Origin of the sequence: Rothia sp. CCM 9417, assembly GCF_048513575.1 — a bacterium.
In the GTDB taxonomy this organism is placed as follows: domain Bacteria; phylum Actinomycetota; class Actinomycetes; order Actinomycetales; family Micrococcaceae; genus Rothia.
Genome location: NZ_JBLXXT010000012.1, coordinates 1 through 45,209, shown reverse-complemented (window position 1 = coordinate 45,209; position 45,209 = coordinate 1). Strand labels below are relative to the sequence as shown.

Below are 45,209 nucleotides of genomic sequence, written 5' to 3'. Positions count from 1 at the left end.
ATCGAAAAAGAGGAGAGGACGGGCTCAAAGGGGCCAAAAAGGGGCTTTTCCCCACCCCCAGCCTCTCTCTGCAATGATGTTTCACCTAGTCAAAAGCTATCTGTGAGGCAGGTCTATGGTATATATCTATGACCTAGTCCACCAAAATTTCCTACCGCTCTCCCCGTTTTGCCCCCCAACGGCCCTCAGCTTTACTCATTACCTGGATATTCAACTCCCACTATCGGCACGGTAGGGAATACAAGCAAACCTCCGCACGTTGTAGGACCTAGACAAGAGCATCACCCTGAGCAAGGAAAACCAATGCCAGCACTCTCATTACTTGACTTCGCGCTCATCTTCCCTGGGGAAGGCCCCTCAAATAGCTTCAAAAGGTCTGTGGCCCTAGCCCAGCAGGCAGAAAAACTAGGCTACGACCGCATCTGGTACGCAGAACACCACAATATGAAGCGCATCGCTTCATCTGCTCCCGCAGTTCTTATTGCCCATGTTGGCGCCCACACCCAGAAAATTAGGCTGGGCGCGGGCGGGGTAATGCTCCCCAACCACTCCCCGCTCACCGTTGCCGAACAGTTCGGCACGCTGGCAGAAATGTACCCCGACCGCATAGACCTGGGTCTGGGACGCGCACCCGGAACCGATATGCGCACCCTCCGTGCGCTAGGCCGCGACCCACGAGATGCCGAACGGTTCCCCCAGGATGTCCAAGAACTCCAGGGCTACCTCACCGGTAAGACACTGGTCCCAGAAGTACATGCAACCCCTGGCGCAGGTACCAATGTTCCCCTCTACATCCTGGGGTCCTCACTCTTCGGTGCCTCTCTAGCGGGCTCTTTAGGTCTGCCCTACGCCTTTGCCTCACACTTTGCACCCACCCAGCTTGAACAGGCCATCAAGGTCTACCGCGATCGCTTCGCTCCCTCAGAGCAGCTCCAGGAGCCCTACGTTATTGCCGCAGCTAACGTCATTGCAGCGGACAGTATGCAAGAAGCCAAAGCCCAGCAGGTTATCGCCCACCGCCAGCGCGTCAAATCAATGATGCGCCTCGATGACCGCGATATGACCGATGAAGAACTCGACCTGCTCGTAGAATCAAGCCAGGGCCAGCAGATTCTGGATATGCTCCGCTACACCGCACTTGGCACAGCACCCGACATCAAGGACTACCTCACCCGCTTTGCCAATATGGTCCAGGCCGATGAAATTATGATCTCTAACCTCTCCCCCAGCACCGAGCAAGCCCACCGGGGCCTAGAGATACTGGCAGAAGCGATGATTAAGGCCTAAATGTCTAAGAAAGCGAGGACGGCCCGGACCCGCCGATTACCGGTATCAGCGGGAAGGTCAAGCTTGTCAAAAATGTTACCCACATGCTTAGCAACGGTAGCTGCCGAAATATAAAGGTCCTGCTCAATCTCTGCGTTGGAGTAACCCCGAGCCATGAGCCTCAGAATCTCTAACTCCCTGGGGGACAGGCGAGCCAGCTTCCCATCAGTCCTGGCAGGCACAGATGCAGAAGCTGCCAGCACCCCGCCGCTTTCTGGTGATACCGGTGGAGTTCCCGCACCCAAAAGGTGTTGCACCACATCGGGATCAATGACGGTGCCCCCGTTGGTCACGGTGGTGAGCGTCTGAGCGAACTCCTCAATATCACCCACCCGATCTTTGAGAACATAACCAAGCCCAGCCGCCGAACGCGCAAAAAGTTCCCGCGCATAGGCTGTCGTGATGTACTGCGATAACACCACAATTGGCAAACCAGGGTAAGCCTCACGAAGTTCTAAGGCAGCTTTCAACCCATCGGACGTGTGGGTAGGGGGCATACGCACGTCGGTAATCACGATATCGACCCCCTCCTCACCGGTCTGTGCCGCATGGACGGCGGCCAGCAAAGACGGAGCGTCCTCAACCTCTGCAATAACGGTATGACCCATAGCGCCCAGAACCATCGCCAGCCCCTGACGGAGCAGAGCAGAATCTTCGGCAAGGATAATACGCATGAGCGGCCTTTCAACGGTGTCTCATTCCCAGGGTACAGACCCCGGCTACTTTCTACTGCCCAAGAACCGGCAGGTAAATAATCTACCCACCGGTTCTTTGCTCAATCAGGACCCTAGGCCAGCGGCAAACTGACCGTCAGCCGGGTAGGCCCACCCTGCGGCGAATCAAGCTGAGCATGTCCGCCCAGAGCCGCTGCCCGTTCTACCAGACCAGCCAGGCCGGTGCCACCATCCAGGTTAGCTCCTCCTATGCCGTCATCTTCTAGACTGAGCACAAGCAGGTTCTCAACCACCGCAACCGTTATCGAGATACGCTGTGCCTGTGCGTACTTGAGAGTGTTCGTGACAGCCTCGGTCACCGTGTAGTAGGCGGCCCGCTCAATCTGCTGGGGTAGACGCTCCGGAGCGTCGTAGGTCAGGTGAACCGGAATGAGGGTGTGGTGGGCCAGCTCTTCCAGGGCCGCTTTCAACCCGTAGTCCTCAAGCACCGGTGGGTAGATTCCCCGCACCGTATCGCGCAAGGTGTTCTGAGCGTGGGCAAGCTGAGCTCGGGCTTCGATGACGTGCTCAAACAGCCTGCTAGCCCGCTCGTCCTGGATGCTATCGGCAAGGCCCTTAGCCTCCATCTCCGCCAGACCCAGACGCAGGTTAAGATTCACCAGCTCCTGCTGAACACCATCGTGTAGGTTCCGTTCAATCCGGCGGCGCTCACTTTCAAAAGCGTCAACGATCTTGGTGCGGGAAGCTGCAAGCTGGGCAAGCTGTTTTTGTTGCTCCTCGGGGCGAGGGGAAAGAATCAGTTTGGAGAGGCTGGCACCGGCCGCCGCTAAAAGACCGTTCAGGTAAGCAAAAATGACAAGACCGATAACCATAGCAATGGGGAAAACCCACCATAGCTCAGGAGCTATCTCAGTAAATGGCCCACTCAGTTGTTCTCCTCCGTTAGTTGCCTGTAAACGCTGGAAATCCTGTTCAGAGTACAGACCAAAAATCTGGCCCCAGTCAATATACAAACGGTTGCCGATACCTGTGTAGTAGGTCAGGCTAACGCACACTGCAAGGAAACCAAGCTCTACAAAGAGGAAGAACCACCCAGCAATGAGGCCCCACACAGTGGTCAGGGCAAGCGAGCCAACCTCACGCCAGGTCGCTACCTCTTTTAGGCGGAAAAGTAAACCGTCAAAGAAGTTCTCACCGGGATAGCTCACATGGCCGTCTCGAATCTGGCCGTATCCGCTGACCTTCAAACGCCACCGCTCATAGAGACCAAACCCAATAGCTGCAAAAGGTAGAAGCACAATCCCAATCAGGGAAGCAGTGAGAGTAAAGACCACACCAGAGATAACGCTCTGAGCCAGCAGAGTAGCCAAAGCAAGCCAAGGGCCTGCGGAAAACACGTAAAAAGGGCTAGCCATACGCCGCCACAGGCTCCTGACGGATGGTTCCTTGCGCTGAGTATGAGAAATGTTTGTCATACTTCTATTCTTGATGAACAGACAGCACTAAACAGTGGAGCAGACTCTACTCTTGATTCCAGCCCACTCACTCTGTGGTAGAGCCAGCTCTACCGGTGAGAACCTTTTCAGCGCCGATAACACCGCGTAGCAGCTTAGGGTCAATATCCTCACCTTCACGTACGATACTGAGGTGACCGGTCACCTCTAAAATGACGCACTGAACCTGATCAAACTGAGAAATACCAGCTTTACGCAGGGCTGCATAAATCTCTGCCGGCGCCAAATGCGAGCGCTTGAGGTTGCGCACCACAAACTTACCGTGGGCCATGATGACGCGTGGCTTATGGTTGAGGTGGCGGATACCGGTCACCGACTGCACTGCCCCAAAGATAATCTCTAAGAGCATGAGCGTTCCAAGGCCCACCATGCCCGAAGCAAGAGTGGGAGGGTGACCAATGATGACACGACCAGCAACAGCACCAAACATAATGATGATGACCGCATCAAAGCCGTTCCAACCATTAAGAACCCGCACCCCAAAGATGCGGACAAGCACCAAAAAGGTTAAGTAGATACCCACTGCGGATAACATCACGATAGGAATACGCCAAAGCTCAATCCCCAGATACTCATGTAAGGCGGGACCCCAGCCCTGCGGTGGTTCCAACAAGAGAGGACTCCTCCTTTTCGTCTAGCTGGCCTAACGGTAAGTGAGATGGTTATGTCTTTATGCAATAGATCCAGGCACAACAATCACCACTGCCCAAGACTCTTATGCCCTACTCAACGAAAGCTTCAGCCTAGGCAGCCCGCCACAAGAATAAGAGTATTGGTTCCGAAGTAAGTCACATACATTCTCTAACATCTTCTCAGTTTTGGAGTGAACTCGCACCAAGCACAACTGGCCGGTGACCCAGAGCTAAAGATGCCCCTTGCGAATCTTCTGGTGCTACCGTACAGCTGGCTTTCGCTCAAAAGACCGGTCGCCCCAAAACCTACACCCACTTTCCTATAACTACCTGAGGTCAACAGTCCTTCTAAGCGGAACCAGTAGTAGGGGGGCAACTGCGCCTAAGGCAATAAACAACCAACCTATTTCAGCCTCAGCCCCGGATATAACAAGCTTTGACACTACAGATGCCAGCACAGCAGCGCAGACAGTCGATGCAATTGACTCACTCAGTACAGAGGCAGTGGCAAGCTCAGCGTCCTTAAGACCATCAGCACGGGGAGGCTTCTCAAATAAAGCATTCATGACATCCAGATAGATAAGCCCTATGCCTAGGCCTGTCATACCAGAACAGCAGGTCAGCATGAGAGCCGCTCCGGTTGGGAGAACCACTAAAAGGTAGCCAATACCAATCAAGCCGGCTGAAAGACAGGCAATACCGAGACTCCCCCGCCAGATAAAATACCTACCAGTTGCAGGTTTAGCGCCGGTGAACATGCCTACAACAGCCCATGCCAGCCCTGAGGACATCAAAGTAGCAGAGATCAGAGAAACCGAATCATCAAACCGCTCCGATATGGCCACAGCAATAATGGAATCTGCACCCAAGTAGATACCTGTCAGCAAGAACTTGAGGAGAACAGCGGAAGGACGGCCCCTTCTGGCAGAAAAAACACCCGCTGGTAGCAAGAGACGTGCAAAAAATAAGGCACCAGCAACACCGCAGGGAAGAGCCAACCAGATACTGTGCTGGGATCCATTAGAGAGCGAAATAGTAAGGACAGAGGTAAAGAGGGCAAGGGAAAGAAGGAGCGTTCTCCCCGCAGACTCGCCCCTGTGCTCCACAACTTGAGAATGTTCACGGAGGCTCACAGCAACCAGCGTTCGCGCCAGCAGAAGCAGCGGCAGGTAAAGAACAAGGGCCCAACGCCAACTGAGAAGCTCGGATATCAAGGCAGCATACAGGGGGCCAACAAGAGAAGAAATTACCCACATGGCAGAGTAACCAGCCAGCACCATCTGGCGCCACCGCGCTTCAAGATGCCTTACGATAGCGGCCAGCGACACTGCCCCTAACAAGCCAGCAGCTAGACCTGAAAAGATACGCCCAGTAGCAAAAACCCAGATATTGGGGGCAAGGGCGCTAGTAACCCCACCAATTACGGTAACCCAGGTGCCGGCAAGAAGTAAGGATGACGCCTTCCAGCGCCCAAGCGCCAGCGGTGCAAGTGGAATAGTCACAAATGAGGCAGCCAATGATGTGGTCGTAATCAGGCCAAAATATTGTTGAGCTTTAAGCTCTGCACCAATTTCGGGAGTCACAAGCGAGAGAACATAAATCTGAATCCCAGCGATCAGCTCAATCAGTAGTAAAGAAACCGATAAGAGCACCGTTCTAGACCGATGCATTGCTTCCCCTCCCTGATTTTGCCCCATGATCGCCTCACCCAATACCGGATCGGTCAAGCCGTCTGGAGACTGAAGTTGACCAGGGATTCTATCTCTAGCCACCAGCCGCCGGCTACCTTATGTATGGGATGCAGTTAGTCTAGCCCCTAAAAGGTTTCAGTACCGGTGTAGGAATCGTGCACCATGTTGGCAAAGCGCGAATAGTGGCCCTGGAAGGCAACCGCAATGGTCTTAGTGGGGCCGTTACGGTGCTTAGCCACAATGACGTCGGCTTCGCCAGCACGAGTGGACTCCTTATCGTAGTAGTCCTCACGGTGAAGCAGAATGACCATATCCGCGTCCTGCTCAATCGAGTTGTGAACGGTAATGCCGTTAGCAACAAAGTTGTGATTCCCCAGGACAGTAGCGTCAAAGACCTCTTCTTCGCCGTCGTATTCAATCCCGGTCACGGTATCCCAGAACAGGTCATTAACCGCCAGCATCTCTAAATCTGCGGCATCAAGGACCGTAGCAACCTTCTCCAGGCGCGAGACAGACGGCGCACTCTTGTCATAGGAGGAGCCGCAGTACTGTGAGCCCATAGCGGCCTGGAACTCACGGTGGCTCATGCCTTCCTCCGACAGAATCTTTCTCACATCATCCCAAACCTGGACGGGTGCTGTATCACCATTCGTATTGGAAGAGGATCCCCCATCGGTCAGAGCAGCAAGCAGCAAGGCACAGTTCTTAGCCCGCTCCCCGTAGGAAGAGATTTCACGTAAAAACCTCAGCTGTTCATCACGCCCAGAAATGTCCAGGCTGTACCCCTGGCGATATTCGCCCTTGATAGTGCTAGCGCGAACCCGCGAGCTAATGCCAAACCGCAGAAGAAGAAGCGATAGCTGATCCACAAGAGCACGAGAGGTCGAACCGTAGTAGATACGGCCCGCCCGGCCATTCTTATTGAGAGTTACCGAGCCATCAGTAGCCCAAAGATGCTTGATAAACAGAGCAATCTGACGTTTGGGCAGAGCAAAGACCTGCTCCGGGATAAATTTCTCCCAAGAACGCTTATCAAAGAGCCCCAGTTCATCGAGCCACGCAGCCAAGGGATTGCCTTTACCGTGGGTCAGTTTCTCCGGTGACGGTAGACGCAAAGAAGTACAGCGAGCCGCCGGGTGAGTATCACGAACACCGGTAATTCCGAACTGCTTACGGGCTGACTCAGCCACCGCATCAAGGTTTTCCGGATCGATAGAGGCGTAGCGGATAGGCTGGTGGGCAAGCGCTGAACCATCACCAATCATGTGAGCTAGCAGAATAACCTGCTCATCGGTCCACCGGGTACGAACAGACGGGCCGTTAACGTGCCGGGGTACGCCGAGCCGGTCACCTACGGATAGTTCTCCCAGCCCCTTCCAGCCGGTGTAGGTGAAGAAGGGGTGGTTGGCAGTAGCGCGGAGAGTCTTACCGGATGCAAGAGTTAGACGGTATACAGGCTTCACCCCGGTTGAGAAAACGTGGGTGAGGTGACGCTCCACAAAGCGCATATCGTCACCCAAAGACCAGACAGGGATATCCCGAGCTCCCTGCGCGAAAAGCTCAGCCATGGTTACCTCGGCACCTGTATCTGACCGTAGGATGCGAGTATCTGCCGTCAAACAACCCGACTCACGAAGGTCAGAGACCTGGGGCTTCTTGTCGGGGCGCTGCTCAGAACCACGGTTAAGCTGCGATAGGGCAATCAGGGGAACTTCAAGCTCCTTAGCCATCAGCTTGAGGGCACGCGAGAACTCTGAAACCTCTTGCTGGCGAGATTCCACTTTCTTACCGGAACTCATGAGCTGGAGGTAGTCCAGAACAATCAGTTTGAGGTCGTTCTTCTGCTTGAGACGGCGGGCCTTAGCGCGGATCTCCATAAGGGTCATGTTCGGTGAATCATCAATGAAGAGCGGCGCGGAGTCCATCTTGCCCATAGCCGTTGCAATCTTGGCCCACTGGTCATCGTCCAGTCGGCCCTTACGCAGGTCTGACAGGTTGATACCGGCCTCAGCCGACAGGATCTTCATGGCAATTTCGTTACGCCCCATTTCTAGGGAGAAGAAAACCGTGGTCATCTTGTGCTTAATAGCCGCCGAACGAGCTATATCCAAAGCGAACGTAGAGTTATGTGTCGGCACAAAAGCAGATGATGCCAGGAAAAGGTGGTCGCTGTTATCAACCTCAATGCAACGCACCGGAACAGATTCAACAGGCTCAACAGACACAATGTAACGCGAAGTACGCTTAGCCGTAGGACGGGCATCCCGTTCGCGGTGCATCTGGTTCTTGCGGGACAAGCCAAAAACGGTATCTGAGGTAGAGAAGGTCAGCTTGTACGCGGTTGAACTTTCTGGGGTACGAGCAGCCACTTTCTTGGTCCGCAGGCCGGTGCGGTAGCCCAAAGAATGGACGAGTTCCTGCACATCAAGAGCAAGCTGTCTGTTGGTGACAACAAACTGAACACATCCCGCGTTGGTCACTGTCCCATCGCTGTCCAAAAGGCCCGCCAGGAGAGCCCTGCGCTGCAACTCCGATGCGCGAAGGTACGACATAGGAATGTGCTTATTATTCAAAACACCCAGAGTACGCAAACGCCCCTGCACACTCGCCCGAGAACGGTGGCAGCTCAAGCATCGCAAACCGGCAGTACACGGCCTCCCACAGTCAATGCAGGTCGCACGAGACTGTGGAGTAGCAATGAGATTTTTACGCTTACCCCCGCAGGTACGGGAGCATGTGGTGACGTTTCGGTCAGTGTGGGTGAATTCCTTCCCACAGACCTGGCAGTGTTTCGTAAACTCCCGGTTTTCTTGTGGGAGATGAACTGAATAGGTAAGGCCCTGAACCTGGCGGATGTCGTACCCATCAGCTTCAATTCCCTGGAGAACCTCATCATCTGCTGTGGTGATGCGAGCAGAAGCGGCGGCGCCGTCACCCAGCCATACCCCAAGAGTGTATGGGGCAATAGGAAGATCAGCGTCGGGCAGCTGAAGTGCACTGGCATTGGAAATGCAATGGTTAGCGCGGTTATCAGCGGTAGCGCAGCGCACCGTCTCATGAATCTCAGCGGTAGTGCGTACCTTAGCACCTGCCAGCTGCGGCTCATCTACCGCAGGTCCCCCTGCCCCTACCTTGATGCGAGCGCGACGAGAAGCCCGTGTGTGGGTAAGCCACTGGTGCTCAGCATCGGCAATAATGCGGGTTCCGTCGTCAAAGGTCACGGTATAGCAGGGACGGCCGGTCATAACTTCGGTTGCATTGATGACCTTGGTGGGGCGGCCGTCTGCACCGAGAACAAGATCACCGACCCGAATATCACCCATGGTAGTCCAACCTTCCGGGGTGGGAATCGGGGTGTCAAGCGCGAGAGCTTTACCCATAGCAGGGCGGGCCGCCACCACAACCATTTGACCAGGTTGCAAACCAGCAGTAAGTTCATCAAACTCGATGAAGCCGGTGGGAACACCGTGGATACCGCCAGCACGTGAACCGTTAGCTTCGATTTCTTCAACGGTGCTGTTCATGGCTTCGGACAGCGGGACGTAGTCTTCCCTGGTGTTATTAGCCGATACACCATAGATTTCGGCCTGGGCAGCGTTCACCAGGTCTTCCGCTTCACCATCGCCGGAGTAGCCCAGTTGAACAATCTTTGTCCCCGCCTCGACCAGGCGGCGGAGCATAGCCCGTTCTGCCACAATTTCGGCGTAGAAACCGGCGTTAGCCGCTGTGGGCACACTGGCAATAAGGCTGTGCAGGTAGGCTGCCCCACCTACCCTGTTGAGTTCGCCGCGCTTGGTGAGCTCATCGGCTACGGTAATCGCGTCTGCCGGTTCGCCGTGCCCGTAAAGGTTGATAATCGCTTCGTAAATCATCTCGTGGGCAGGCTTGTAGAAGTCTGCGCCGCCACCGATGACCTCAACAACGTCGGCAATAGCGTCCTTGGACAGCATCATGCCTCCCAGAACTGACTGTTCTGCGGTGTCGTCGTGCGGCGGTGTGCGAACAAATTCAGACTGACTCTCAGACAAAGTTGCCCCTTCGGATCAAAAGATGGTGAGCTTCTATCATCTCACTTTAGGGTAGGTGTGTCCTACCCTCTTCGCTCTGAGGCTAGAGTGGCGAGGGCGGTATGTGGAAACATAGTTCACCCCGTGTGATGCAGACAACCGTACAGGAGTAGCATGGTACATGGGACCAGACAGGTCTGAGAGGCCGCTGTATCGCGCACCTGAAAGGACTACACGTGGGCAAGAAGAACAAAGGCAAAGAGAATGATGCCAAAGACCTCATCAAGGAACTTAGGCACCTTAGAAAGAGCCACAAGAAACTTCTCAAACGGGTGCAAAAGCTAGAAGAGTCCTTGGCCGCTTACATAGCTTCAGCCGCCCCCACTCCAGAGGTGCCGACTGAGGCAGAATCAACCGACTCGCAAAATACGAGTAAGCCAGCACAGAGCGCCTACCCTGCACCCATGAAGTCCGGCAAGTACAAGAACGGCTACGCCCCTTACAAGGTCACTGAGGTAGGCAAACTCACCCCCACCGTTATGCGCCTAGTAGCTGAACCTGCCGGTCAAGCCCGCGCTGAGTCACAGGGCCTGGTGGGTGAGTATATTCGACTTGTGACCGGTAAACAGGGTGAAGCGCTCCCCGAACCTGATCAGGCCAAAAACAAGGTGCGGTGGAACCAGCCCACCAAGAGCACTAAGTACACGGTTCGCTCCTATAAGGAAGAAACCGGGGCGCTTGAAATCAATATCGTTCTCCATGAATCAGGAGCAGGCACTACCTGGGCGCAGGAGGCAGCGGTGGGGGACCTCATCCACCTTCTGGGCCCAAAGTCCGGCTACGAGATTAGTGACGACTACGATTTCTACCTGCTTGCAGGGGACGAAACCGGACTACCCGGCATGGCTCGGTGGATCGAGTCCATGCCCTACGATGCCCGGGGTGTAGCTTTTATCCAGGTAGCAGGCCCGGATTCACACCAGCAGATTGATGCACCCGAAAACTTTGAGCTGGTTTGGGTCGACTCCACCCTGCCCGGGGCGCTAGCTGATGCCGTTCAGTCTTACCCCCTGCCCCAGGGCGCTATCTTTACCTGGCTTGCAGGAGAGTCGGGTTCTATCCAGCCACTCAGAGCATGGGTACGGCGGGAGCTAGGGGTTCCCAAGGGCCACGGGTATTCAAAAGGCTACTGGAAAAAGAAGTAAAACAACCCAGTAAAATCGTTTATTGACCGGCTTTGATTTCCTCTGGGGGTTCAAGGTAATTACGCGCTATCAGCGCACCTAGCTCCTGCACATAGGGAGCCGGGTCAGCTAGCGACTCTGCCAGCCTTGCCTGGGTATCGGCTGTTACCGAGTAAACAGCGGTGAAACCTGCCCCCTGATATTGTTCTTGACGCAGTTCATTGATACCGCACACCGCAATGGCAGGGATACCCTTTTGGTGCGCCGCGTCAGCAACGCCAGCAGGCCCTTTCCCCTGGAGGGTCTGCTCATCAAATTTGCCTTCCCCGGTGACAACAAGATCTGCGCAAGCAAGCGCATCGTAGAAGCCCGTGAACTCACAGCAGATATCCACGCCGGGGCTCACACTTGCACCAAGAACAGACATGCAGGCAAAGCCCAACCCACCAGCCGCCCCGGCCCCGGGTGCGTGCGCGAATGTTCCACGTGAAACATTAAGTGATTCTTCAACGAGGACAGCTAGCTTTTCAAGGTTTTGGTCCAGTAAGGGGACTTGCTCCGGGGTGGCTCCCTTCTGTGGCCCATAGACTGCCGCCGCACCATGAGGGCCAACAAGGGGATTGGTAACGTCACTGGCAACAATGATGTTGAGGTCCTGCAAGCGGGCATCTAGCCCGGAGATATCCACGCCTGCTAGTTCCGCTAAGGCACCGCCGCCGGGAGCAAGTTCCCTACCTAGCCGGTCGCAGAAACTTACACCGAGCGCCTGAAGCATACCCGCTCCCCCATCAGTAGTAGCAGAGCCACCCAGGCCAACAATAGCTACCTGTGCCCCGTTCTCTACCGCATGTAGCAGCAGCTCTCCCACGCCGTAGGAGGTAGCATGCCAGGTATCAAGCTGTTCAGAAGTCAATGAAGCCATACCGCAAGCCTGAGCGACCTCAAGGACGGCGGTATATTCAGCTTCAGAGTAGGCGTAGCGGGCAGTAACTTTCTGACCAGAGAAGGGGCCGGTCACTTGGCACTGCACTTCGGTGTAACCTGCGGCCAGAGCGGCATCGACAGTGCCATCACCACCATCAGCAATAGGGCAATGCACCACGGAATAGTGAGGTGCTACACTCTGTATCCCCGCAGCCAGCGCTTCGCAGAGCCGCGAACCGCTCAGGGTTCCTTTGAATTTATCAACCGCCAGTAAAACTTTCATGGGTCTATTATGTGCAGATTAAGACGCATTCGATAAGCCACAGAACTCTACACGCCCTTGAGGTACACGGCCTATTATATTTTGCATAATGTTAAGCTATTAAAGCTGTGGTGCGGGTTCCTGCGACCCGGCACCACCATTACACACATTTACACATCGATCAAAGACCCATGCAAAATACACACTTTCTTTCTTGAGGTCCAGAAGAACCGGCCACCTTGCGGCTGTTCTTCCCTTGAACCTGTACTACCAGTATGCTCCAGCGGCCTGAGCGCGATATAGATTGTTTCTGTGGGCGGACTGAGAATATCTGTTCCTCTCTTGCCTCCAGAGCACCGTCGGGTGCAGGGAAGACCGCAGATAGGCACAAAAAGTGGCGAGGCCCCCATACTGGTCTCGCCACTCTCCGATGAAAGACAGGTTCAGCATTACCTGACTTTGAAGCACACACACATTCGCTTCTTATAGCCTTTCAAGCTAATACCTCTATATAACCTCACTAGGCTTATGGTGGGTTTTAAGTTACCTGGGAACAAGCTGGGTATTTATGTTTTTTACTGCAAAACTTCTTCTTAGGCAAAAGAACCAATAATAAAGAACCACAGAACAGGGTTAGCAAGGACCGAAACCACCATCACTGCGATAAAGCCACCGGTGTGCCGCGAAAAGCGGATCAGTCCCACCAGGGCAAGGATAAAAGCTAGGGCTGCAGCTAGAACAGAAAGAACCATAAAACCTAGCAGGGTAGCTAAAACCGTTGAGGGGGGTCCAATGTTGACCGCAAACGCCAACACAAGGGATATCAGTGAAATTACCTCAGTTACGACAGCGGCAATAAAGGTCTGGGTACTCTGAGGGCGCGGGGTAGGTTTAGCCATACCCTCTAGCATGCCAAACCAACCTGGAAAACCCGAATACTACGGACCCACTACACACGCCAGTTTCACCACATTAGCCACAGCTACCCCACAGTGCGCCACAGTCTCAGACCATGCGAAAGCCCCGTTCTCTCCTGACGGGAGAAAACGGGGCTTTTAGGTTGGCCGTAACGGGTAATAAACGAGTTTATTACTCGGCTACAACATCCAGCTCAACGTTGGCTACAACGTCTTCGTGCAGACGCACGGAAACAGTGTAAACGCCGGTGCGCTTGATAGCGGAACCGAGGTTAATAGCGCGCTTGTCGATTGAACCTGCACCGGCAGCTTCAATAGCTTCAGCTACGTGCTCAGCCTTGACGGTGCCGAAGAGACGGCCGTCAGCGCCAGCCTTGTGAGCGACAACAACGGGCTTTGCCGACAGAGCAGCCGCAGTTGCCTTAGCTTCTTCGAGGTTAGCCTTGGCGCGAGCTACACGAGCTGCACGGATTGACTCAACCTGCTTTTCGCCGCCTACAGTCCAGGTGACTGCAAAGCCACGGGGAAGCAGGTAGTTACGAGCGTAGCCGTCCTTAACGGTAACGACGTCGCCAGCAGCACCGAGACCGGTGACTTCCTGAGTAAGAATGATCTTAGCCATGTTCTTCTACTCTCCTATCGATTTAGCGGCCAGCGCCTGAGTAGGGCAGCAGTGCAACTTCGCGGGCGTTCTTGATTGCCTGAGCAATCTTGCGCTGTTCCTGAACGGTTACGCCAGTAACGCGACGGGCACGAATCTTGCCGCGATCGGAGATGAACTTACGCAGAAGTGCAACGTCCTTGTAGTCGATTACGGTAACGTCTGCAGCCTTCAACGGGTTCTGCTTGGGTTTGGGCTTACGGATTTCAGCCTTAGCCATCGTGGTGCTCCTTTTTCTCTTGGGAGCCCGCGGCTCTCACCGCGGGATGGATGAATATTTGGTCTTGTTCACAGAAGGACACTTGGTGTGCACCCTCCTCTGCATATGGCAGGTAAGTGCCTGCCAGCACCTTAGAAGGGAGGCTCGTCGTCGGCTCCACTACCCCAGTCATAGTTACCGCCGGACTGCTGGCCCCAAGGGTCAGCGGCTGGAGCCGGTGCCTGCTGGGGAGCTGCCTGAGGAGGAACTGCGGGGCTTGCCTGCGGGGCAGGGGTGCCGTAGCCGCCCTGGTTGGCATTGTTGTAGCCGCCACCAAAGCCCTGGTCGCCACCAAAGTTGCCACCTGAGCGCTGGTTACGGGATACGTTAGCGGATGCAAAACGGAGTGAGGGACCGATTTCTTCGATCTCTAGCTCCATTGAAGTGCGACGCTCGCCTTCTTTGGTTTCATACGAGCGGGACTTTAGACGGCCCTGCGCAATAACGCGCATACCCTTTTTGAGGGTTTCAGCGACGTTCTCCGCAGCTTCACGCCATACGCTGGCACGCAGGAAGAGGGTCTCGCCTTCTTTCCACTCGCCTGATGCGCGGTCAAAGTTGCGGGGGGTTGACGCGATCGTGAAGTTAGCTACCGCTGCCCCGTTGGGGGTGAAGCGAAGCTCAGGATCGCCTGTCAGGTTACCGATTACGGTAATGACGGTGTCGCCAGCCATGTGATGCCTCCGGTCGTAGTTATAAGAGTAAGTATTTGAAGTTTTGCACGGGGGTCTGACATTTTAGAAGCCCCTCGCGGGAGGTTAACCTAGTTTTCCTCGCCCCGTTTCAAACATTTACTTGGAGGAGATCTGCTGATCTTCCGGGCGGATGATCTTGGTGCGCATGACGGACTCGTTCAGGTTCAGAACGCGGTCCAGTTCAGCAGCAGTCTCGGGGGTTGAGGTGAAGTTAACAACGGCGTAGATGCCTTCGCTCTTCTTCTGGATTTCGTAAGCGAGCTTACGTCGGCCCCAGATGTCCATCTTCTCGATGGTGCCGTTGTCCTTGGTGACAACTTCGAGGAACTTGGTGAGGGTGGGCTCTACAGCCTTGTCCTCGACCTCGGGGTTGAGGATAACCATCAGTTCGTATGCACGCATGATTAAACCCCTCCTTTGGGCTAAGCGGCTATGGGATTTCCATAGCAGGAGATTACGTACTGTCTGCCCGGGCTCAGGTGTTGGCTGGCACCAGCACAGACTCCACCCACTTTACAGGAGTAGGGAGGGTTTAGGCAGGGTTTTGAGGTTTTAAAGAGTGTTGCCCGCAGCACTGTAGGTGAGCTGTTTCTCAGGGCACCTAAGCTCCCACTCCCAGTGGCTTAGCTCCTGTAGGTGGCCCGGCTCTTCATCAGGGCATTGAGGTAGCCTACGCGCACAGGTATGGTGAAGAGATCCCACAGCATGACAATGGCCAAGGGGGCATAAGATATCCAGCCAACAAAAGGAATACCTGCTGTCAGGGCCGCCGCAATGGCATTCCCTACAAGGTAGAAAATCCCCATAAAGGGCTGGCGGAGGTAAAACTTATGGGCACCTAGCCACCACAGGAAGATAAAGAGCAGGTAGGCCACGAGAGTCGATTTGGCCTGGACAATATAAACAGGCTGGCCCTGGGCGTATGAATAGGGGTGCCCAGGGTTATTGATGTAGGTGGGGCTGTAATGCTGAGGTTGTTCAGACATGCTTTCCTGCTTCGAGTCCGCCTAAGAAGTAGCGGCAAATTGTTGGAGAGTCGGTTGGGAGAGAACGTCATCAGAAACAGATTCTTGTAGCTCTTCCCTACTTGTTTTTTTATCTCCCAGACCGACGCTAATATCGGCGTGGTTTCCATCTGAGACTACCTCAGCGTCAATAGTGAATGTGATGATTTCTCGCTGGGCTTTACCGTCTGCTAGGTAGGTCAAATCCATGACAGCCTGTTCATGCTCAGAGGCATGCCACAGGCTAGGTTTGGCGGTATCTTGAACCAGGTAAAACGCAGGTCGAGAGACGAGCTTCCACTGCACATCACTGATAGTTACAGTTGAGTCATTCCCATAGATAGCGGAGGTGGGACACCCCACGACATCGAGCCTTCGTGAACTCTCACAGCGACTCAGCCAGGAATCAATGAGTTCATCTGTCTCTCTCCACATGCGGGGGGACGGGCGGACCTCCAAGTTTAGGGGGGATATTTCGTTACTCCCGTCGGGCAGGGGGCTAGTCACAGTGCGCTCTACCGGGGAAAGTACATAATAGGACGTTGAAGGTAACGAGACGGTGTACGCACCGGGCAAGAGAGGAACCAGCCAAGAATAGCCCCCGTCAACCCTAAGACGGCGTGTCTTAGGCAGGCTCAGAGAGTGGCCGTTGACTGTAATTTCTGAAAGATCCACAGGGGTGGTTAACTGCAGATAATTCTGTGCTGAGGTCGCTAGTTTCCAGGTGTCATTGAAGGGGCCGCTTCTGGGCTCCAGTACAAATGGCAGTACAAAATCGTGTTCTTGCCCGTTGGCAAGGGCCCGCACAGTGACTTCAGCATGGTCATCCGGCTCAGGGGCGGAACTCAAAATGGTATAGCTTTCCACCCGTCCTTGAGCGGAGCTGTAGATAGTGTTGGTGAGATAGGTGTATGTGAAGCTTCTGTAGGCTTCCTCGTCCAGACCGTCGATATAATCGCCACGCTGAAGCGCCTGTATATACTGTTCAGCGGCTTCTTCTGGACTATGCGGCAGGGAATAGTAGTTACCCACCGACGCAATTACCAGGGCAAGCACCGACACGAACAGGGCTGTTAGGGTCAAACGAATCTTGATGCTACGGGCATCTCTGCGGGTCAGAATACCCGCTGCCCGTTCAGAGAACTCACCTACCTGGCCAGAGAACCGACCCACTTTTTGCACCGAAGCGGAAAAATTTTCACGAAGCTGCTCCCCGTGAGCGTGCAAGACAGAGCGAGCACTTCTCTGCTCTTCATTTTTGTCACGCTCAACCATGCCACCATTGTATGCCGGAGCGCTGGTGTATCTTTGCCTCCGCGATCAATCATTTCAAGATAGAAGAAACATATTTATTCAAGCCACAGGAGTAAGTCGCAAACTAATGGGCGCTGGAGCTCTGCTTATCAGAACTCCACCGCCCACCGGTATGTGTAAGCTACACCTTCCAGGGATAAAAATTATCCACGGGTATCCGAAAAACGGAACCGAAGGTAGCCGAGCAAGGCCGGGATAAAGGCCCAGAGCGCAAACCAGGAGCCAGCCTCCAGGTAGCCCATATCCGCATCAGCTCGCAGATCATAGGTCAAAATTACTCGCCCCAGAGAAGAGGGCAGGTAATTCATCGCATCAGCTACCCATTCCACTTGACCCGAAAAAATGGCCGCAATGATGGGAAGGATGAAGAAAACCACAACGACCATGACAATGCCCGCAGCATTGTTCCGGAAGAGGGTGCCAAAGCCGTACCCCATCCAGGCCATCAACATGAAGTAGATACCGGCAGCTACCCAGTTAAGCATCAGCCCGTTGTTGAACTCTAGGGTATCTTTCACAGAGCTATCAAGAACTGCGTAGCCAACCCAGTAGCCGATGCCCGTAACGACTACACCGAGTACGAAGGAGTAGACAGACAGGACGATAAGTTTTGCCAGGTAGTAACCTGTTCTCCGGGGCACAGCGGTCAAGGCCGCCTGAATTGACCGAGTGGAATATTCAGAACCGATAAAGACTGCCGCAAGAGAAGCAACCAGCATATTGGCAAGGTCAATACCGGAAGAACCCATCGCATATGCCAAATTAGTAATACTTTCGATCCCGGCGTTGGTCTGTTCCATTTGTTCAGACATCTTTGCCAGACTCTCAGCGTCTCGAGCCATTGAGTTAAGGATCGTGGCGTATAGCGGTGCCATTCCAATCATGACCAGAGCGGTCACTAGCGTTATCACCCAGTTGGTAACTAAAGACCGGAACTTGAGCGATTCCGAGCGAATCACGCCCCAAAAGGTGAGTTTTTTACCGGCGAATTGAGAAGGGCTCACCGGAGCCGCAAGAGATGTGTTCGCCATGATTATTTCTTCTCCCCTGTCTCGTTGCTGCTAGTTCCCCAAGGCGTATCCGGAATGTTCTCTGCTTGCACCTGGGCCAATTCAAAGGTGCTTGAGTTGTATTCCACATCATCACGGGTCATATTCATGTAGACCTGCTCCAGCGTGGCAACCTGTGGGGTGAGCTCATGCAGTAACACACCACGGTCACGCGCAAGCTCAGCAAGGTGACGAGAAGCTACCTGCTCCACCATCAGACCGTCCGTGTCAATAGCACTAAAAGCATAGCCAGCTTCTTGGAGGGCACCGGCAAAAGCCTCTCTGCTATCGGTGCGAACCAGCACTTTATTCTGATCACCAATGGTGAGGAACTCTTCCATCGAGCAGTTAGCCAGCATGCGGCCACGCCCAATCACAATAAGGTCATCGGCCGTTTGAGACATCTCACTCATGAGATGGGAAGAAATCAGGACAGCTCGCCCTTCACTGGCTAGGTGCCGGGCCAGGTTACGCACCCAGATGACGCCTTCCGGGTCAAGACCATTGACGGGCTCATCCAGGATGATATTTTCAGGGTCGCCCAGCAGAGCGGCGGCAATACCCATGCGTTGGCCCATACCCAGAGAGAAGCCCTTAACCTTCTTCTTGGCTACGGCACTCAGGCCAGTCATTTCGATGACCTCATCAACACGAGTCTTGGGAATACCGTGGGTCAGAGCCAGCGAGCGCAGATGGGCCAGCCCACTTCGACCGGGGTGCATGGCTTTGGCATCGAGTAGGGCACCAAGGCTAGAGAGCGGGCTAGGTAGGGAACGGTAGGGTGAGCCATCTACTAGAGCTTTCCCTTGGGTGGGCTTTTCGAGGCCGACCAGCATGCGCATGGTGGTTGATTTGCCGGCACCGTTGGGGCCCAAAAAGCCGGTAACTTTGCCGTTGGGGACGGTGAAACTTAGGTCATTGACGGCTGTCTTAGAGCCGTAGCGTTTGGTGAGGTTTTTGACCTCTAGCATGGGTGTCCTCTGCAATAGGGGGATTCTTCTTCTCTGAACCTTACAGGGTTTTGGACATACTGATATCCATCCAAAGGATGAATCCTGGAGAATATTTTGGTGGTGGAAGGTGAGAAACGGACAGAGACACCGACAGTGAACAAATTATCCACCAGCTACCTGAACAGGCGCTGTGGGAAGATTCTTGGGAAGGGCCGCTTTGGGATCAAGACGCGAGCACAAGCCGTATTCAGATGCTCCCCTCACAAGAGTTTGAAGATGCCCTGTGCCTTGCTCATGCAGTCAGCAGCCTGCTAGCTCATCCACCTCACCCTAACCAGCTTCTACCCCAGCAACTAGTTGGTGTAGATAGCCAGATAGCACCAAGCTGGCATTATCTTCAAGCCAATCAGCACATCACGATTTTCCTGCCCCTTGTGGCCCAGCCACCCCAGCAGACCTATCTGTCAGTATGGTTGCCCGGTGCCATGGTGGAAAGCTTTGCCCTCTACCGAAACGAGGAGGGAAAATTCTTCATTGTTGCCCACGAGAAGCTCACTCCAGAGAGCACTTTTATTTCTCTTCAGGAGCTCAGCAAACGCCAAACTATCGCTGATATTTTTGGTCACCCCTTGGATCTATCTTTGCTCTGTCAAAACCTGCCCACCATTTTTGCAGATATAGGGCAGGGTTCTACAGGTCGATGATCTCCTAGCTACTATCTATTCAATAGTTCCAAGGCTCAAGCCAATATTTCCAAGGCACAAACTCTAGGGAAAATCGATTAACCCTATCTTTCGGGCTCTAACTTACTTGCCCTATCCCCTGTTCAGCTGCCCATGCCCGCAGACGCCAAGTAGCTTCTTCTTCACCCAAGGCACCTTCATCCAAGCGCATATTCAGCAAGAACTTATAGGCCTGCCCCACCAGCGGGCCGGGCTTAATGCCTAAAATTGCCATGATCTGCTCGCCGTCCAGGTCCGGGCGCAGAGAGTTCAGCTCTTCCTGCTCGGCAAGTTCAGTGATGCGGCGTTCTAGGTCATCATAGGCCGAGGAGATGCGGTGAGCCTTGCGCCTGTTGCGGGTAGTGACATCGGCACGAGTCAAGCGGTGCAGACGTTCCAGCAGTTCTCCCGCATCGCGCACGTAGCGCCGCACAGCAGAGTCTGACCAACCAGCATCGCCGTATCCGTAGAAACGCATATGAAGCTCTACCAGCCGAGCAACAGCCTTGATAGTGTCGTTATCAAACCGCAGTTCCCGCATCCGCTTCTTAGTCAGCTTGGCACCCACTACATCGTGGTGCAAAAAGCTCACAGAGCCGTTCTCTTCAAACTTACGGGTAGCGGGCTTACCGATATCGTGCATGAGAGCAGCAAAACGCAGAATAAAGTCAGGGCCGGGTACCGCACCATCATTATCCGTTTCCTGTGAAGCGGCCTGTTCCATAACGGTTAAGGAATGTTGGTAGACATCCTTATGCCGGTGGTGCTCATCAACTTCTAGCTTAAGGGCCGGGATCTCTGGTAAGACATAGGAAGCCAGGCCTGATTCCACCAGCAAGTCAACACCGCGGCGGGGCGCTGTCCCGCAAATAAGCTTGACCAGTTCATCACGTACGCGCTCAGCGGAGATAATAGTGATTCGCTCGGACATATCGGTCATGGCTTCAAAAACCTCAGGAGCAAGGTCAATATCCAGCCGGGAAGCAAACCGGGCGGCACGCATCATACGGAGCGGGTCATCGGAGAAAGAATCCTGAGGGGTGCCAGGTGTTCGAATGATCCCAGCTTCTAAGTCTCGCTGACCGCCAAAAGGATCAACAAGCTCCAAAGACGGCAGGCGCAGGGCCATTGAGTTAATCGTGAAGTCACGCCGGAGGAGGTCATCTACAAGGTCAGTTCCGAAAGCCACGACCGGTTTACGGGAATCAGAATCGTATTTCTCAGCGCGGTAGGTGGTGATTTCGACCATCTCATTGCCCTTACGGATTCCGATGGTCCCGTATTCCTTGCCGATTTCCCAGGTGGCGTCTGCCCACCCTTTGACTACTTCTAAGGTCTGGTCCGGAGTGGCGTTGGTGGTGAAGTCCAGGTCTACCGATGTTTCCCCTAGAAAAAGGTCACGAACGGGCCCTCCCACCAGGGAGAGCTCAAATCCTGCGCGGTTAAACAGCTCGCCCGCCTCAAGGGCCACAGGGTGAATCAAAGAGGTATCAAATACATGCGCCATAACCCTTCAATCGTGCCAGCAAAATGCACAAGTTACCACTCACACCTACCTTTTTAAAACATCGTCCCCGCATATCGGTTAAGGTAGAGACATGACTTTTCCTATTCCACGGGCACCCAAGAGGCGGACTTTTACGCCCCTCGTTGCCATGCCCACGGTCGAGGAGGTCTCCGCAGGCGGTGTGATTGTCGACTTTAACGACCGAAATCTGCCTGTAGCCATCATCGCCCGAGTCAATCGCGGTGGCCGTCTCGAATGGTGCCTACCCAAGGGTCACCCCGAAGGTGATGAATCTAAGGTTCGCGCTGCTGCCCGTGAGATTGAGGAAGAAACTGGCATCTGTGGGGAAGTCATTACTTCTTTGGGTAGCATCGATTACTGGTTCAACGTCTCGGGGAATCGAGTCCATAAGACCGTCCACCACTTTCTGTTCTCCGCAACCGGGGGTGAATTGACTACTGAGAATGATCCCGATCATGAGGCGGTAGATGTCGCCTGGGTAAATATTGATGATTTGGGGCGCAAGCTCTCTTTCCCCAACGAGCGGCGTATCGCTGAAATCGCTCGCGAATACATCATTCACCAGCTTTCCTAGCTCCTGATTAGATAAGGATTCCCGTGGCACGTTCCGGTGCTCTTTCCAGCGCGATTATGGCTGCTGGAACCCTGGTTTCTAGGATTCTAGGGTTTGCCAAAACTTTTCTGATTACCGTTGCCCTTGGTTCTACAACCACTGTGGGCGATATTTTTGAAACCGCTAACACCCTACCAAACCTGATTTATGTTCTGGTGGCCGGCGGTATTTTCAACGCTGTGCTGGTGCCGCAGATTATCAAGGCAGCCAAGCATGATGATGGCGGTTCTGACTATGTTTCCCGCCTGGTAACACTTGCGGTTAGCGGTATAGCAGCTATTACTGCCCTTGTCCTGCTGTGTTCCTGGCCTATTATCCAGGTCATGGGTAGCAGGTGGAGCCCCGAGCAGCAGCACTTCGGTCTTATTTTCGCCTTCTGGTGTCTACCCCAGATTTTCTTCTATGGCCTCTACACAGTTCTAGGCCAGGTCCTGAACGCTCGCGGGGCTTTTGGCTGGTATATGTGGGCACCTGTGCTCAACAATGTGGTTGCTATTGCGGCGCTCATCGTCTTCATCTTCCTTTTTGGGCCCCAGGACGTCACCACTAACCCGCCCTACCATAATCTAGACAGTTGGACCTCAGCTCAGACTCTAGTTCTGGCAGGATCTGCCACCCTAGGTGTGGCTTTACAGTCACTGATTCTTTTTATTCCGCTCCGAAGAATCGGGCTACGGTTACGACCTAAGTTTGGCTGGCGCGGTATTGGACTGGGCACTGCCGCCCACCTGGCAGGTTGGACCCTGGCAACCGGCGTGATTTCTAACCTGGCTTTTATGTATCTGACCAAGGTGGCTGCTGGCGTGGTGGGTTCTCGCGAAGAGTTATTGGCCGCCGGTATCCAGATTCCGGGTGTTCAGGCCCTGAATTATTCGTCCATGCTCTATTCTCTGCCCCACGGTGTCATTGGCCTGTCGATTGCCACGGTGCTCTTCAATCGTATGTCTGCCGCCTCCCAGGAGGATGATCGCAGTACTGTTGCCTCCGCACTCTCTTCGGGTCTTAGGACCGCTTCGATTGCAACTATCTTCTGTGCTGTAGTTCTTGTGGTCTTTGCTGGGCCTGTAGGGATGATTTTCGGTGGCGGCTCCCAACAGTCCGGTGCAGTCATTGGCCAAACCATAGCGATAATCGCCCTTGGTGGGCCTTTCCTCACCATTGCTTTCATGATGGGCCGTGTCTTCTATTCCCAGGAGGATGCAAAGACCCCCTTCTACGTCCAACTTTTCTCTGCTTTCGTTATTATTGCCCTTGGTTTTACAGCATCGCGACTATCCCCCCAGCACGTTATCTACGGCCTTGCACTAACGTATGCCCTCCAGAATGTTCTGGCGGTCTATCTGAGCCACCGGGTCCTGGTACGCCGTCTAGGTGACTACGATGTGAGAGGTATCGTCCTGACTCACGCTAAAGTTGCGTTTGCATCTCTGGGAGCAGGGGTCTTCGGCGTTGTTGCTCTCTATCTTCTGGGTGGCTATAGCTTTGATGGGTTCGCCTGGGAGTCAAGACTCAGTGCTTTCTTCACGGTGCTGCTGGGGGGCATCGTCATGGCAGTTGCCTACTATGCATTCCTCTTAATTTTCCGAGTCAAAGAATTAGATACCCTAATCAACCCGATTATGAATAAAGTCGGTGTGCTTACTCGCCGTGTCCGTGCTAGCAGGTAGTATCAGATACCAAAGAACCATTCAAACGGGAGGCCCCTTTTGACACCGCAGATTCCTCTTAACACCCTGTTGGGAGATCGCTACAAAGTCACCGCGCATGTTTTGGAAACCGCGGGCGGCGATGCAGTGCTCGATGGCCTAGACCAGGTATTGGGTCGCAAGGTTTCTATAGTTGTTGCCGCGCCCGAACACAATCGTCTCTTGGTTACAAATGCACGCAAATCAACGACTCTGACTCGTTCAGCAGTCCAGGTTCTTGACCTGGGCAACAAAGATGACAGCACCTACCTCATTACCTCCCATTCTCGCCCTGACACTCTCCTCGATGTTCTGCTGACTGAAGGTGAGAGCGGAAATACCGAAGAATTTGGGGAGGAAATTTTCGGTGATACGGGGTCTATGGCGGCCCCCAACACCTATGTGGTTGCTAAAGAAGCCAGCACAATCGGTGGCGGGGCGATCTCTGCTATCAGGTCTGTGGATGAGGTGGCCGATGAGCCAGCAGAAGAATTTGAAGAGTACGATGCCGAAGAAGATGGCTACTACGAAGCGGACGAACCAACTGACCGTAATGGCGGTGTCTGGATTGTGGGCATCGCAGCTGCCCTCCTGCTTGTGATTGGCGCTGGAGCTGTCTTTGTGACCCTGGGTGGGCTTTCAAAGTCCGGTGAGTCTTCAGAGACTTCGGGCGAAACAATCGTTAGCGCCTCTGCTTCAGAAGGAGCAGCATCAGATGGTAAGGCTTCTGCAGCTGGGGAGCCCTCTGCTCCGGCAGAGAAATCTGCTGCCCCAAAGATTGACGGGACTTTTACTCGCTTAGTTCCTTCATCACCAACGCTGATGGCCGAAAGTGATTCTATGCTGGCTCATCTGACCGATAAGAATGAAGCGACGACCTGGACATCCTTGGCTTTTGGTTCGCCCAATTTTGGGGGCCTGGCAGATTCTGTCTACCTCTTGGCTAAGTTAGATGAGGCAACAACAGTTAAGAGCATTACTATCAACCAGGTTTCAGGTACCGGCGGCCAATTCACCATCTATGCCTCTGAAACTGCTTCTGCAGATGGCGGCAAGGAAATTGGATCTGGCAGTTTTGCAGCGAGCGGGGAAACCACTGTACAGCTCAATAAGGACGCCCAGAAGGGCAAAACCAAGTACATCATCATTAAGTTCACTGCGGCGCCTCAGCTGAGCCAGCCCATTGTTGCTGGTTACCCTTACGGTCTTCGTATCGCTGAAATCAGTATCAACTAAACCTTTGCAGCTGCCGGCGGGTGGGTTGGGAATATTACCCACCCACCCGCCGTTATATTGCACAAGCCCTGCAACACATAGATTCTCAAGGAGAAACATGACAGATAACGCTCTTGGCGGCCTTTTCAATGGCTCTGCCGGCCTCAAGGTGAAGGCTCCTGCACAAGCCTCTGAGACCGCGGCAGAGAAGCCCCGAGAAGCCGAGCAGCCCGTTCACAAGGTGATTATTGTGGGTTCTGGCCCCGCAGGTTACACTGCGGCTATTTACACCGCACGAGCTAATCTTCAGCCTCTTCTCTTTGCATCATCGGTATCCCCCGGCGGCGATCTGATGACTACCACTGAGGTCGAGAACTTCCCCGGTTTCATTGAGGGAATCCAGGGCCCTGAGTTGATGACCAATATCGGCGCTCAGGCAGAGCGTTTTGGCGCTGATATCCGCTACGAAGATGTGGCCGAAGTGGAGCTTGAAGGCGATATTAAGAAAGTCATTTTGGCTGACGGTTCTGTTCACCTAGCCAAGGCCCTTATTTTCTCTACCGGGTCGGAATACCGCAAGCTGGGCGTTGAGGGTGAAGCACGCCTTTCAGGGCACGGTGTCTCTTGGTGTGCAACCTGTGACGGTTTCTTCTTCAAAGAGAAGGCTCTGGCTGTTATCGGTGGCGGCGATTCCGCTTTGGAAGAGGCTCTCTTCCTGACCAGCTTTGCATCTAAGGTCTATTTGGTCCACCGCCGCGATTCCTTCCGCGCCTCAGAGATTATGACCCAGCGTGCCCTGTCCAACGACAAGATCGAAGTGATCTGGGATTCCGTTGTGAAGTCCATTGACGGCGAAGATAAGGTCTCTGGCCTGACCTTGACCAATATTAAGACCGGCCAGGACAGCGCCCTTGATGTTGAAGGTGTTTTTGTTGCCATTGGCTCAGACCCCCGAACTTCGCTAGTACAGGGCAAACTGGAGCTCACCTCCGAAGGCACCATTGCCGTAGATGGTCGTTCTTCCCGCACGTCTATCCCCGGTGTTTTTGCTGCGGGTGACGTTATTGACCCCACCTACCGCCAGGCTATTACAGCCGCAGGATCAGGCTGTGTAGCCGCTATTGATGCACAGCACTACCTGGAATCTCTTTAATTTCCCCCTCAAGATACGCCAACGAAAGGTTATTTCCTATGACTACTCAGGTTACTGATGCAACTTTTGCCGATGAAGTCCTCCGCTCCGATAAGCCCGTTATTGTTGATTTCTGGGCCGAATGGTGTGGCCCCTGCCGTATGGTTGGCCCCGTTATCGACCAAATTGGCGAGGAATATGGAGACAAGGTCAAGGTACTTAAGCTCGATGTCGAGAACAACCCTGCTACCGCCATGAAGTACGGCATTACCTCTATTCCCGCAATTTATGTATTCAAGGACGGCGAGGTCGCCAAGCAGACCGTAGGCGCTAAGCCTAAGGCTGCCCTGGAGCAGGAATTCGCAGAGTTTCTCAAGTAAGGCCTCGATGATGCAGGACCGGTTCTGCATCATCAGTACATGCGGGTCGGTGTTTCACGTGAAACACCGACCCGCATGTGTTTATACAGAGTCACAGTAAAGTCATAAAGCATGCCTTGATTTATCAGTAGATATGGGAAAGCTAAAAAGACACTAGATAGATTCCCCGTCGAGACCCATAGGGGAATCTATTTTAAGATAATTACAGTCAAAACTAGGGTGGGCTAACAGATCTGCGTGAAGCTATAAATTTTCCCAAACATAAACTTTTAATATATTTACACCCCAGTACATCTATATCCAAAAGATAAATATTCAAAATGAGGTGAGGGTAAAAAATATTTTCTATTTTCCAGCAGATGACTCAAGTAGCATACACCTGCAGAAACTCTATTCCCCAGAATAGGCAACCCTGATACACCGAATTCAGTCCAAAAAGTTTGATAAACAACCTATATTGGTATACTTATATTTGTTTCATGTGAAACAACCCGTAGGAAATATTCGGTATCTACCTAAAACAAAACCTATTTAACCCCTACTTTCCATTTAGTGAATCAAGGGGTTTTTCAAGATTAAAGAGGAGAGAATTAGACCCGATATCACCAGATAATTTTTCCACTCCAGGTAAAAACTCCGGTGCTACCACCGAACCGTAATTATCCATAGGTTGCGTCAGAATATCCCTAAAAAACTTTATTTATTAATTTTATTTCTTATTTCACCGCACCGAACTTTATCGATTCCCCATCGCCCAACAACATATTCACCACCAGCGGTTAAAGCTAAAAATAAAGTTCCCATGATGAATTCTGGAATGCTCTCCAGCTCGATCCCCTTTTAAATATCCTCTATGACAGTAAAATATTCTAGATGAGGGATAAATATAGAGAAGTCTGATTTTCGGACCATTTTGCGATACCCTAGAGCCCTAAGCAGATCGGTATTGAGTTACCACTGCGCTAGTGCAGTTAATGCAGTCAAATACACATTACCCCGATTCTGCTTCAAAGGGGCATACCTAGAGGCACCCCATCTCTTTGCCAAAGAACTATCCCTATAGTTCCGGGGTAAGCTGCTCTCAAGATTTGATTCCCTAGCCTGACGGCTCGCGGTAGAACAGTTTTTTAGGTGACCTCAAGAAAAAATACAGCCTCCAGATTCGCCCCTAAGGCCCTAAAGCCACCTAGAGTAGATAAATACCTATCTGGCATAAAAATAGCCCCTTAGACGGCCACTGAGGGGTTTTAGCCTCCTCTGGATCCCTTAAAAACATCGAAAGAGGCCCTATCCAGCTCAAAAAGGGTAAGACAGAGCATTCTTCGACCCCTTACCATTTTCCTTGCGCAACTGCCTACTGAAGCGCAAATATTTATAAATGGACGAGCTGTTTCACGTGAAACAGCTCGTCCATTTATGGCTAAGTTAGCACCGCCTAGATCCTTAGCAAACACAGGGCCGGCAAGGAATGCCCACACCAGAACAAACCTACTTTTTGTTTATCTTGGGGTCGATGAGATCAAGGATACGGTTTAGATCATCAACTGAGGCAAATTCAATCGTCATCTTCCCTTTGCGCGCGCCTAGGGAAATTTTGACGTTAGTATCAAGCTTGTCACCAAGGGCATCCGCAAGGTAGTCAAGGCGCTGGGAGTGGTCCTGGACCTTAGTGGTCTTGGGTTCTTGCGGCTTCTTACCCTCAGTACCAGCTGATACAAACTCTTCAACTGCACGAACAGATAGGCCCTCATTCACAATTTTCTGAGCGAGTGTTTCTATCTCGGAGGCTTTTTTTAGCCCTAGAAGAGCCCTAGCATGCCCGGCTGAAATAGTCCCAGCAGCTACCCGCCTCTGGACCAGAGCAGGCAATTTGAGCAGTCGGATGGTATTAGAAATCTGAGGGCGGGAACGTCCGATACGCTGGGCCAACTGCTCTTGGGTAGTCCCAAACTCTTCAAGAAGCTGCTGGTAAGCAGCCGCTTCTTCAATAGGGTTGAGCTGGGACCTATGCAGGTTTTCCAGCAGAGCATCACGGAGGAGATCTTCATCTTGAGTCTCACGGATAATGGCAGGAATGGTATCGAGACCGGCACGCTGGGTTGCACGCCAACGGCGCTCACCCATAATAAGCTCGTACTTTTCAAGGCCATTTTCGCGGCTGGGACGCACCACGATGGGCTGCAAAACACCGATTTCTTTGATGGAGTGCACGAGCTCTTGCATATCGTGCTCATCAAAATCAGTTCGGGGTTGCTTACGGTTGGGGTGAATATCAGTAACATTGAGGGTCGCAAAGTTTGCACCTGGAACGGGTACTAGGATCTCCGATGCGGCTGCTTCTTTTGCGCTGTCCTCCCCGAAGAAGAAATCTACTGGGCGACGTGACCCTGTAGTGCTCCGCAAGGCAGCTCCCATATCGGCGCGTTTCTCTGGACGTTTTTTCTTGGGTGTTTCACGTGAAACAGACTTAGGCTTCTCGGTATTTTTCTCCGACTTAGTTGCAGCGGCTTTCGAGGTAGAGCTGCGAGTAGACCTAGCAGGCGCCTTATTATCGGGCGTATCTTGGGTAGCTTGTGACTTAGTACCCTCGGGAATAAGAGCACCTAGCCCCCTACCTAACCCACGCTTCTTTTCTGCCATACGGACCTCCATGCCACTTAGGTTTTGTTTCTTGTCCAAGTCTAATGGAGTAAAAGCTCATAGAAAGACACTGGTCTTGCTAGACAGCGAGATTCCAGTGTCTTCTTTTAGCTTTAGAAAAAATATTTATCAGATAAAGATTCTTTACAAGGCGCTAGTCACCCTGGTGGGCAATTTCAACGGCGGCCTTAAGGTAAGCAATTGCACCCGATGACTGCGGATCGTAGCTGATGACGGTCTGCTGGTAGCTTGGTGCCTCAGAGATACGCACCGACCGAGGAATAGCAGCATCGAGAACCTGTTCAGGGAAATGTTCACGCACCTCTTCTGCTACCTGAGCAGAAAGATTGGTTCGACCGTCATACATGGTGAGAAGGATGGTACTAATATGCAGATTTGCATTGAGGTGCTTCTGAATCATAGTGATATTTTTTAGGAGCTGACTCAGCCCTTCCAGCGCATAGTATTCGCACTGAATAGGGATGAGGACTTCACGAGCGGCAACAAAGGCATTAATGGTGAGCAGCCCCAGGCTGGGAGGGCAGTCAATGAAGACATAGTCCAGCCGAGGCTCCCCCGCCATTTCCCGAGCCGCCATATAATCTGAAAGTGCATTCTTGAGCCTGGTTTCACGGGCAACCATAGAAACCAGCTCAATCTCAGCACCTGCAAGATCAATGTTAGAAGGTGCACACCACAGGTTTTCAAGGTCGGGGCACGGCTGGACGATATCCGCCAGTGGTTTATCATCGACCAGTACGTCGTAAATCGATGGAACGTCAATACCGTGATCGATACCCAGTGCTGTCGAGGCATTCCCCTGCGGGTCATTATCAATGACCAAGACATTCATTCCCTTACTTGCAAAGGCGGCAGCAAGATTGACGGCAGTAGATGTCTTGCCAACTCCACCTTTTTGGTTAGAGATGGTAAAGATTCGGGCTTCAGCGGGCCTTCCCAGCTGCTCACCATCAAGTTGCTGCAGTTGTTGCTTAGCGCTGTATGCCTGCTGTGCAATGGGGTTTTGGGTAATGGCTACACTGTCGGTGCGTTCGAGTTTTTCACGTGTTTCACGTGAAACATGGGAACCGCGATCGGGCTTAGCGGTCGCATCTTGAGGTTCTGGGGGTAAGCCAAAATCAGGAATGTTTGAGATAGTGGGCACCGGGTTCTCCCCTGGGTAGGTCTATGTTCTCGTCTGTATAAGACTACCCGCTTCCTGAGGAAACTCTAAAGCTCTACACATAGAGCGCTTTATATAGGTTGTTTTATAAAATTTTATTTTATGTTTCACATGAAACACTCCTTAAAATCTCAATGCCGACACCCCGGTTTTACCATGCACTAGGCAACAAAAAGGTCCGGCAGTTCGCTCAGGACTGCCGGACCTTAGGGAAGAGTGCCAGTTCTAGTGGGTTTTACAAACTAACCCGAACCACTGTGGTGGGTTCTTCTAGCAGGTCTTGACCTGCAATAAGAATCTCAGTTTCCCTCGCTCCATATCGGGTAAGTTTTTTGGATGCTTTAGTAATCTCATCTGCCGCACTCTTCCCTTTGAGAGCAAGAAGCTGGCCGGTACCGCGCAGAATCGGCAGAGTGATATCCAGAAGCCCTACCAGGGCAGATACGGCACGAGCAGTCACATAGTCTGCTTCCACCTGCCCTACGGCCTGTTCAGCCCGCGAGCGCAGGATGCCTACGTTGTCTAATCCCAGGTCCTCAACTACCTCTGTCAGCCAAATAACTCGGCGCTCCAGAGGCTCAATCAGAGTTATCTGGAGGTCTGGGCGGGCAATAGCCAGACAGAGCCCTGGAAGCCCCGCTCCGGAGCCTACATCCACCACTTTGGCATCCTTCTCAATAAGCTCCTCGATAACTGCGCAGTTGAGCACGTGGCGCTCCCAGAGACGAGGAACCTCACGCGGACCAATCAGACCACGCTCAATACCGCTAGTTGCCAAATGCTCAACGTAGCGTTCGGCAAGGGGGAGGCGGTCACCAAAGATTTGGTCAGCAGCCACCAGGGAGGGGCCGACCAGTTCAGGTAGCTGGGTATTTTCTTCACTCACGTTTTAGTCCTCTACCGGTGCAATGACGATGTGGCGGCCGGGCCCGGAGCCCTCAGACTCAGAGTAGAGACCGTGGGTTGCCACGATGTCGTGAATCAGTTTGCGCTCGTAGGAGCCCAGGGGCTCCAGGTGGACTTCCTGCCCTGTTTCTTTGACCTGAGCGATAGCTGTTTCGGCTATGGTGAGCAGCGCCTGCTGGCGGCCAGCCCGGAACTCTGCAATATCCAAAATCAGGCGGGTGCGCTGGCCGGTAGTGGCCAGCACAGAGAGGCGCACTAGCTCTTGAAGAGCGTCGAGCACTTCGCCGTTCTTACCCACGAGGGCTTGAAGGTCCTCATTGTTACCGTCTTCAGTGACTACGGAAAGATAGGTGCGGCCGTTACGTACCTCGATGTCAATGTCTCCATCGATATCGGCGATATCGAGGAGCTCTTCAAGGTAGTCAGCGGCAATGTCACCTTCGTCTTCAAAGTTGTCTTCTAGCGCGGCATCCGGTGTTTCGGGGGCTTCAGTCATGATGTTTTCTCCTGTAGCTACCGCTAATTTTTCTTTTTATTCTGTTGCTTCTGGCGCTTCTTACTGACAGGCTGCTGGCGCTGCCCGCGGGCTGCGCGTTCACGCTGTTCAGCAAGTTCCTGCTCGTGCTGTTCCTTGGTCTTGCCAACGGGCGGAAGGCCCTTAGCGGCACGGCGTTCGTTGAGTTCGCGTTCAGCCTGAGAACCGGGGGTGGGGTTGTTCTTGATAACCCAGTACTGCTGGCCCAGGGTCCAGAAGTTAGAAACGGTCCAGTAGATCAGCACACCTAGGGGGAAGTTGATACCGGAGATTGCGAAGATTAGAGGCAAAATATAGAGCATAATCTGCTGCTGGCGGTACATGGGGGATTCCTTAGCGGCATCCGACATGTTCTTAGCTGAGAGTTGCTTGGTGATGTAGAACTGGGTTGCACTCATCAGCACTACCATGATTGCGGCCAGGGCAATAGTTGCGGTGTGGTTGCCGTTGCCGGGGTGCGTCATGGTGGAGAAGAGGGGGGCACCAAAGATATAGGCGTCGTTGAATTCTTCGACCTTAACATTGTCAAGGATCAGGATGCCCTGGCCATTAGCTGCCGCCTTAGGGATACCGTTGAGCACCTGAAAAAGGCCGAGGAAGATGGGCATCTGCACGATAATAGGCAGGCAGGATGCTAGCGGGTTAGAGCCCTTTTCCTTGTAAAGCGCCATCTGTTCCTGAGCCCGCGCTTGGCGGGAAAGTTGATCGGTTTTCCCTTTGTATTTGGCCTGGAGCTTAGCAAGCTCAGGTTGCAGTTCCTGCATGCCACGCATGGCCTTGATTTGCTTCATAAAAAGCGGGATCGTCAGGGTTCGCATGACAAGGGTGAGGCCGATGATGGCCAATACCCAGGTGACGCCCGATCCGGGGTCCATGCCGATAGCGGTGAAAAGTTCATGAAATGCCCAAAGGACTGCAGAAACAATCCATTTGAAGGGCCAGAGAATGATGTCGAACATGTATCTCTCCCTGGCTCAGCGAGATGTGAGCCGGTTGTGGTGGACAAGCACTAGCACCGAGAAGTTACTGGTGGTGATGGTGCCGGTGTGGATGGTTTAGAAGAATTATCTTAGGTTCCTGGCCGGGCGCAAAAGTGCGTTTGCCGGCCGGAACAGGGTCAAGACCGCCCGTAGCCCAGGGATGGCACCGCAGAATACGGCGAACGGTAAGAGAGAGGCCGCGGATGGCACCGTGGCTTGTAACTGCTTCTAGCCCGTAGGCGGAGCATGTTGGGTAGTACCGGCATACGTTGCCGTAGAGGGGCGAAACGATAGCTCGGTAAATCTTGATAAAAGCGATTAGAAGGTTCTGAGGTAGGACCAGCACCGCTTGGGTCAGAGAGGTCGGAACCACAAACTCGTGGGGAGCTTTTTCTAGCAGGATGTCCTTGTCGCTAGGGGTGGGTTCCTGGGGGGCGGTGTATCGGGAGGCACTCATGTGTTTTAGAGTTCCTCTCCATGAGGGGCGACGGGGGTAGCGGCAAGGCCATGATTATTGGGATTGCCCCCGAGTTTTTTGAGGTTGGATAGAAGAGCGCTTTCGAGGTCGGAGGCAAGCTCAGCATAGCTAGCTGAGGCCGCGGCCGGTAGGGCTCTGAGCACAATGGAATAGCCCTCGGGATGCTCTGTCAGAAAGTGGGCACTTAGTTCTCGAAGGCGGCGTTTGGTTTTGTTGCGGGTAACGGCGTTACCCACGGCTTTAGAAACGATGAAACCGATAAGGGTTGGTTCCTCGTTTAATTTGGCTGTATATAGAACTAAGTTCCGGCGTCCTGATCGGACGCCGGAACGTGTAGTCTGTGAGAATTGAGCCGAAGCTCTCATCCGGTGCTGCTGTGCCAGCACGTGCTCTCCCCTTTCGGTTCGGTCTGTCTCGGCGGGCTGCGTTAGTACGCTGGCCTGCATGGAGTGAAGGCCGATTGGTTAGGAGATAGTAAAGCCTTATGCTGAGAGGCTTGCGCGGCCCTTTGAACGACGGTTCGCGAGGATAGCGCGGCCTGCGCGGGTGCGCATACGAAGACGGAAACCGTGCTTCTTGGCGCGGCGGCGATTATTCGGCTGGAAAGTCCGCTTGCTCATCTGGTTACTCCAAAAGTGGTTGGTACGGGGGCCAACCTTTCAACAGTTCTTCGAACAGGTTGACGCTTCTTGCTGATGTGTAGGCCGCCGTTGAGGGCGGGGCATACCTAGTATGGGCATACTCCTAGCACACTTTGACTAATCAACTCTAGAAGACGGGGCTATACAAGGTCAAGCCTAAGGGGCGTAGGTCTTTAATCACAGGCAGTGGAGAGAGGTTAGGCACATCTGTGGATAGCTTGTCGATAAGAATCTCTTAGCGCAGGTTATCCACAGGTCTTCGCAAAAAGTTGTAAGTTGTATTTTTCACGACTTTAAGCTGGCAAACCGCACTTTAATCACATACTGTGGACAGGTACCCCACCAGCAATTCACATCTTATCCACCCTGTGGATAACATGGTGATATTCTCAGGGTATCTATGGGTAAGCTGTGGGTAAGTTTTCTAGTTGCGCGTCTTGTAAGGAGAGCCTGTGGGCGATTATATGGATCCTGAGCTTCAAAAGAAGTGGATGCACTTGGTGACCCTGCTGCGTGCCGATACATCGGTAGCGCAACGCCACCGCGCACATATTGGGCTGGCTCAGCCTCATGCTTTCATGGGCAATGTTCTGCTGATTGCGGTCCCCAGCGAATTTACCCGTGATATTTTCCAGCATGAGCTCAAAGGCTCCCTGCAAGAAGCAATTAGGGCTACTTTTGGGCCCGGTGTGACTGAGGCTTTCATCATTGATACCAGCCTTGAGAAGAAGCCAGAAGTTGCTGCTGAGCCTTCGTCATCGGTAGCGCAGCAACAGGCGACGGCAGTAGTAGATCACTCCCCCACCAGTTTTATTGAACCGGCACAGGCAGAAGCTACCAGCGGGTTTATTGACCGCGGCTCTGAACAGCAAGGAGTAGCCGATGCGCCTTCAGACATCTCTGATGTTCCGGCGGTTGCCGATACAGACAACTACTCTGGGCAGAGTATCTCCCACGATGTTGAGCCTCGTCAGGAAAGCCCCAGAGAATCTAGTACGTGGGACTCAACAGCCCGGCTGAACCCTAAATACACTTTTGATAGCTTTGTGATTGGCCAGTCCAATCGCTTTGCCCATGCGGCCGCCTTCGCTGTCTCGGAGACCCCTGCCTCTGCCTATAACCCACTCTTTATTTACGGTGGTTCGGGGCTGGGTAAGACCCATCTGCTTCACGCCATCGGTCACTATGCCAAGAGTCTCTACCCAGGGCTTCGAGTACGCTACGTGAATTCAGAAGAGTTCACCAACGATTTCATTAACTCGATTCGAGACAAGAACGATACGTCGTTCAAGCAGATTTATCGTAACGTCGATATGCTCCTGATTGACGATATTCAGTTTCTGGCAGGTAAAGATAGCACCCAGGAAGAGTTCTTCCATACTTTCAATGCCCTGCATAACCATCAGAAGCAGGTCGTGATTACATCGGACTTACCGCCCAAGCAGCTCACAGGTTTTGCAGAGCGTATGAGGTCGCGTTTTGAGTGGGGTTTGATTACCGATGTTCAGCCGCCTGAGCTAGAAACGCGTATCGCCATTTTGAGCAAGAAAGCCCAGAATGAGGGGCTCAATGTTCCCGATGATGTCATGGAGTATATTGCCTCGCATATCTCAACCAATATCCGTGAGCTTGAAGGTGCGCTGATTCGTGTGACCGCTTTTGCGTCCTTGCAGCAGCAGGCCGTTGATATGCAACTGGCTGAACAGGTACTCAAGGACCTTTTGCTCGATGATGGTGCCCCCGAGATTACTGCTTCGCAGATTCTTTCTGCTACTGCGGAATACTTTGATGTCACTCTTGAGGATTTACGCTCCAAGTCACGGAGCAGGACTCTGGTCAATGCCCGTCAGATTGCAATGTACCTGTTGAGAGAGCTCACGGACATGTCCCTGCCCCGTATTGGTCAGGAGCTGGGCGACCGTGACCACACCACTGTTATGTACGCCGATCGGAAGATTCGCAATCTGATGGCCGAACGTAGGCCTATTTTCAACCAGGTAACTGAGTTGACGAACCGCATCAAACAGGGTTCCAGGGACGCATCACGCTAGAAATGGGCTTTCAACACCCCTGTGGATAACTTACTATTGGCGGGGTTTTAATGTGGAGGTTAAGTGCATAGATATTCAAAAGGTGTGCAGTTCATTTTTTGCATAAATATTCATACACTATTCATTCACAGATTGGGCCTTACTTCTACACAATAGCCCCACAGGGAAATCCTTGATTTGCTGGGTTCAAATTGAGTTTTCCACAGTTTTCACAAGGGTTATTAACACTACGACCTTTAAAGAAGAAAAGGCAAATAACAAAAAAATGTCCCGATCCTGTTTCCCCTGGCGAGAGTTCTTGTAATTACATGGCCCTAGCGGGTTGCTCACCCCCTTGTAAGAACTCTCTGTAATTACAGAAATTCGCACTCTTTTGGGAACGCTCTTCTGTAGTTTTCGGATCTCTGCCCAAAGCCAAGGCTCAGATAGGGCTAGGGTCATAGGTTCAAGAGGGGATGAGTCCGGTAGACTGAGAGTCTGAATATGCCCGTTATCGCGGGCTTCTACTGTTTTGAGATTTGGAAGGTGCTCCAGTGAAATTTACTGTTGAACGCGACACCCTGGCAGAGGCGGTTAGCTGGACCGCTCGTTCCCTCTCCCCTCGCCCTCCGGTGCCTGTCCTTTCAGGTCTGCTCATCAAGGCAGTTTCAGGTGAAGTATCCATCGCAAGTTTTGACTACGAAACCTCAGCAAAGCTAAATATCGCAGCTGATGTTGCCCAAGAAGGCCAAGCTCTCGTATCAGGCCGCCTGCTTGCTGAGATTTGCCGTTCTCTACCTAAGGCAGACGTTCTCTTTGAACTGCACGAAGGTAAAGTCCATCTCTCATGCGGTTCCTCAAACTTCAACCTCTCATCAATGCCTGTGAACGACTACCCGGAACTCCCAGCGCTACCGGCAATCTCAGGCACCGTGGAAGGTACCGAATTCGCTAAAGCAGTGAGCCAGGTATCGGTAGCAGCTTCCAAAGACGACACCCTGCCAATTCTGACCGGTGTTCGTATGGAAATTGAAGGTGATCAGATCACCCTGCTGGCTACCGACCGTTACCGTCTAGCCATGCGTGAACTGACCTGGAACCCCACAGACCCTTCCATCTCAACAGCAACCCTCATCAAAGCTAAAACACTGTCGGAGGTCGCCAAGACACTCGGTGGTGCCGGTGATCTTTCTATTGCTCTCTCTAACAGCCACGAACTTGTAGGCTTTGAATCTGACTCCCGCCGGACGACAAGCCTGCTCGTAGACGGCGAATACCCCAAGATTCGTTCGCTCTTTCCCGAAGTCACCCCGGTACACGCAATTATCCGTACCTCAGATTTGATGGAGGCTGTTCGCCGCGTATCACTGGTAGCCGAACGAAACACCCCTGTTCGTCTTGCTTTCAGCCAGGGCCAGGTAACCCTCGACGCCGGCACAGGCGAAGACGCTCAGGCATCCGAAACCCTGCAGGCACATCTTCACGGTGAAGATATTACGGTTGCCTTCAACCCCAGCTACCTGTCCGAAGGCCTCCATACCTTTGCTTCCAACAAATTTGTGAGGTTCTCTTTCACCGACCCTCGCAAGCCCGTTGTACTCTCTGAACAGGAAGACTGGCAGGCTGAGGACGAGAAAAACTACCGTTACCTGCTAATGCCTATCCGCCTGCAGAACCAGTAAAGGTTCTTTCTCAGCCCCCTCTCATAACGTCAAGGAGTACGCGCTGTACATCGACCACCTATCCTTGATGGACTACCGCACCTATCGACTACTGAACCTGCCGCTGACCCCCGGCGTCACCGTTTTTCTTGGCCCTAACGGGGTGGGTAAAACCAACATCATCGAGGCAGTTGACTACACCGCGCAACTTGCCTCTCACCGGGTCAGCCAGGATTCACCGCTCGTACGTGTGGGGGCCCAACGCGCTTACATTCGTACCCGCACCGTTCGGGGCAACCAACAAACGGTCCTCGAATTTGAGATAGCTCCTGGGAAAAGTAATCGGGTGCGTATCAATAGGGCAGCTCCCGTCCGGGCAAGAGAAGCTCTTGGCGTCACAAGAACCGTCCTGTTTTCTCCCGAAGACCTGCAACTTGTCAAAGGTGAGCCAGTCGGACGAAGACGCTTTATCGATGACCTAGCAGTTTCTTTGCGCCCAGCTGTGGCCGCATATCGTTCTGAGTACGAGAAAATCTTGCGTCAGCGAAACTCCCTGCTGAAATCTATGCGGGGCCGCCGTGTATCTGTGCAAGAAGATGCGTTCACTCTAGAGGTCTGGAATCAGCAACTAGCTACTAGCGGGGCTTACCTCTTGCAGGCTCGGCTGCGGACTCTTTCGCTGGTGCTTCCCCAGCTTCAGCGTGCCTATGGGCAATTAACTGATGGCTCAAAAAGCGTCAGCATCAACTACGAATCTACTGTCTTCCCTACGATCTCGGGTCAAACTCTCCCCCAGGCAGCTCTCATGGGTGTAGAGGATATAAAACAGGCACTTATCCGTGCCCTGGAACAAAAACGGTCTGAAGAGGTGGAACGAGGAATAACCCTGGTAGGGCCCCATCGTGATGACCTGGCCCTAGAACTCGGCGGGATCCCTGTGAAAGGTTTTGCTTCCCACGGTGAAAGCTGGTCTTATGCTCTAGCCCTTAAACTTGCTGCCTGGTATGTTCACCTTGCAGATAATGATTCGACAGGGGCATCCCCAATTTTGATTCTTGACGATGTTTTTGCTGAGTTAGATACTGCTCGCCGTCACCGTCTGGGCGCGATTGTGGCAGGTGCTGAACAGGTTCTTGTAACCTGTGCTGTAGTGAGCGATATACCCCAGGAGCTAGGACAGATTGTGCTGGTTCGTGTTGACCAGGGCAAAGCAGATGTTGATGAAAGCTTCAACCATCGTATGGACAGTGCGGAATAGTCACCATGAGCAAAGATATTCCTTATACAGAATATAATGCGGATGGTCTAGATGCCCCCGCCGCTCTCTTGAGTCGTATCCGAGCGGCTAAAGAAGCTCGCGGTGAACTGCGGGTTCAGGGCCTAGCCGGCCGAAAAATCATTAAAGATTTCGGTCGGGTGATGAACGCTGAACCCGGTGCAAAAGTCAAACGGTACAACTCCCTATCGACTGCCGGCCAGCTCGGGGGGTACTCCGGGCCTGGGCCCAGTGTCAGGGATCCCCAAAGCCTGGCTGGCCTCTTGGATCGCGTCATGATGGAGCGGGGCTGGAGTACCCCTTTGGCAGTTTCATCGGTCATGGCTCGCTGGGACAAACTGGTGGGACCGCAACTGGCAAGCAAAACTACCCCGGACAGCTTTGATGATGGGGTTATCACCGTCCGTTGCGAATCAACAGCTTGGGCTGTGCAGGTGCGGCACATGAAATACGACATCATTCGCCGCTTTAACAGCGAGCTAGGTGATGAGGTGGTGCGTGATGTCAAAGCCTTCGGCCCCAACGCCCCCTCCTGGAAAAAGGGGCTGCGGGTGGCCCCCGGTGGTCGCGGGCCACGAGATACTTACGGGTAAATTACTGGAAAAATCGCCTCTGGACGGTTTGACCCCTCAAGCTGTGAGAGCCTACAGGCTGAGGGGGTAAAGCACTGGGAAGGCCAAATAAGCGCCTTCTGCGAGCAGATAGCCCTCTAAAACCTTGTAAAGCGGGGAGAAAAAGCCCCGGTGCGGTAGAATTGGCAGAGAATACGCGCGCCCAGAATAAGCGGGCCTTGATGATCTGTCTGCCTATACTGCCAGCATCTTGTGCCTGACCATTGGGCGCGATACCGACCATGCAAGGAGCCTAATCACCCGTGGCAACTGAAGAAACTTCCCACGAATACGGCGCCGCCGACATCACGGTCCTCGAAGGCCTTGAAGCTGTGCGAAAGCGCCCCGGTATGTACATCGGCTCAACCGGGGAACGCGGCCTGCACCACCTGGTCTATGAAGTCGTCGATAACTCTGTCGACGAAGCTCTGGCCGGATACGCGGACCTCATCGAGGTCGTCATTCAAAAAGACGGCGCAGTTCGAGTCTCCGATAACGGGCGAGGCATTCCCGTAGATGAACATCCCACCGAGAAAAAGCCCACCGTTGAAGTTGTTATGACCATTCTGCACGCGGGCGGTAAGTTTGGTGGCGGCGGCTATGCGGTATCGGGTGGTCTACACGGCGTGGGTATCTCGGTCGTTAACGCTCTCTCAACACGCGTTGAAACCGAAGTGCGCCGCCAGGGCTACAGCTGGCACATCAGCTACGCTAACGGCGGTAAAACCGCTAAGCCCCTGACTCGCGGTGAAGCCACCGACGCTACCGGCACCACGCAGACCTTCTACCCCGACCCCGAAATCTTTGAAACCGTCGATTTTGATTTCGAGACCCTCCGTGCTCGCTTCCAGCAGATGGCCTTCCTCAACAAGGGTCTGACTATCCGTCTGACCGATGAGCGAGAGCTGCACGAAGGTGATGAGGTTGCCGGTGAGGACAAACCCGCTACCCTACCACTCAACCAGGTCGGCCCCAGCGCTGAGGGTTACAAGAGCGTCACCTACATGTACGAGAACGGCCTCTACGACTACGTCAACTTCTTGAACACTTCAAAGAAGCTTGCGACCGTGCACGATGATGTCATCGCCTTTGAAACCGAAGACACCGACCGCATGATGAGCCTGGAAGTTGCTATGCAGTGGACTGCTGCCTACAAGGAGTCGGTCCACACCTATGCCAACACCATCAACACCCACGAGGGCGGTACCCACGAAGAGGGCTTCCGTGCTGCACTGACCACCCTGATTAACCGTTTTGCTCGTGAGAACAAGCTCCTGCGTGAAAAGGACGACAATCTGACCGGTGAGGATGTCCGTGAAGGTCTTACCGCCGTGGTCTCAGTCAAGATTTCTGAACCCCAGTTTGAGGGCCAGACAAAGACTAAGCTGGGTAACTCCGAGGTTAAAGCCTTTGTTCAGCGCGTCATTATGGACCAACTGGGCGACTGGCTGGAACGTAACCCCTCAACCGGTAAAGAGATTGTCCGCAGGGCTATCACCTCTGCCCAGGCGCGTCTGGCGGCCCGTAAGGCGCGTGAAACCACCCGCCGTAAAGGCCTGCTGGAGAGCGGTTCTATGCCGGGTAAGCTCAAGGATTGCTCGTCAAAGGACCCCTCGGTATCCGAGATTTATCTGGTGGAAGGTGACTCCGCGGGTGGTTCTGCTGTACGCGGCCGTAACCCCGAGACCCAGGCTATCTTGCCCCTGCGCGGCAAGGTTCTTAACGTTGAGCGCGCTCGCCTTGACCGCGCCCTATCAAACGCTGAGATCCAGTCACTGATTACCGCTTTTGGAACCGGCATCGGTGAGGACTTCAACATTGAGAAGGCTCGCTACCACAAGGTTGTGCTGATGGCCGATGCGGACGTCGATGGCCAGCACATCACTACCCTGCTACTGACCCTGCTCTTCCGCTACATGCGTCCCTTGATTGAGGCAGGCTACGTCTATCTGGCTCAGCCTCCGCTGTACCGGATCAAATGGTCTAATGCTCCGCACGACTACGTCTTCTCGGATGCTGAGCGCGATGTTGCCTTAGAGCGTGGTTATGCCAAGAGCCAGCGCCTGCCCAAGGATAATGGCATTCAGCGTTACAAGGGTCTGGGTGAGATGGACTACACCGAGCTCTGGGATACCACCATGGATCCTGCTCGCCGCACCCTGCTGCAGGTTCGCATGGAAGATGCTGCTGCCGCTGATCAGATTTTCTCCATCTTGATGGGTGAGGACGTCGAAGCCCGTCGAGAGTTTATTCAGCAGAACGCAAAAGACATTCGTTTCCTTGATATCTAAGGCATTTATTCCACAAAGGGAATATATGCAAAATCTGGAATATATAGGTCAAGGACAAAGAAGAGGAACTTATGAGCGACGATAACACCAAGGGCTCAGAACAGCCCCTAGAGGGCCAGCTGCTTGATACCCCAGAGGGGCCCGGCGATAAGGTCGAGGTAGTTGACCTACGCTCCGAAATGGAACGCTCCTACCTGGACTACGCTATGGCGGTCATTATTGGCCGTGCGCTTCCCGATGTGCGCGATGGCCTCAAGCCTGTGCACCGTCGCGTCATTTACGCGATGTATGACGGTGGCTACCGCCCCGAACGCTCCTTCAACAAGTGTGCCCGCGTTGTGGGCGAAGTGATGGGGCAGTACCACCCCCACGGTGACTCCGCTATTTATGACACCCTGGTTCGTCTGATTCAGGACTGGGTCATGCGCTACCCCCTGGCCCTGGGGCAGGGTAACTTTGGTTCACCAGGTAACGACGGTGCGGCAGCTCCCCGTTACACCGAAACCAAGATGGCCCCCATGGCGCTTGAGATGGTACGGGATATCAACGAGGACTCCGTAGATTTCCAGCCCAACTACGACGGTAAGAATCAGGAACCTGTTGTCCTACCCTCCCGCTTTCCCAACCTGCTGGTTAACGGCTCATCGGGTATCGCCGTGGGCATGGCCACCAATATTCCGCCGCATAACCTGCGTGAAGTAGCCGAGGGTGTGCAGTGGTTCTTGCAGAACCCGCAGGCCTCGAACGAAGAGCTTCTTGAGGCGCTGATTGCCCGTATTAAGGGTCCTGACTTCCCCACCGGCGCCACTATCTTGGGTCATAAGGGCATTGAAAATGCCTACCGGACCGGGCGTGGTTCTATCACCATGCGTGCCGTGGTGAACGTCGAAGAAATCCATGGCCGCACCTGCCTCGTCGTCACTGAATTGCCCTACCAGGCCAACCCAGATAACCTGGCTGTCAAAATTGCTGAACTGGTCAAGGATGGCAAAATTACCGGCATCGCTGATCTACGCGATGAAACATCTGGCCGTACCGGTCAGCGACTGGTCATCGTGCTCAAGCGTGATGCGGTGCCCAAGGTTGTGCTGAATAACCTCTATAAGCACACCCAGCTGCAGGAAAACTTCTCGGCTAACATGCTGGCTATCGTGGATGGTGTGCCCCGCACGCTTTCACTCGATGCCTTCATCCGCCACTGGGTTAACCACCAGATGGAAGTTATCGTTCGCCGTACTCGGTACCGTCTACGCCAGGCTGAGGAAGAAGCGCATATTCTGCGCGGCCTGCTGAAGGCTCTGGATGCCCTGGATGAGGTTATTGCCCTCATTCGTCGTTCACCCACCGCCGATGAAGCACGTACCGGGCTGATGGAATTTCTGGATATTGATGAGGCTCAGGCTCAGGCTATCCTCAACATGCAGCTGCGTCGCCTGGCTGCTCTGGAGCGTCAGAAGATCCAGGATCGTCACGATGAGCTCATGCGCATGATTGACGAGTACAACTCCATCATCGCTTCTGAGGACCGCCAGCGCACTATTATCTCCGAGGAGCTCTCAGAGATTGTTGGCCGTTACGGTGATGAGCGCCGGACCAAGATTCTGATGGGCTACGACGGTGATATGTCGATGGAAGACCTGATCCCCGAAGAGGAAATGGTCGTTACCATTACCCGTGGTGGCTACGTCAAGCGTACCCGGAGCGACCAATACCGGTCCCAGCATCGTGGTGGCAAGGGAATCAAGGGTGCTGCTCTGCGTGGCGACGATGTGGTGGAACACTTCTTTGTGACTTCCACTCACAGCTGGATTCTCTTCTTCACTAACCTGGGGCGTGTGTACCGTACCAAGGCTTACGAGCTGATGGAAGCAGGGCGTGACGCCAAGGGCCAGCATGTTGCTAATCTGTTAGCTTTCCAGCCCGAAGAAACCATAGCAAAGGTCATGGAGCTGAAGTCCTATGAGGATGCTCCGTACCTGGTGCTTGCCACTAAGCGGGGCCTGGTCAAGAAGACCGCGCTGTCTGACTATGACACCAACCGTGCCGCAGGTGTGATTGCGATTAATCTGCGCGAGGGTGATGAGCTGGTCTCTGCCCAGCTGGCAAGCGCTGAGGACGACCTGCTCCTGATCTCTAGGCATGGGCAGTCGCTACGCTTTACTGCCAGCGACGAAGCCTTGCGCCCCATGGGTCGTGCGACATCCGGTGTAACCGGCATGAAGTTCCGTCAAGGCGATGAGCTTTTGTCAGCCAACGTCGTCACCGATGACTCCTTTGTTTTCGTTGTCACCGCTGGTGGTTATGCTAAGCGCACCCAGGTTGATCAGTACCGCGTTCAGGGGCGTGGTGGCTTAGGTATCAAGGTCGCAAAGCTGGCAGAAGACCGTGGTGATCTGGTGGGTGGCCTCATTGTGAGTGAAGAAGATGAGGTCATGGTTGTTATGCAATCGGGCAAGGTGGTTCGTACCGCTGTTGCCGAGGTTCCCGCTAAGGGCCGCGATACCATGGGTGTTATCTTTGCTAAGCCCGGTAAGAATGATGAGATTCTTGAAGTTGCTCGCAACTTTGAACGCAACATTGATGAGGCAGAAGACACCGACGAAAACGGTGCCGAAAGCTTAGAAAATCCGGCAGATGAAGTAACTTTAGAAAATGACACATCACCGGCGGATATTGATGCCGATTCCGCAGAAGCACACGGAGGTAACTAGTGAGTACCAATAGCAAGGGCACAGCCCCGCGCCCCGCACCGCGAACTGGCACTCCGCGTGCCTCGCAGGCTCGAAACCGAGCTGGCGGCACTTCCAGTTCGGCAGGACCTCAGCGTAAGCCGCTGGTTCGTCCCGCCCCTCGGTCTAAGATTCGTCGTGCCCGTCTGGTGGTTGCAAAGGTTGACACCTTCTCCGTTGCTAAGCTGGTCTTCCTGCTTTCGGTGGCTGTCGGTATTGTCACGGTTGTTGCAGCTGTGATCCTGTGGCTGGTTATGCAGGCTTCAGGTGCTTTCCAGAGCATTAATGACCTGCTGCAGCTCTTGGGTACTACCGGTGACGCCGTGGATATCTCGGAGTACCTGTCGCTGGGTCAGGTAGCGCTCTACAGCACGATTATCTCGGTTATCAATGTTGTTCTGTTTACTCTGCTGGGCACCCTGTCTGCCATGCTCTACAATGTCGCCGCTAAGCTTGTTGGCGGCGTGGGGGTCACTCTGACTGACGAATAGGTTTGAAAACCTCTCAGTAGCTTTCATGGCGGTTTCTAGCCCCCTTATCGGGGGAGGGGAGCCGCCTTGGGCTTATGGGGCAGGTGGCTATTGACCTCAAAAATGGATGTGAGTCAGAACATATCTTTTCGATTTGGCAAGGTTCCAAAATCTGTGTAAAGTTATATTTCGTTCTGATGAACACCAAGGGCGTATAGCTCAGACGGTTAGAGCGCTACACTGATAATGTAGAGGTCCCAGGTTCAATTCCTGGTACGCCCACTCACCTTGGTTGAAAGGTTGGCATGAAGAAATTTATGACAATCACACTGGTTGCAGTTGCTACGGCGATAGCAACAAAGGTAGCCAAGGATTCTCAGGAGAATAAAAAAACTTGGGAAGAAGCTACAGATAAAATTTCATAGGTAGCACCCGAT

General features: G+C 53.4%; 40 protein-coding genes and 1 tRNA gene. 17 read left to right on the top strand and 24 right to left on the bottom strand.

Features of this window, described 5'->3' with window-relative positions; genetic code table 11:
• Positions 1 to 303 precede the first annotated feature (303 nt).
• Positions 304 to 1,287, top strand: a complete 984-nt coding sequence (locus tag ACN082_RS10195) for an LLM class flavin-dependent oxidoreductase (RefSeq protein WP_419100749.1) — start codon at positions 304 to 306, stop codon at positions 1,285 to 1,287.
• On the opposite strand, the gene ACN082_RS10190 is transcribed toward ACN082_RS10195, so the two are convergent.
• The 5 genes from ACN082_RS10190 to ACN082_RS10170 form a co-directional block, all read right to left on the bottom strand.
• Positions 1,284 to 2,000, bottom strand: coding sequence for a response regulator transcription factor (locus ACN082_RS10190; protein WP_419100748.1), 717 nt, complete (start codon positions 1,998 to 2,000; stop codon positions 1,284 to 1,286). The genes ACN082_RS10195 and ACN082_RS10190 overlap by 4 nt on opposite strands.
• Before the next feature lie 113 nt (positions 2,001 to 2,113).
• The gene (locus tag ACN082_RS10185; RefSeq protein WP_419100747.1) at positions 2,114 to 3,475 is read right to left on the bottom strand and encodes a histidine kinase; all 1,362 of its coding nucleotides are present in this window, start codon (positions 3,473 to 3,475) and stop codon (positions 2,114 to 2,116) included.
• A gap of 67 nt (positions 3,476 to 3,542) precedes the next feature.
• Positions 3,543 to 4,127 carry a DUF421 domain-containing protein gene (locus ACN082_RS10180; protein WP_419100746.1) on the bottom strand — a complete coding sequence of 195 codons (585 nt, stop codon included), beginning with the start codon at positions 4,125 to 4,127 and terminating at the stop codon, positions 3,543 to 3,545.
• Positions 4,128 to 4,472: 345 nt separating this feature from the next.
• Positions 4,473 to 5,816 (bottom strand): MFS transporter, encoded by a 1,344-nt coding sequence (locus ACN082_RS10175; protein WP_419100745.1) that lies wholly within the window; start codon positions 5,814 to 5,816, stop codon positions 4,473 to 4,475.
• Between the two features lie 146 nt (positions 5,817 to 5,962).
• A complete protein-coding gene (locus tag ACN082_RS10170) occupies positions 5,963 to 9,865 on the bottom strand; it encodes a replicative DNA helicase (RefSeq protein ID WP_419100744.1) in 3,903 nt (1,300 codons plus the stop codon).
• A 215-nt stretch (positions 9,866 to 10,080) separates the two neighbouring features.
• On the opposite strand from ACN082_RS10170, the gene ACN082_RS10165 reads away from it, so the two are divergent.
• Positions 10,081 to 11,049: a siderophore-interacting protein gene (locus ACN082_RS10165; RefSeq protein ID WP_419100743.1), complete on the top strand. Its 969-nt coding sequence runs from the start codon at positions 10,081 to 10,083 to the stop codon at positions 11,047 to 11,049.
• Positions 11,050 to 11,068: 19 nt separating this feature from the next.
• Here the strand turns inward: ACN082_RS10165 and ACN082_RS10160 are convergent, their stop codons facing one another.
• The 10 genes from ACN082_RS10160 to ACN082_RS10115 all read right to left on the bottom strand — a co-directional run bounded on the left by ACN082_RS10160 (position 11,069) and on the right by ACN082_RS10115 (position 19,084).
• On the bottom strand, positions 11,069 to 12,235 hold the full coding sequence (locus tag ACN082_RS10160) for a glycerate kinase (protein WP_419100742.1): 1,167 nt from the start codon (positions 12,233 to 12,235) through the stop codon (positions 11,069 to 11,071).
• A gap of 572 nt (positions 12,236 to 12,807) precedes the next feature.
• Positions 12,808 to 13,113 carry a hypothetical protein gene (locus tag ACN082_RS10155; RefSeq protein WP_419100741.1) on the bottom strand — a complete coding sequence of 102 codons (306 nt, stop codon included), beginning with the start codon at positions 13,111 to 13,113 and terminating at the stop codon, positions 12,808 to 12,810.
• 190 nt (positions 13,114 to 13,303) lie between these two features.
• Entirely contained in the window at positions 13,304 to 13,753 is a 450-nt protein-coding gene (gene rplI, locus ACN082_RS10150) for a 50S ribosomal protein L9 (RefSeq protein ID WP_419100740.1), read from the bottom strand.
• 22 nt (positions 13,754 to 13,775) lie between these two features.
• Complete coding sequence (rpsR, locus tag ACN082_RS10145) at positions 13,776 to 14,012, bottom strand: 30S ribosomal protein S18 (protein ID WP_004005948.1); 237 nt, start codon at positions 14,010 to 14,012, stop codon at positions 13,776 to 13,778.
• A gap of 131 nt (positions 14,013 to 14,143) precedes the next feature.
• Complete coding sequence (locus ACN082_RS10140) at positions 14,144 to 14,725, bottom strand: single-stranded DNA-binding protein (RefSeq protein WP_419100739.1); 582 nt, start codon at positions 14,723 to 14,725, stop codon at positions 14,144 to 14,146.
• A 117-nt stretch (positions 14,726 to 14,842) separates the two neighbouring features.
• The gene (gene rpsF / locus ACN082_RS10135) at positions 14,843 to 15,148 is read right to left on the bottom strand and encodes a 30S ribosomal protein S6 (protein ID WP_419100738.1); all 306 of its coding nucleotides are present in this window, start codon (positions 15,146 to 15,148) and stop codon (positions 14,843 to 14,845) included.
• A 221-nt stretch (positions 15,149 to 15,369) separates the two neighbouring features.
• Positions 15,370 to 15,732: a TM2 domain-containing protein gene (locus ACN082_RS10130; RefSeq protein WP_419100737.1), complete on the bottom strand. Its 363-nt coding sequence runs from the start codon at positions 15,730 to 15,732 to the stop codon at positions 15,370 to 15,372.
• A 21-nt stretch (positions 15,733 to 15,753) separates the two neighbouring features.
• Positions 15,754 to 17,025: a hypothetical protein gene (locus tag ACN082_RS10125; RefSeq protein ID WP_419100736.1), complete on the bottom strand. Its 1,272-nt coding sequence runs from the start codon at positions 17,023 to 17,025 to the stop codon at positions 15,754 to 15,756.
• Positions 17,026 to 17,207: 182 nt separating this feature from the next.
• Positions 17,208 to 18,095 (bottom strand): hypothetical protein, encoded by an 888-nt coding sequence (locus tag ACN082_RS10120; RefSeq protein ID WP_419100735.1) that lies wholly within the window; start codon positions 18,093 to 18,095, stop codon positions 17,208 to 17,210.
• Between the two features lie 2 nt (positions 18,096 to 18,097).
• The gene (locus ACN082_RS10115) at positions 18,098 to 19,084 is read right to left on the bottom strand and encodes an ABC transporter ATP-binding protein (RefSeq protein WP_419100734.1); all 987 of its coding nucleotides are present in this window, start codon (positions 19,082 to 19,084) and stop codon (positions 18,098 to 18,100) included.
• A gap of 233 nt (positions 19,085 to 19,317) precedes the next feature.
• On the opposite strand from ACN082_RS10115, the gene ACN082_RS10110 reads away from it, so the two are divergent.
• Positions 19,318 to 19,770, top strand: a complete 453-nt coding sequence (locus ACN082_RS10110; protein ID WP_419100733.1) for a hypothetical protein — start codon at positions 19,318 to 19,320, stop codon at positions 19,768 to 19,770.
• A gap of 97 nt (positions 19,771 to 19,867) precedes the next feature.
• Here ACN082_RS10110 and ACN082_RS10105 read toward each other — a convergent pair whose 3' ends face one another.
• Complete coding sequence (locus ACN082_RS10105) at positions 19,868 to 21,295, bottom strand: CCA tRNA nucleotidyltransferase (protein ID WP_419100732.1); 1,428 nt, start codon at positions 21,293 to 21,295, stop codon at positions 19,868 to 19,870.
• Between the two features lie 91 nt (positions 21,296 to 21,386).
• Here ACN082_RS10105 and ACN082_RS10100 point away from each other — a divergent pair, with 91 nt between their 5' ends.
• The 5 genes from ACN082_RS10100 (at position 21,387) to trxA (ending at position 26,341) form a co-directional block, all read left to right on the top strand.
• Positions 21,387 to 21,890, top strand: coding sequence for an NUDIX hydrolase (locus ACN082_RS10100; protein ID WP_419100731.1), 504 nt, complete (start codon positions 21,387 to 21,389; stop codon positions 21,888 to 21,890).
• A gap of 23 nt (positions 21,891 to 21,913) precedes the next feature.
• A complete protein-coding gene (murJ, locus tag ACN082_RS10095) occupies positions 21,914 to 23,596 on the top strand; it encodes a murein biosynthesis integral membrane protein MurJ (RefSeq protein WP_419100730.1) in 1,683 nt (560 codons plus the stop codon).
• A gap of 39 nt (positions 23,597 to 23,635) precedes the next feature.
• Positions 23,636 to 24,850, top strand: a complete 1,215-nt coding sequence (locus ACN082_RS10090) for a serine/threonine protein kinase (protein WP_419100729.1) — start codon at positions 23,636 to 23,638, stop codon at positions 24,848 to 24,850.
• A 97-nt stretch (positions 24,851 to 24,947) separates the two neighbouring features.
• Entirely contained in the window at positions 24,948 to 25,982 is a 1,035-nt protein-coding gene (gene trxB / locus ACN082_RS10085) for a thioredoxin-disulfide reductase (RefSeq protein WP_419100728.1), read from the top strand.
• Between the two features lie 38 nt (positions 25,983 to 26,020).
• On the top strand, positions 26,021 to 26,341 hold the full coding sequence (trxA, locus tag ACN082_RS10080; RefSeq protein WP_419100727.1) for a thioredoxin: 321 nt from the start codon (positions 26,021 to 26,023) through the stop codon (positions 26,339 to 26,341).
• 1,488 nt (positions 26,342 to 27,829) lie between these two features.
• Here the strand turns inward: trxA and ACN082_RS10075 are convergent.
• From ACN082_RS10075 to rpmH, 8 genes are all read right to left on the bottom strand, one after another.
• Complete coding sequence (locus tag ACN082_RS10075) at positions 27,830 to 28,981, bottom strand: ParB/RepB/Spo0J family partition protein (protein ID WP_419100726.1); 1,152 nt, start codon at positions 28,979 to 28,981, stop codon at positions 27,830 to 27,832.
• Positions 28,982 to 29,135: 154 nt separating this feature from the next.
• The gene (locus ACN082_RS10070) at positions 29,136 to 29,966 is read right to left on the bottom strand and encodes a ParA family protein (RefSeq protein ID WP_419100752.1); all 831 of its coding nucleotides are present in this window, start codon (positions 29,964 to 29,966) and stop codon (positions 29,136 to 29,138) included.
• Between the two features lie 433 nt (positions 29,967 to 30,399).
• Positions 30,400 to 31,050 carry a 16S rRNA (guanine(527)-N(7))-methyltransferase RsmG gene (gene rsmG / locus ACN082_RS10065; RefSeq protein ID WP_419100725.1) on the bottom strand — a complete coding sequence of 217 codons (651 nt, stop codon included), beginning with the start codon at positions 31,048 to 31,050 and terminating at the stop codon, positions 30,400 to 30,402.
• Between the two features lie 3 nt (positions 31,051 to 31,053).
• Positions 31,054 to 31,566, bottom strand: a complete 513-nt coding sequence (locus ACN082_RS10060) for a protein jag (RefSeq protein WP_419100724.1) — start codon at positions 31,564 to 31,566, stop codon at positions 31,054 to 31,056.
• A 23-nt stretch (positions 31,567 to 31,589) separates the two neighbouring features.
• Positions 31,590 to 32,564 (bottom strand): membrane protein insertase YidC, encoded by a 975-nt coding sequence (gene yidC / locus ACN082_RS10055; RefSeq protein WP_419100723.1) that lies wholly within the window; start codon positions 32,562 to 32,564, stop codon positions 31,590 to 31,592.
• Between the two features lie 64 nt (positions 32,565 to 32,628).
• Positions 32,629 to 33,042 (bottom strand): membrane protein insertion efficiency factor YidD, encoded by a 414-nt coding sequence (yidD, locus tag ACN082_RS10050; RefSeq protein WP_419100722.1) that lies wholly within the window; start codon positions 33,040 to 33,042, stop codon positions 32,629 to 32,631.
• 5 nt (positions 33,043 to 33,047) lie between these two features.
• A complete protein-coding gene (gene rnpA / locus ACN082_RS10045; protein WP_419100721.1) occupies positions 33,048 to 33,449 on the bottom strand; it encodes a ribonuclease P protein component in 402 nt (133 codons plus the stop codon).
• Positions 33,450 to 33,545: 96 nt separating this feature from the next.
• On the bottom strand, positions 33,546 to 33,683 hold the full coding sequence (gene rpmH, locus ACN082_RS10040) for a 50S ribosomal protein L34 (protein WP_083091541.1): 138 nt from the start codon (positions 33,681 to 33,683) through the stop codon (positions 33,546 to 33,548).
• A gap of 485 nt (positions 33,684 to 34,168) precedes the next feature.
• On the opposite strand from rpmH, the gene dnaA reads away from it, so the two are divergent.
• The 9 genes from dnaA (at position 34,169) to ACN082_RS09995 (ending at position 45,197) form a co-directional block, all read left to right on the top strand.
• Positions 34,169 to 35,755, top strand: coding sequence for a chromosomal replication initiator protein DnaA (gene dnaA / locus ACN082_RS10035; protein ID WP_419100751.1), 1,587 nt, complete (start codon positions 34,169 to 34,171; stop codon positions 35,753 to 35,755).
• A gap of 533 nt (positions 35,756 to 36,288) precedes the next feature.
• Positions 36,289 to 37,416: a DNA polymerase III subunit beta gene (gene dnaN, locus ACN082_RS10030; protein ID WP_419100720.1), complete on the top strand. Its 1,128-nt coding sequence runs from the start codon at positions 36,289 to 36,291 to the stop codon at positions 37,414 to 37,416.
• A gap of 43 nt (positions 37,417 to 37,459) precedes the next feature.
• Positions 37,460 to 38,653, top strand: coding sequence for a DNA replication/repair protein RecF (gene recF, locus ACN082_RS10025; RefSeq protein ID WP_419100750.1), 1,194 nt, complete (start codon positions 37,460 to 37,462; stop codon positions 38,651 to 38,653).
• Positions 38,654 to 38,658: 5 nt separating this feature from the next.
• Positions 38,659 to 39,264 carry a DUF721 domain-containing protein gene (locus ACN082_RS10020; protein ID WP_419100719.1) on the top strand — a complete coding sequence of 202 codons (606 nt, stop codon included), beginning with the start codon at positions 38,659 to 38,661 and terminating at the stop codon, positions 39,262 to 39,264.
• Positions 39,265 to 39,545: 281 nt separating this feature from the next.
• Positions 39,546 to 41,573 carry a DNA topoisomerase (ATP-hydrolyzing) subunit B gene (gyrB, locus tag ACN082_RS10015; protein WP_419100718.1) on the top strand — a complete coding sequence of 676 codons (2,028 nt, stop codon included), beginning with the start codon at positions 39,546 to 39,548 and terminating at the stop codon, positions 41,571 to 41,573.
• A 71-nt stretch (positions 41,574 to 41,644) separates the two neighbouring features.
• Positions 41,645 to 44,284 (top strand): DNA gyrase subunit A, encoded by a 2,640-nt coding sequence (gyrA, locus tag ACN082_RS10010; protein ID WP_419100717.1) that lies wholly within the window; start codon positions 41,645 to 41,647, stop codon positions 44,282 to 44,284.
• Positions 44,284 to 44,793 (top strand): DUF3566 domain-containing protein, encoded by a 510-nt coding sequence (locus ACN082_RS10005; RefSeq protein ID WP_419100716.1) that lies wholly within the window; start codon positions 44,284 to 44,286, stop codon positions 44,791 to 44,793. The genes gyrA and ACN082_RS10005 overlap by 1 nt, the downstream gene beginning before the upstream one ends.
• Positions 44,794 to 44,980: 187 nt before the next feature.
• Positions 44,981 to 45,054 (top strand) — tRNA-Ile (locus ACN082_RS10000).
• 35 nt (positions 45,055 to 45,089) lie between these two features.
• Positions 45,090 to 45,197 (top strand): DLW-39 family protein, encoded by a 108-nt coding sequence (locus tag ACN082_RS09995; protein WP_419100715.1) that lies wholly within the window; start codon positions 45,090 to 45,092, stop codon positions 45,195 to 45,197.
• Positions 45,198 to 45,209: the final 12 nt, after the last annotated feature.

What these genes read in the sequence shown, in the direction of transcription:
- ACN082_RS10195 (WP_419100749.1), top strand. Translation starts at nt 304, where the DNA reads ATGCCAGCACTCTCATTACTTGACTTCGCGCTCATCTTCCCTGGGGAA.
- ACN082_RS10190 (WP_419100748.1), bottom strand. Translation starts at nt 2,000, where the DNA reads ATGCGTATTATCCTTGCCGAAGATTCTGCTCTGCTCCGTCAGGGGCTG.
- ACN082_RS10185 (WP_419100747.1), bottom strand. Translation starts at nt 3,475, where the DNA reads ATGACAAACATTTCTCATACTCAGCGCAAGGAACCATCCGTCAGGAGC.
- ACN082_RS10175 (WP_419100745.1), bottom strand. Translation starts at nt 5,816, where the DNA reads ATGCATCGGTCTAGAACGGTGCTCTTATCGGTTTCTTTACTACTGATT.
- ACN082_RS10160 (WP_419100742.1), bottom strand. Translation starts at nt 12,235, where the DNA reads ATGAAAGTTTTACTGGCGGTTGATAAATTCAAAGGAACCCTGAGCGGT.
- ACN082_RS10155 (WP_419100741.1), bottom strand. Translation starts at nt 13,113, where the DNA reads ATGGCTAAACCTACCCCGCGCCCTCAGAGTACCCAGACCTTTATTGCC.
- rplI (WP_419100740.1), bottom strand. Translation starts at nt 13,753, where the DNA reads ATGGCTAAGATCATTCTTACTCAGGAAGTCACCGGTCTCGGTGCTGCT.
- rpsR (WP_004005948.1), bottom strand. Translation starts at nt 14,012, where the DNA reads ATGGCTAAGGCTGAAATCCGTAAGCCCAAACCCAAGCAGAACCCGTTG.
- ACN082_RS10140 (WP_419100739.1), bottom strand. Translation starts at nt 14,725, where the DNA reads ATGGCTGGCGACACCGTCATTACCGTAATCGGTAACCTGACAGGCGAT.
- rpsF (WP_419100738.1), bottom strand. Translation starts at nt 15,148, where the DNA reads ATGCGTGCATACGAACTGATGGTTATCCTCAACCCCGAGGTCGAGGAC.
- ACN082_RS10130 (WP_419100737.1), bottom strand. Translation starts at nt 15,732, where the DNA reads ATGTCTGAACAACCTCAGCATTACAGCCCCACCTACATCAATAACCCT.
- ACN082_RS10125 (WP_419100736.1), bottom strand. Translation starts at nt 17,025, where the DNA reads ATGGTTGAGCGTGACAAAAATGAAGAGCAGAGAAGTGCTCGCTCTGTC.
- ACN082_RS10120 (WP_419100735.1), bottom strand. Translation starts at nt 18,095, where the DNA reads ATGGCGAACACATCTCTTGCGGCTCCGGTGAGCCCTTCTCAATTCGCC.
- ACN082_RS10115 (WP_419100734.1), bottom strand. Translation starts at nt 19,084, where the DNA reads ATGCTAGAGGTCAAAAACCTCACCAAACGCTACGGCTCTAAGACAGCC.
- ACN082_RS10110 (WP_419100733.1), top strand. Translation starts at nt 19,318, where the DNA reads ATGCTCCCCTCACAAGAGTTTGAAGATGCCCTGTGCCTTGCTCATGCA.
- ACN082_RS10105 (WP_419100732.1), bottom strand. Translation starts at nt 21,295, where the DNA reads ATGGCGCATGTATTTGATACCTCTTTGATTCACCCTGTGGCCCTTGAG.
- ACN082_RS10100 (WP_419100731.1), top strand. Translation starts at nt 21,387, where the DNA reads ATGACTTTTCCTATTCCACGGGCACCCAAGAGGCGGACTTTTACGCCC.
- trxB (WP_419100728.1), top strand. Translation starts at nt 24,948, where the DNA reads ATGACAGATAACGCTCTTGGCGGCCTTTTCAATGGCTCTGCCGGCCTC.
- trxA (WP_419100727.1), top strand. Translation starts at nt 26,021, where the DNA reads ATGACTACTCAGGTTACTGATGCAACTTTTGCCGATGAAGTCCTCCGC.
- ACN082_RS10075 (WP_419100726.1), bottom strand. Translation starts at nt 28,981, where the DNA reads ATGGCAGAAAAGAAGCGTGGGTTAGGTAGGGGGCTAGGTGCTCTTATT.
- ACN082_RS10060 (WP_419100724.1), bottom strand. Translation starts at nt 31,566, where the DNA reads ATGACTGAAGCCCCCGAAACACCGGATGCCGCGCTAGAAGACAACTTT.
- yidC (WP_419100723.1), bottom strand. Translation starts at nt 32,564, where the DNA reads ATGTTCGACATCATTCTCTGGCCCTTCAAATGGATTGTTTCTGCAGTC.
- yidD (WP_419100722.1), bottom strand. Translation starts at nt 33,042, where the DNA reads ATGAGTGCCTCCCGATACACCGCCCCCCAGGAACCCACCCCTAGCGAC.
- rpmH (WP_083091541.1), bottom strand. Translation starts at nt 33,683, where the DNA reads ATGAGCAAGCGGACTTTCCAGCCGAATAATCGCCGCCGCGCCAAGAAG.
- dnaA (WP_419100751.1), top strand. Translation starts at nt 34,169, where the DNA reads ATGGATCCTGAGCTTCAAAAGAAGTGGATGCACTTGGTGACCCTGCTG.
- ACN082_RS10020 (WP_419100719.1), top strand. Translation starts at nt 38,659, where the DNA reads ATGAGCAAAGATATTCCTTATACAGAATATAATGCGGATGGTCTAGAT.
- gyrA (WP_419100717.1), top strand. Translation starts at nt 41,645, where the DNA reads ATGAGCGACGATAACACCAAGGGCTCAGAACAGCCCCTAGAGGGCCAG.
- ACN082_RS09995 (WP_419100715.1), top strand. Translation starts at nt 45,090, where the DNA reads ATGACAATCACACTGGTTGCAGTTGCTACGGCGATAGCAACAAAGGTA.